This window comes from Ruegeria sp. AB11 (assembly GCF_056536325.1).
Window position 1 is genome coordinate 3,747,712 of the sequence record NZ_JBQFJO010000001.1, and the last position, 57,671, is coordinate 3,805,382.

Below are 57,671 nucleotides of genomic sequence, written 5' to 3' on the forward strand. Positions count from 1 at the left end.
CTTATCGCCTATCTCTTCTTCGTAGATCTGATTACAGGAGGGTTGCTTTTCGCCGCCGGCCACTTTGATACAATTACGTTCTGGAGAATTCTGGCGGCAATACCCGTGATGCTGGCGGGCATTTGGCTGGGCTCTCGCCATTTCTTCGCCACGCCCTCGGACTCGTTCAAGACAAGGGTCCTATGGCTTCTACTCGCCTTTTGTATCGCGGGTGTAGGCCAGATGCTAGTTTACGGCTTTCGATAAATTTCCAATTCGTCGGGTATTTGCGACCCATCCCAAGATCGAGGCGCTATATACTTCCGTCATTCGACGTCCGGCGTACGAAGAAACGATGAAAACTCATCTGCTTTCCTGATGCACGTTCACAAGATACGTTTCACGCAACGGTTAAAAAACTCTATTGCTTGACGCCGGAACTGGAAAGCTAGCTCTAAAACGTCCGTTTCGGGCTGCAAACAGCTAAAGATGCAAACAGCTGAGATCGGCAGCTCTGAGACCGAAGCTGCCGTTAAAACTCTTTTTTGTGAAACCTGACAACTACAGTCAGAACGTAACTAGCTTGTTACCTGATAGACGAATATTCGGGAGATCACATAAGGTTCGTTTATTGTAAAAGGTCGAAAAGGGTCGCTCTTCTCCGAAAGCGTCCAAAGTCCGTCAGCTTCGAGGCAGTCCATTTTTTCGCGGAAGCCATGATTTTCATATATATCTTCCCGGACGTTAAAGACGATGTGCCCACCGCGGTTAACGACTCGGATCAATTCATCAAAACTGGAATGCGGGGCATGACCTTCCGTGAAAACACCAGTGACGATGGCACCGGAAAAAGAGTTCGATGCAAAGTCTAGTGGTTGACCCATAACCATCCTGCGCAGGTCAGAGAAAACGCCTGTTTCACTTGCCTTTTCGAGCATCGCATTTGACAGGTCGATTCCGACCAGATCGCGATAACCCAGAATGTGAAGGTTTTCGGAGGCCAGACCTGTTCCGCATCCAGCATCTAGGACCATTCCGCCGGTAGGAAAACGCTAGGACTTCAGATGGCCTTCAGCGCTCTTTGGGCCGTGAACCCAGAAGTTTCCGGCAATTTGCGGAAGCGGCAAATGCGGTCGGGTGTTGGCTTTGATCACTATGACAATTGTCAGGCCTCTTGCGGCATAAGACGAATGTCCGCTCCGTCCTGCCGATTCAACCGATCGCCGCAGCGCAGCTTTCGCATTGCGGCCATTCGTGCAGAACGCAGCATTTCCGCTTCGGCTATGACCGGGTCGCGGGACGGAGGGGTCGTTCCTGAGATTTCATCGAATATCCGCAAGCGGGTGTGTTTGACTTGGTGGAGATATGACCCCACAATCTCAATGGAACAACAGAAAACGGGCTTTAACTATGGAAATTTCAGTCAGAATGGCATCAGCCGATGCTGAAATTGAACAAGCGCGCGACCTGTGCCGACAGTGGCTCGACTGGCATTGGAAGAACTACCCAGCCGACTGGCCAACCGAAGGAAACCCGATGGACCCGGAGGGTTTCGAAGCAATACTCGATGACCTCCCTTCGCTACACTCAAGACCAAGTGGCGGCATTTTGGTCGCTTCGCTCAACGATCAACCCGTTGGATGCGTTATGTATAACGAGGCAAGTTCCGGCGTCGCTGAGTTCAACCGCATGTTTGTTAACGAGAATGGCCGCGGATACGGAATTGGGCGCCGCCTTTTGGAGCATATGTTCGGGCAAATGATCCAAGACGGTTATCAAAAGGTCATCTTCTCATCTGCAAACTTTCTGACACATGCTAAAGCGATGTATGAGGCCGCAGGTTTTACCGACATTCCACACCCGGACGGCTTCCCCGACCAATGGCGGCCTTATGTTTATTTCATGGAACGTGCCCTAGTGGATTGAAAACCGCCATTCGTTTAAGCTGCAGCCACAGGTTAATTGGGCTCCTAGCGGTCATCTGACGGTTTTCATCAGGCCAATCGGTGTTTCGCGGCCCGAAATGACTGCTGAGCAGTACAAAGCTGCCGCTGAGAGTCAATATCAATGGAAAAGGAAATGACTCATAACTAGCAGGCGTTAGGCGCTCAGGAATACCCTAGCATCTTCCAAGCTCCTACACACTTTCGCGCTAACCCGGTCACCAAAATTGGCAAGTGTGTTCACCTCCCAATCGGCCACCCACCCATCATCTTGTCCCGACCCCGGCGACGGAGGCAACAACACGAATTTCCGCAAGGGTGAGTTCATGATAGCGGACCTAAATTCATCGCCGCTGACCCATTGATAATCAGCCTCAGACAGGCCGCGCGGAGATGTGGACACATCCGCTACCCAGTGTTCGACATTGTTAGCGAGCACCCATTCCAAGGCGGCGAGGACAGCATCCTTGACGCGCGTTCCCTCATCATACTCGTTGAACCACATTAAATAGACCGCTGCGAGTTCCGGGCGGTAGGTCACCTCTACTAGATCTAGAGATTGGTGAATTAATTTTCTTTCCATGGCCAATAACCGCGGTGCCTAATCATCTTTGAAGATTGAACGATAACTGGTTAACCCAAGGGCCGCAACGGGATCGCTGCGGACGTCGGAGGCACCGCAGCATTCGCGGTCCTAGACGATGGAGTCACAGTCAAGGACGGCCCTAACCGGTCGTTGAAGCAAACAGCAGCGAATGACCCCTTCGAGCCCATACCGACTGATGCTGCGGGATGCACCATCGGCAGCTTTGCCGACTTCGCAGTCATTCTCGGCAGTGCAGCAATCCCGGTCGCGGTCGCCCGGTATCCAGCATGGCAATCAAGGACCGGACCTTCGCCGCGACACGCATCAAAGGCGACCTAGCGGGATAATTCAGCCACTGCCACAGCAGCCTTCCAACGGCAGAAAACGGTCGCAGTGAGTTTTGCTTTGTAGTTCAATAACCAGATGCCGGATGACAATGCTCCGCGAAAGATCAGTTCCGGCTGAAAAATAGTTCGCGAGCTTTGACGCTTTCTGGACGCAGGTTTTCGATCCCCTCGTAGGGAACATCTGTCCCAAGCGGCAGGTGCGGGTATTCTGCAATTAGTTTCACGTGGCGTTTAACCATGTCCTGGAATGATGCGGATGACCAAAGTGAATTCTCAACGAAAGGAAACATCTCACGAGGGTCACGCAAAAGGTTGTAAACTCCTGCTGTTGCTGCCGGCGCTCCCGGAGCCGGAAGATGAAGCTTGTATTCTTGCTTCACCACTGAGCGCAGGACTGGGCCTTCATAAATGTAGACATAGTCCCTGCGCCCGCTGCCATCGCCTTCCAGAAGAAGCGCGGTTTGATCTATGCCATCTATCACTCGATCGCGAGGGATGAAGTCCGTCCCGCCTCCAATGCGCGCGAAGGTCGTAAACAGATCGGACACATGCACAATGTCGCCCATGCGGCTACCCGGCGCGATTGCATCGGGCCATCGAACGTAAGCGTCCACGCGTACGCCACCTTCCAAGTGTTGGGTTTTGCCGCCGCGGTATATCAATTGGGAAAACCCGGACTTGCCTTCAAACTGATACATCAGACCGTTGTCCGACATCAGTACCACGATAGTGTTGCTACCGATCCCGAGGTCATCGACCTTATCGAACACCTCGCCGAGCATCCCGTCCAGAACTTGCAGCTTTTCGGCCTGGTATCCTCCGTTGCGCGATACGTACTCGCCGTCCTGTACGAAGTTGATTGGCCAAAGCGGCCAGTATTGAAGAAAGAAGGGCTCATCCTCGGATGCAAGGCGATCCAATTCTTCGAGTGTCTGTCTTTGATACCGCTCATTCATTTCGATGTAATGTGACTGTGTCCACTCCTCACCCGGCTCAAGATCGACTTCGCGGGCGGTACCGCCAGCTTCGGCCTCTAGCCCAGTGACCAGTCCGAATGGTTTGAAGAAAGCGTCAATAACATATCCTTGGGACTGGCCTGACGAATGCCAACCCGACAGATTGCCGGACGCCGCACCTTCGGGTGTCATCAGGCTCAGCTGCACTTGTTGGTGTACTGGAAAAAAGGCCTTGTCGAAGCCTTGATTGTGCGGAAATGCTTCATTGATATCGCCTTGGTGCCATTTACCGACGTGGCTGGTGTTGTAGCCTGACTGCTTAAGGATTTCCGCGATGGTTACTTCCTGTGCAGACAAACCCTCGCCGACAATCACTCCCTTCACATCTGTAACGCCAGCTCGAACAGGAAGACGACCGGTCAAGAGAGCGGTTCGCGTGGGCGTGCAAGAAACCTCTGTGTACATTCGAGTGAGTGCCGCGCCCTCGGCAGCCAGCTGGTTGATGCGCGGTGTGGCGATGCCAGAAACGTCGTTCAAGATGGGTACTCCCATCTGGCCGAAACTGACATCATCGATCAGAATATAAAGGATATTAGGGGGTTTTCCCCCGTTTGTCTCACGCAATTCACCTAGTCGCTGGTCAATACGAGCATCCTGTTCCAACCAAGCTTGCTCATGCTGTGCGAGGAGTATGTCGTACTCGGCATCGTGGACGATTGGGCCGGTTTGCGCAAAAACTGTACTAGCCGTGACTATCGCGTACAAAAAAGCTGCGGTGAATGCGTGCAGACGCTTAGGCATATTCTTATTTCTCCCTATCTTTCAAAACTAAATCGAAAAAAACGTCGTCATGCAATACGCCCCGCGTTAACCCGGCCGAACCCTCATAGCCAGCTTTCGGCTCATAGTTACCTGGATGTAGTGCAGCCGGTCGAACTAGAGCCACCCCCTAGAAACGGTTGTTCGTCGGCCTTGGATTGGACGCCCGCATCGGGCTACGTTCTGGCCAATCGCCGCGCCGAAGATGAATGGCCGCTTCCAGTTCAGGGACCATGCTGCGCCAGCGATGCGCTGTTGGGCGGCGACCGGCAGGTTTGCGCAGTTAACGGTCGGCTGGCTGAACATGGTGACCGGCGGGTTTGTCCGCAGAGCGGTCATTCAGACGGAACGCAGCGAACGACCGCTCAGAGCCCGAAACGGACCTTGATCTTACCCTTGACGTCTGTTGTTAGGTTCCTGTCGCGTGTTAGGGTGCCGGAGAAATCACCATTTTCCAAAAGGTATGTGATGCGGGTATCTCTCTGGCAGCCGTTCTCGAATCCCAGTTTTATACAACGGACCTGTGCGCTCATTCTTGCCTGGATTGTGTCGACGGGAGCTCCGGCCCTCGCAAGTGAGGCTGAGTGCGAGAAAAAGCGTTTTGATCCGCTTCCAGAACTTCGCCTTGTTTCGGTGGAGCCGTTGGCAGACCCCGTGCCGCATTGCTCGGTCACCGGCGTGATCGGTAGCAAGATACATTTCGAGCTACTGCTTCCAGACAATTGGAACAGCAAATTCGTCATGGGTGGCGGGGGTGGTTTTGTCGGGTCCGTGATGAATACAGCGCTTCTGTACGGAGCACTTCAATCTGGCTATGCGACGGTTGGTACCGATACAGGGCATCAGGGCCACCCAGCAGACGCCAGCTGGGCCCTCAATGATTTGGAAGCCTTGGTCAACTTCGGGCATCTGGCGGTACACCGAACGGCGGTCACAGCCAAAGCCCTTATCAACTCATACTACGAGACATCGATTGCCCGCAGCTACTTCACAGGTTGCTCGCGGGGCGGGGGTCAGGCAATCATGTCCGCTCTACGCTATCCCGAGGATTTCGACGCGGTTGCCGCTGGCGCCTACGCCATTGATTGGACGGGAATTGCGGTGCAGGCGACCAGCATCAACCGGGTGATGTACCCGGATTCCAGGGACTTGGAGCAAGCGGTTGTCGGTCCAGAAGCTCAGGAACTGGTCGAGAGTTCTTATCTGGCTGCTTGCGACGTGCTTGATGGGCTCGAGGACGGTATTCTCAATGACCCGCGTCAGTGCCAATTCGACGTGACCAGCCTGCAATGCGAGGCTGAAAAAACCGGAGACTGTTTGAGCGCGGAGGAAGTTGCAGCATTTAAAGTTGTCTACGAAGGACCAAAGGACGCTGACGGAAATCAACTTTATTACGGATTTCCGTTTGGCGGTGAGACTGCAGAAGGCGGCTGGAGTCGTTGGCTGACCGGTGGGCTAAAATATCAGGAAGCTGAAGGAGATTTTCAGGAAGGTGTCGGTTCTGGCGGTTTCGAGGCTCCGGTCTCGCCGAACGCATTCTTCAGCTTCGGCAATGGAATCATGCAGAATTTCGTTTATCACGACCCAACCTGGACCTACGAGAATTTCGATTTCAGAACCTACGCGAAGGATTCGTCAGCAGCAGCAGAAACTTTGAACGCAACAAACCCCGATCTGTCGATGTATCGCGAACGCGGTGGCAAGATGCTGTTGTATTCCGGCTGGTCCGACAACGCACAATCCGGGCTGGCGATGGTCGGCTACTATGACGATGTCCTTGCACATGATCCAAGTGCCGCCGAGTATGTCCGACTGTTCATGATGCCCGGAGTGGAACATTGCTTTGGAGGCCCCGGCCCGTCGTGGGTGAATTTCCTTACCGAGATCGACAATTGGGCGGAAACGGGTGAAGCACCTGACGAGATCATCGCGTATTGGCTAGACGGTCAGGCTCAGCCAGCCGGGGCCAGACCCATTTGCGCCTATCCGGAAGTCGCAAAGTATTACGGCAATGGTGATCCTCGGGATCCATCGAGCTTTTCGTGCCGTTCCGGCAATTGACGCTGTTCGCAAAAATATTGAATGTCCGCAAATCAGTCATTGGGCGAAATTCAGCGAATGACCGCTCTGCGGACAAAGCTTCCGTTCAGATCTTTAAAGGAAATTGCTGCAAATCAAAGCGAATACCGCCTCATTTTCGTATCATTAGCGTTAATTGAAAACGCCGAATTGCACCGGCCTTAGATAGATACGCGCCAGAGAATGAAAAATATTGCCAGACACCCACCTGAGTTCAAAGGTTATCCCAGCTACCGAAGTTGGTTATTGGTGAACTTCATCTTGTTAGGCGGAATTGCTTTACCACCGCTACTCGGTTTGGTTGCTATTGCAGTATTGCAGTCTCGCGGCGTGCAGACCGACGGGCTAGTTAACGGCTTTTTTTTGCTAATCCCAATCATGTTTCTGACGGAAATTCCCTATGCGCTTCTGGCGCTTATTGTTTCTAAGGTGCTCAAGAGCTCGACGCCTGATGAGCCACCCTCCTTGACTGCACTAATGTCCGTTTCCGTTGGTGCCGTCCTAGGGCTAAGTGCGGCGCTAGGCTATCTGATTTTGAGCGCCTTCCTTTCGGAGCGAGGTTTGGGTGAAGTCGTCGGCATGATGGCAGCACTTTGGATGCTCACATTACCGGCGTTTTTGGTTGTTGGTGCGGTAGGAGTTATCGTTGGATCAGCAGCAGGAGCAGTCTTTTCCATAAGCATTTTGCCTCTGTTGTCTCGAAATTAGCCCAGATAAAACAATTCGAACGAACGTCCCATTTGGGCTCGAAGCGGACATTAGCTGCTAATTGCTCGTACGACTGCTTTGCGGACAATGCTGCCATTGATCGCTGAAAGGTCACCGACAACTCCCGGCCCAAAGCAGTCTTTTGTGCAATTGACAGCGAAAGGCAGCTTCGAACACAAAGTGAGCTTTTGATAGTGGAGCGTTCGTCTCCAGCGACAGGAAAAAGCCTCTCTGGTCGGGTACGCTGGCACAGTCGGCAATCTCGGATTGGATATACTAGGATTTTAGTTCATGGTTCCGTCGAGCATACTGGTTTCAGCCGCAACACGATGCTTTGCGGCGAAAAAGAGTTCTTCAGAACTGGCGTAAGATTGTCAGAGGACGGCTAATCATTAGGTTAAGCCTTTAAAGAGATTTAGTTTAAAGTAATTGTTCTTCCGCTTCTCCAACATTTGAAATCTTGTATCGGAATAGGTTTTGAGCTTTGATTCAGCAAGTCTATGCGAAAAAACGCCTCTCCCGGCTGATAGCTGCGCGAAAAGGTTGCCAAGTTAAATCCGGCTAGCCACATTGGGCAGGAAACGCCCTTTAGCCAGGTGGGATACTTGGGAAAGTCCGAAAAGCCAACTTACGCGGAAGAAGTCGCCGGGGCGATCAGGGCTGTAGGCACATCTAGTTTTATGCCGGAATTGTTGAACCTCATGCGCGAGGCAGCTTCGTTCAAGGGCGCGTTTGTCAGCCTTTTGAACCCGGGAAAAGCGCCCGAACATGTCTATGACAATGTGCGTTCGGAACGTCGCTCGGTTGTTGTCGACCGATGGCTTGATCGCGCCTGGCTGCTGGACCCGTTTGTTGTTCGTTTCATTGGTGAACGCCACGAACCAGTGATGGTACTAAGAGACGTTACACCGGACAGGTTTGCCAATTCCGACTACTTTCGGATCTACTACAAATCCCTGTTTCTGACGGACGAGATCGGGGTGTTTGTAGCAATAGCAAACGGCACCTTGTTTCTCTCTCTCGGTCCTTCCGAGGGAAAAACCCGGTTCACGCGGCGGGATGTCGAACGGTTGACAGACCTGCACCCGATCATATCGGCGCTTTGCGAGCAGCACTTCCATCGCAACCCCTCCTCAGGCCGACTCGACGAGAGCGAGGTCGATTTCGACGGGGTCATCGACAAGGTTTGCAAAGGTTTGACACAGCGGGAGATCGAGGTCGTGCAGTTCCTTTTGCGCGGGCACTCGACGCGGTCCATTGCGCTTTTGCTTGATGTTTCCCCGGCGACGATCAAAGTGCATCGCAAGAACATCTATAGAAAGCTGCGTATATCTTCCCAGTCTGCCCTGTTTTCAATGTTTCTGCATTCGGCGAACGATTAGTCGTACCCCTTTGGGGGTACAAATCACACCGCCCTTTGGAGGTATTCACAGGGTAAGTCTCCCGGCTCTAAGCTGATTCTACAAATCAACAAGTGCGGGTGTCCGGATCAGACCATGATCGACGTAAAGAATGTGACAAAACGCTTTGGCGAAGGTCAGGCGGCCGTGACGGCTCTGGGGGACGTATCGCTGACCATTCCCGAAGGAAGCTTTTTCACGCTTTTGGGCCCGTCAGGTTGTGGCAAGACGACACTACTGCGGCTGATCGCCGGGTTCGAGCTTCCAAGCGAAGGCGAAATAGCGCTGGACGGTGAGTCGATTGGCCATCTGGCACCCAACAATCGGCCCGTGAACACGGTGTTTCAGAACTACGCCCTGTTTCCGCACATGAGTGTGGCCCGCAATGTCGGGTTTGGCCTTGAGATGCTGAAAAGGCCGAAAGCCGAGATAGACGGCACCATCACCGAGATGCTGGACCTGGTACAGCTGGGCGAGTTTGCAACGCGCCGGGTTGATCAATTGTCAGGCGGGCAGCAGCAGCGCGTGGCTTTGGCGCGCGCACTGGCGCCGCGCCCAAAGGTTCTGCTGCTGGACGAACCCCTTTCTGCTCTAGACCTGAAACTTCGTAAAGGAATGCAGAGCGAGTTGAAGCGACTGCAGCATGAGACAGGCATTACGTTTGTTTTTGTCACGCATGACCAAGGGGAAGCACTGGCGATGTCGGACCGGATCGCTGTGATGTCGGCAGGCTCGGTACGTCAGGTCGGCACACCGGAAGAGATTTACACAGCCCCGAAAAGCAGGTTCGTCGCGGATTTTATCGGGGACACCAACATCGTAAACGCTACTTTGCTTGGCTTTGACGGAGACGTGGCAAAAATCCGGTTGGGCGAAGGCAAACCACTCACGATTCACGCTGCCAGCACCTTGCTCGAACCGGGCCCCGTACATGTCGCTCTGCGCCCCGAAACGATCCGTGTGGTCGAGGAGAGTGCCGAAACAGCGCTCTTGCGTGGCGAGGTCGTGGACAGCACCTATTTCGGGGCCGGGTCGCAAATGCTTGTGCGGCTGGAAGATGGTGTCAGTGTTCACGTCCAGGTTTCCACTCCGCGCCCCGTCGGATCGCGCGTCGGGCTCGAATGTGACACCTCCATGCTGCATGTGCTGGAAGACTGATGGCCGGCGTTGCACATATCCCGCAACCGGACGCCGCGTCGAGATTGCTTGCGGCGCAGGCCGAGCGCGCGCTTCAAAGACGCAGAACGCGGCTTTTCCTGCTGGCCCCGGCGCTCGGGATTATCGGTATCTTTGGACTGTTCCCGCTCTCTATCGCCCTGGTTTACTCGTTCCTTGAACCCGGGACCTATGGCGGCGTTGAATGGACGTTCTCTTACGACGCCTATGTGCAGTTCCTGTTCGAGCGGGATATTTTTGATGACACGCTGACCTTTAACAGCGCCTATCTTCAGATCTTCGGGCGTTCCTTTGGTCTTGCTATCACCACTATGATTGGAACCCTGATCCTTGGGTTTCCTGTTGCTTACTTCATTGCGGCCCGTCCGCAGGAACAACGCAATTTCTGGCTGTTCGCCATCACTCTGCCGTTTTGGACGAACCTGTTGATCCGTACGTACTCGATGCTTCTGATCGTACGAGACGAGGGTTTTGTGAACCTGACGCTGATGAACATCGGCCTGATCAGCGAGCCGATCGAGATGTTGTACACAGATGGCGCGGTACTGGCCGGGCTGGTCTACAGCTACCTGCCTTTCATGATCCTCCCGATCTATGCCTCGCTGGAGAAGTTCGACTTTTCGCTGCTTGAGGCAGGGCATGATCTCTATGCCACACGCACGCAGGTGTTCCGCCACATCATTATACCGATTACCCGTCCGGGCATTGTCGCGGGCTGCGTTCTAGTGCTGATCCCGGCGCTTGGGGCCTACATCACGCCGGAACTGCTCGGCGGTGGCAAGAAACTGATGATCGGCAACCTGATTGCCCTGCAGTTCGGTTCGGGCCGCAACTGGCCCTTTGGCGCCGCTGCTGCACTGATCCTGATGGCAGTCGTGTTAATCGCGCTTCTTGTCAGCTTGCGGGCAGGTGCTTCGAAGGAGAGTGGACATGGCTAAACTGTCGTCACTCTTCCGGCCGTCGACAGACGCGCGCGAACTACGCCGGCAACCCCTGTTCACCGGCATGTCCTGGCTGGTTCTGTTGTTCCTCTACGCACCGATTGCCGTCCTGATCGTGTTCTCGTTCAACGATAACCGCTCTGTTGTGCGCTGGACCGAGTTCAGCTTGCGCTGGTACGCGGCGGCCTTGGAAAACGATGACATCCGACGGTCGGCAATGATCTCGGTACAGGTTGCTCTCACCGCGACCATGTTTTCCACCATCATTGCCACAATGGCTGCACTGGCGACAACGCGCGGCGATGTATATCGCGGCCGTTCTGCGGCTATTGCGCTCATAAACCAGCCCCTGATGATCCCCGAGATCGTCACGGCGATTGCGACGCTGGCCTTCTTTTCGATCCTGCGCCAGCTCACGGGTGTTACCGGGATTGGCTGGCTGATCCTCGCCCACACAGTTTTCTGCGTGCCCTTTGCTTACATGCCGATCCGCGCACGTTTGTCAGATTTGTCCGTCACTTACGAAGCCGCCGCCGCCGATTTGTACGCGACGCCCTGGCAGACATTCCGCTATGTGACGCTGCCTCTTTTGATGCCCGGTGTTATGGCGGGGGCGATGCTGGCCTTTGTAGTCTCTCTTGACGACGTCATTATCACGCTTCTGGTGGCCGGACCGGGTGAAACCACCTTGCCCATCTATATTCTGGGCCAAATCCGTCGCGGCGTAACGCCAGAGGTCAACGCCGTTTCGACCATCCTCATCGGAGTGACCATAGTCATGGTCGCCCTGACCTTCTTTCTGCAACGCAAACGAAAATAACAAGAAGCCCGCGCTGCTGCGGGACGCCATCAATCTCAACGGAGGACAAAATGAAATACACTCTTCTCAAAGCCGCAGCCATCTCGGCCCTGGCGCTCAGCGCGGCAGGAGCGCATGCCGAAGGCAAACTGAACATCTATAACTGGGGAAACTACACCAACCCAGAGATGATCGAGAAATTCGAAGCCCAGTACGATATTGAGGTCACGCTGGACAGCTATGACAGCAATGAAACCATGCTGGCCAAGGTCAAAGAGGGCAACACCGGCTATGATGTTGTTGTTCCTGGCGACTACATGATCGCGATCATGGTAGGCGAAGGCTTACTGGCCGAGATCAACGCCTCCGAAATGGACAACTTCAAGAACATGGACCCGAACTGGGTTGATGTATACTGGGATCCGGGTCGCAAGTATTCGGTCCCATATCAGTGGGGTACGACCAGCTTTACGGTCGACAGCGCGGTCTACAGCGGTGATATAGACACGCTTGGCCTGATCTTCGATACGCCCGAAGAGCTTAAGGGCCGTATCAACATGCTGAATGACATGAATGATGTGATCAACGCCGGCCTGCGCTACCTAGGCTATCCGCGCTGCAACTCCAATCCCGATCAGATGAAAGAGCTGATGGCACTGCTCGAAAATGCCAAGGGTGACTGGCGCACCATGGATTATGCGGTGATCGAAAAGCTAACATCGAAAGATGTGGACTTGTCGCAAAGCTGGAACGGCGCGGCCATGCGCGCCCGGGCGGATCGCCCGACATTGCAGTACGCCTATCCAAAGGAGGGGTTCACCGGATGGATGGATAACGTCGCGGTTCTTGCCGACGCGCCCAACATGGAAAACGCAAAGCTCTTCGTGAACTTCATGATGGACCCGGAAAACGCTGCAATGACCTCGAACTTTGCGCGTTATGCCAACGGGATCAAAGGTTCCGAGGCATTCATGGATGCCGAGATGCTCGACGCGCCTGAAATCGTGATGCCTGCAGGGGCGCCGGTACCCGACTTTGTGAAGCCTTGCGACCAAGACGTTGTGGACCTGTACAACAAGGTTTGGACCCGCCTTAAGCAATAAATTTAAAAGTCACCTGTGGTCGGCCTATCTCTGGTCGGGCCGACCCCTTCCAAAGCTTTTTTAACCTGACTGCGCCCCCTGTTGGGGTCGCCTTGCGGGAGCATGGAAAATGCAAAACAGCAAATCCGGCACGAGGCCCAAAACAGCGCGTGAGATCGGCATCATGCAGGGTTTCCCGCCCCCGCCTGAGAAACGCCCGTCTCTCGAGAACTGGGACCTCGCCCCGTTCAACCGCTGGACCTTCCAGAACATGCGTAGTCTGTTTCCCACGGTCGATGTTCGTCCGGGCCCGAATGCCCGAGAACTGATACAGGCGCCCCGTGACCTGCTGGATACGGAGTTTCAGACCTTTGACGACCGCCAACTATCGGTCGGGAACTGGCTGACTGAGAGCTACACGGATGGCTTCCTAGTGTCGAAAGGCAACCGGCTTTTAACCGAGATATATGCCAACGACTTTACTCCGGACACCGCACATTTGGGGCAATCTGTCTCCAAATCCCTGATCGGCTCTCTGGCCGGTGTGCTTCACGGTGAAGGCAAGCTGGACCTCTCGGAGCCGCTTGACAATATCGTACCGGAACTTGCTGGGACCGGCTATGCCGGATGCACTGTGGATCAGGCGCTCGATATGCAATCCGGCGTGCGCTTTACCGAGGATTATGGCTTTCCGGATAGTGACATGACACGCGTTGATGTGGCGTCGGGCTGGCGCCCGGTTCGCAAGGGAGAAATCAAACCTACCATTCGGGATGTTATTCTAACTTTGCCCCGGGAAAGACCCCATGGGCAGGCTTTTTCTTACCGCTCGATTGAGACGGATGTCATCGCCTGGGCCTTGGAACGTGTGAGCGGCGAAGACCTTGCTTCGCTCTTGTCCAACCGGATCTGGCAAAAGATTGGCTGCGTGCATTCGGGCTTTTTCACCGTAGACGACGCCAAGACAGCACTCGCTGACGGCGGGTTCAACGCAACTCTTCGGGACTATGCCCGCTTTGGCCGCATGATGGCTGATGGTGGCAAGGTCGGTGACCGACAAGTAGTGCCGGAAAGCTGGGTTTCGGGGATTTGTTCGGGAGCGGACCCTTCAAAGCACGGTGACCCGTATGACGTGCTGTCCCCTCAAGGGGCATACCGAAGGTTCTGGTGGGTTCACGACCCGAGGCGCGGCGTGTTCATGGCGCGCGGAGTTTTTGGTCAACTGATCTTCATTGACCTGACCGCGGACGTGGTTATCGTCAAGCTTTCCAGCTGGCCCGACTATCTGATCCAGTCCTTTAGCCACGATGCCGTGCGTGCCTGCGAGGCAATCATTCGCGCGCTTGAGTAGTTCAAACCATCACAGACACAAGAGGCCGCATGTCGCCAACACCTGATCTGATCATCCTCAACGGTTCTCTCCTGACCTTTGACGACTCCACGCCGAAGGCTTCGGCCCTGGCAATTCAGGGCGGCATAATTGTGGCTGTTGGAAACACCGACGACATCCGTACTCTGGCTGGGAATGGAACCAAAATCATCGACGCTGCGGGCGGCACCGTCATGCCTGGCTTTATTGATAGCCATGTCCACCTTTTCGGTGGAGCGGCCGAGTTGGGCATGTTGGACCTGCGCAAAACGACGGGCGCGGATGCTCTGACAAACGCATTGCGAGCCTTTGCGGCCGAGCACCCCGACGAACCTTTGCTTATGGGGGTCGCCGCCAACTACGAAATTCTTGGCCCCGGCGTCACAACGACACGGCAAGATCTGGATCGCATCCTGTCCGAGCGCCCGGTTGCGTTAATGTCGGCCGACCACCACACCGTCTGGGCAAACACAATTGCCTTGGAAAAGGCGGGCATTCTTTACGGCGGCGTCGTTCCCCCCGGTTCGGAAATCGTGATGGCTGGGGATGGTACCGCACAAGGTCAACTGAACGAAACCGGTGCTTTTGGCTCTGTCCTGCGCCTGTCGCAACTGGGAGGGCGCGATCTTCTGGGGTATGTTACAGGAGCGGACCCCGTGCCACCCGCAACGCCAGAGGAACGCGCCTTTGACAAGGAAGTCATACTGCGTGGCCTGAAGCACTGCGCATCCCACGGGATCACGGGGTTGCACAATATGGACGGCAACTTCTACCAACTTGAGCTGCTGAGTGAACTTGAGGCCGAGGGGCGCCTTCCGATCCGTGTTCAGGTGCCCATGCACCTCAAGAACACCGACCCCCTGGATCGGTTGGAAGAGGCCGATGAAATGCGCCGTCGCTTTGCGTCGGATATGGTTTGGTCAGGGCGCGTAAAGATGTTCATGGATGGCGTGCTGGACAGCTACACAGCACTGATGCTCGCGCCGTATCCGGGCAAGCCGGAAAGCCTCGGCGATGCTGTATTCAGTGCCGAACACTTTAACGAAGCCTGCATTCGTGCTGATGCAATGGGGTTGCAACTCAGCACGCACGCAATTGGCGACGGTGCCGTTCGGCGCACGCTGGACGGTTACGAGGCAGCGCGCAGTGCCAACGGCGCACGGGATTCCAGACACCGGATCGAGCATATCGAGGTGATAGACCCCTTGGATCTGCCCCGTCTGGCAGCCCTCGACGTCGTTGCCTCTCTTCAACCATTGCATTCACCCGCAGGAGGATTGTTTTCTCCCTATTCGGCCGGAGACATTCTGACAACCGAGCAAATCCCTTTTGCGTTCGCGTGGAACAAAATACGCGAGAGTGGCGCCAAGATTTGTTTCTCGACGGATTGGCCAGTCGTTCCCGTCGACACAATGATGACGATTGCCGGAGCGGTAAGCTGCAATGAGCTGCCATCGCCCTGGCAGGACAACCGTCAAAGCCTTATGGCCACGCTTTCCGCTTATTCGCGTGACAATGCGTGGCTGGAGTTCAACGAGGATCAAAAGGGTCGTCTGAAGTCGGGATATCTGGCCGACATTGCCATTCTCGAACAGGACCTGTTTTCGATTGAGGAAAACCAATTAGCAAATGCGCGCATCGCTGTGACCGTTTGTGGAGGCGCCGTTTCGCATACAGCTTGAAATGCTTAGCATCGATTATATCAGTGCTTAGAGAACTTCTTTTAGGCCGCGACGATTGTTGGCATTGCGCAGCAAAGCAGACCTTGGCCTCGGGCGCAGCGAATGACCACTTCCCGCCCATTGCGGAGGATGCTGCGCCAAGAGGCAAGGTTCAGTTTGGGCTCAAAGCGGTCGTTCGCTGCGCCTTGCTTGAACGTCTACTTTGCGGACAGAGCAGACATCGAGCGATGAGCAAATTGCATAGGACATGACGCCTGTATACGGCACCACCGCAAGGCGAATGACATTGAAGCTGGTCTTGAGGTGCTTAATTGGCGATTTTTATTTCATAGAGTAAATGCTGCGAAAGCCCCTGCCCGCCGCAACTCTAGTTCTTCTGGAAAGACCCCACCTTACGTCATTTACAAATTAATATATTCATTTTATTGATTGTTAATGGATCGAAATGAGTTTTCACGACGCAGATTCTTGTATGGCGCCACGTGTATCGCAGCGCTTGGAGTTCAATCCAAGATCGGGTGGGCAGAGTTACAACTCGGTGCTTCGGCTCGGATTACAACCATGTCAGATGGGTACCTGTCATTGCCTTCGGAAATGGTCTTTAGCGCCATGCCGAAGGAAGAGCTCAGGCAGCTTTTGGATAACTACAAGGTGGACGCGACCAAGTACGAGCCAGAGTGCAACGTGGCACTTTATCAAGATGATCAAAACTCCGTGCTGTTCGATGTGGGAGCCGGGCCAGATTTCATGCCCACTTCTGGTAAGCTTCTGGAGGCTCTTGAATCAACCGACCTGTCGCCCGAAGACATCTCGCACGTGATCTTCACCCATGCGCACCCGGATCACATTTGGGGCGTTTTGGATGATTTCGGCGACCTTCTGTTCCCCAACGCCACGCATCACTTTGGCCGTAGTGAGTGGGATTATTGGTGGAACCCCTCAACGGTGGATACCATTGGAGAAGATCGCGCTGCGTTCGCAGTAGGCGCAAAACGGCGTATGGAAGCAATTGAGGATCAGGTCGCGTTCTTTGACGACGGGCAAGAGATCCTTCCCGGTATTGCCGCACGCGCGAGCTTTGGACACACTCCCGGTCACATGGCGTTTGAAATTCGCAGCGGGGGTGAATCCGTGATGATTGTCGGCGACGCGCTGGGAAATCCACACGTAGCTTTTGAACGCCCCGACTGGCACAGCGGCACGGATCAGGATCCGCAGGCGGCGGCAGCAACTCGGAATTCACTGCTGGATCAGATTTCACGCGAGCAAATGAAAATAATTGGTTTCCACCTGCCGAATGGTGGAATCGGCCGGATCGAGAAGACTGGGTCTGCTTATAAGTTCATTGGAGAACAATAATGATGCGATCGCTGGCGATTTTCTTGGCCCTAGCCACACCAGCTTGGGCAAGCGAGGATATTGCAGACCAATACCCGCAAAGTGTGCTGTATTCCAAACCGGTCGAGTACATCCCCGGGGTCTATTCCGCCATTGGCGCAACCGCCCCGCCGACCTACGAGAACTCTGGTCACAACAACAACCTCAGCTTCATAGTTACCGGAGATGGCGTGATCGTCATAAACGGCGGCGCGGCTTATGTGCTTGCCGAAGCGCTTCACCAGGAAATTCAGGCAATCACGGATCAGCCGGTTAAGTTTGTCTTCAACGAGAATGGTCAGGGGCACGCGATGCTTGGCAACGCCTACTGGTCAGAGCTCGGTATTCCGATCATCGCCCATTCGGATGCTGCGGCTGAATTCGAGGAATACGGCCCACAGATCCTTGAAGGAATGCAGCGGTACAACCAGGACAAGGCGGAAAGAACCTTCCTGGCAGGCCCAACCGAGACATTCGAGGATGAATACGTGGTTGAAATGGGTGATTTCCGGATTGAGGCCAAATATCTCGGGCCGGCCCATAGTCCCGGCGATATCTCGATTTGGCTGCCGAACCAAGGCCTTGTTATCGCGGGTGATATGGCGTTTCACGAGCGAATGCTGCCGATCTTTCAAGAGACCTATACAGCGGATTGGCTTGAAACATGGGACAACGAGTTCGAAGCTTTGGGAGCCAAATATGTCATCCCCGGACATGGTCATCCGACGAACATGGATCAGGTGCGCCGTTATACACGCGACTACCTGGTCTACCTGCGCGGCAAGATCCAAGAGCACATGGATGCCGGCGGCGATCTGGCAGAGGCTTACTATGTCGATCAGTCACCGTATGCCCATTTGGACACGTTTGAGGAACTGGCGACAAAAAATGCCGGGCGGGTATTTGAGCAGATGGAATTCGAATAACTCAGGACGTTTGAGGAACAGGAATTCGGCGCATTAACCTATGCGTGCTGATCGCTCCAACCCACATGAAGAAAACGGCAAGCCAAGCCGTCAATGACAGGGCGGACCCTCCTGAAAGCCCTGCGCCCACGGCGCAACCTCCGGCCAGCATGGCTCCAAACCCCATGAGGACAGCTCCAACAAGGTAGCGCTCCATCGGAGCATCCGGACCAAAACGTTCGATCTTCCACTCCCCTGCAGTTAGGGCCGAGCCTGCGGCACCAATTGCTACGCCTGGAACAAGGCCGATACCGAAGGACAACACGACGTTTCGCTCGGCAACCAACGCCATCAGTGTATCCGTAGCCGGTCCGGTGAACGTGACTGACGAAACAGGCACGACTTCAAATGATGCTTGCGCGATGGCATATGTCATTAACCAGCCAAGCGCCACCGCCACGCCAACTCCTGCGGCTGTTACGATCCTGATTGGCGCGACTCTCCGGTGGAATGCGAATGCAATTGCCGACACCAATCCCAATACTGCAACGGCTGTATAAGCCACTGGCGAAAATCCAAGTATTTCTGAAAGATCTCTCGAGGCGCCCCCTGAGACAGTCCAGATCCCGGAAAGCAATTCGCGGGCGGGACTAAGAACGCCCGTGTAAGCAGCCTGAGCCACTAAGGTTAAAACCAATCCTGTAATCAGGGCGCGCAGATTTCCGCAGGAGGCCAATACCAACAGGCGAGATGCACACCCACGCGCCAGAACCATACCAACGCCGAACATCGCTCCGCCAATTATTGCGCCGCTGAGACTGCCCGTCGACGCAATCGCGCGTGTCTCGGAAAGGTCTAACCACTCAAACGCGACAAACGCCTGCACTAAGGTGAGCGTTGCGGTGAAGGCGATTAGCCAGACAGCCAGGCGAGGACCAAGCTCGCCTTTGGCGACTTCGATGGTCGACGCTCTCAAACAAAAGTGAGACTTCTGGGCCGTCACGCCGAACAAGATACCGACAAGCGCACCGGCAAATGCCAAAGCGCCAGGGTCTCCCAACAAATCGATGAGTCTTTCCATCAACAGAGACTCTCACTTGGTTGCTTGCGCGTCCTTGTCTTCGGTCAAGTTGTCATTGAGCGGCCATTGGCCTGCGCGCCAATTGGCATTGTGTCCATAGCTCACCCAAGGCAGACACCAGTCGATCCACGTCGTCGGTGGAATGCACTGGGGAAGGTGTAATCCGTAGACGTTCCGTTCCCTTGGGGACGGTTGGATAATTGATCGGCTGGATGTAAATTCCATAGTCACGCATCAGCACGTCAGAGATGAAGCGACACTTGACCGGATCGCCGACCATGACCGGAATTATGTGACTTGGGTTCGGTGTATGCGGAATGCCCAGATCGTCCAGCCTGTCTCGCACCTCGCGCACGCGCTGCTGGTGTAGATGTCGTTCCGAATGGCTTTGCTTCAGGTGCCGAACCGAAGCAGCAGCTCCTGCGGCCACGGCGGGAGGCAATGCAGTGGTAAAGATAAAACCACTGGCAAAGGATCGGACAAAATCCACCAGCTCTTTCGACGCCGCGATGTATCCACCAGCTACGCCGAACGCCTTGCCCAATGTCCCCTCAATGACGGTTAGCCGATCCATCAGGCCTTCGCGCTCAGCTATGCCTCCGCCGCGCAGCCCATAAAGCCCAACCGCGTGAACCTCATCCAAATAGGTCATCGCGCCATAGCGATCCGCCAGATCACAGATCTCGGCAATTGGTGCAATGTCGCCATCCATGGAATAGACGCTCTCAAACGCAATGAGCTTCGGTGCATTGGCAGGCAATTCAGCAAGGTGCCTTTCAAGGTCCGCCACGTCGTTGTGTTTCCAGATACGCTTCTGGCACCGACTGTGGCGAATGCCCTCGATCATCGAGGCATGGTTCAACTCGTCAGAAAGGACTGTGATGCCAGGAATGCGAGACGCCAAAGTTCCCAAGGCAGCCCAGTTCGAGACGTACCCGGAGGTGAACAGCAAAGCAGCATCTTTTCGGTGCAAGTCAGCAAGTTCTCGTTCCAGCAAAACATGCTCGTGGGTCGTTCCAGAGATATTCCGCGTTCCGCCTGCCCCGGCACCACACTCATCGATCACCTTGTGCATTGCTGCAATAACACTGGGGTGCTGACCCATCCCCAGATAATCATTAGAGCACCATACAGTGACTTTCTCGGGACCATTTTCCGCGTAGCTACGCGCTGTCGGGAACGCGCCACACTGCCTTTCGAGATCCGCAAAGACCCGGTAGTTCCCTTCCTCTTGAAGCTGGTCGAGTTGATCACGAAAAAACCGCTGGTAGTTCATTTCAGTTCCCAACGGCTTCTTCTACGATCCCGGACAACAGGGTCTGAACCTTTTGCATTGGTCCATCAGGATAGCTTCGGTATCCAACCATCACACCATTGTCGTCTTCGGCTACAAAAATCCCATAGGGGCAGAAGCCAATATTCATTGGGTCGGCTTCCATGACCTCGCGCGAAATTTTTGCCGAGCAGAAAATGAAGATATCCGCGGCCGTAAATATTTGCTTGTCGCTGCCAACATCTGCGCCTGTTCGATTCAGCATTTCCCCAACATGGCTCACATAGTCGATGACCAGTCCCTGTCCCACAATCGCGGACTCGACTGCAAATGTCGCGTCATCAAAACTACCGTCGAAGGGGGTAGTGATGATCTCTTCTGCAAGCCCTTGGCTCGCCAGAACAGTGGAAAATGCGGCTGCGGCGATAAAGTGTTTCATGGTTTTGGTCCTCCTCCTGAACCGCATTTTCTCAGATTGATCAGAGGAGTCTTTGACACCGGTCAAAGCCCCCGATTGCCTCAACCAAACATGTCCGACGTGATACCGGCGTACCAACCCAGCGACTCTTCGTAAGTTGCTTTTCTCAAATCGGCATCTTCACCAGTTTGACTGATAAAGCCATCGACTTTCGCGATCTTTTCTGGCGTCGCCTCATAGGTTGCGCCAACCTTAACGCCATCATCGGTATCGATCAGCGACCAGCATGTGTTCGAGAACTTGGCCGGGAATACTTTAGATCCGGTCAACGCACCTCGTACCGCATTCGCACATACTTTTGCCTGACTGTTTGCCGAAAAACCGGATTTCGGCATGTCACCCTGCTGGCTGGCATCACCAAGAACGTAGATATCCGGATCGGTCTTGGAGGACATGTCCGCAGCGTTTACTGGTGCCCAGTTGCCGTCGATTACTCCCGCCATTTCCGCAATGCGACCTGCTTTCATCGCTGGGATCACATTGCAGACATCGACCTTTGTCTCTTCGCCGTCGATAGTCACCGTCATTGCATCCGGATTCACGGATACATTGCCACCGCCGAAATCTTCGCCGATCCAGTCGACCATTCCTTCGTAATTGTTTCCCCAGCCTTCTTGGAACAAAGCCATTTTTGAGAATTTCGGCTTCGGATCGGCGACAATGATCTTTGCTGTTGGGTTGTTTGCCTTCAGCACGTGCGCCACCATCGAAACCCGCTCATACGGCCCGGGCGGGCAACGGTACGGGTTAGGAGGAGCGACCATCGCGAAGGTACCGCCTTCGGGCATCGCCATGATCTGCGCTTTCAAAAGCTCTGTCTGAGAACCAGCTTTGTAAGCATGCGGCATCTTATTTTGGGCCGAGAGGTCCCAGCCCTCTACCGCACCATCAACAAAGTCGATACCCGGGCTAAGGATCAGCTTGTCATAAGGAACCGATCCGCCACCTGCCAAGGACACCGTCTTAGCGTCGCGGTCGACCCCAGTGGCCCAATCATGCACGACGTTGATACCGTAGTTCGCGGCAAGCGTGCCATAGCTGTGGGCGATGTCTGATAGCTCCTGAAAACCTCCTAAATAAAGGTTTGAGAAGAAACAGGTGTAGTAGGTCCGAGACGGCTCGATCAGCGTCACGTCAATCTCACCTTTGCTGTCCTTCGCTATGTAACGCGCGGCAGTCGCACCGCCCGCACCTCCGCCGACAACCAATACGCGGGGCTTGCCTTGAGCCAGCACCATCGGAGCGGATAGACCCGCGGCCGCTACCCCGGCGGCTCCAAGAAATACTCGTCTATTGAGTGTCATCGCGTTTCCTCCCCTTAGACATGGTCACTCTGGATTATTGAAGTATGCGGCCAAAGCCGCGATTTCGTCATTGCTTAGCCGTCCGGCTATCATTTGCATGACCGGATGTGGCCGCTGTTTGTCTCTGTAAGCGTGCATGGCGACTACGAAGTCTTCGTTAGGCCAATACACAATCGAGGGAATGCCCTCATCGCCACCTTCGATCTGGTGACACGTAGTGCATTCGCTGCTGAGATATGCGCCGTACTCAGGATCTCCTTGAATCGCGAGAATCGCGGGATCGATAGAATGATCCGTGCCTTTCGCGGTTGGATCCGCTTCCGGGATATCTCGGGGATTGTCTGAAAACCCCCGCAAATACGCGATCACGTTGGCTCGGTCTTCCGGATCTTTCAAACCGCGAAAACTCATCCTCGTGCCTGACGCAAATGAGCGTGGGTTTTCGATGTAGGCGGACAGAGTGTCAGCGTGCCATTCCAGACCCGAGTTGCCCGCGCGCTCAAGACTCTTGGAATAGTTAAATCCATCGAGACCTGCGGCCTTCCGCCCAAAGACACCATTCAGATGCGGACCAATTGTGTTTTCGGCTCGTTCTCCGACCTGATGACAGCCTATGCATTTGGCAAACACCACTTTCCCTGCGTCAGCATCACCAAGGTCTTCTGCTGCGTCGATCGATGAAGCAATTGCCCCAAAAAACGTGGCAAAGATCAATGCGTTCGGCCAACGCATCATCAACTTCCAAACGTCTTGAGATAGATGATCAAAGCTTGGATATCGTCCTGTTTCTTAAGGCCTGCAAAAGACATCCGTGTGCCTTTCATGTATTCCTTGGGCTTCGTCAGAAAAGCCGCCATTTCTTCTTCGGTCCAGACGAGACCAGCCTCGGCCGCGGCTTTCATGGCCTTGGAGTATTTGAACCCTTCAACCGACCCTGCGTTGGCCCCGATAACCCCGTTCAGCGCCGGACCCGTACTGTCCTTTGCACCGTCACCAACCTGATGGCAGGATTTACATTTCTTGAAGACCTTCTCACCGGCTGCGAACAGTTCCGTAGTCTGGTCAGCCTCGTCGATTTCTTGAACAGCCGGTGTTGCGGCGGCTTCTTCCTCTGGCTTTGGCGCTGCGGCCGGAATGAACGAAGGCCCTTCCGCCGTGAACGTCGGCAACTCGTCCGCGCTGGCTTCGTTCATGACCGAATTCGAACCGCCTTCTGGTGGCGTCTCAACCAGAAATACAGAGCGCATAGTAACCGCGGCCTCTGTTCTGCAGTTCTCCATGCAAGGCTCTTTTCGCCATTCTGCGTACTCAGTCTCAGGTCGCGTATCGACGACAAACCCATCCTTGTTGTACATCTCGAATTCAGCGAAGTTTTCATTGCTGAGAACGAAATCGTCATCCACCAGGTCATTGGAATAAAGGATATAGGCGACGATTGCGTAGGTCTCATCCGCCGTAAGTGTACCCGCTTCACCAAATGGCATTGAGCGGGAAATATAGTCCCAAGCGGTCGACAAATGCGGCCAATAAGACCCGACGGTTTTCACAGGATCTTCGTCGGCGAGCGTGTCGAAGCCGCCGGCCAGAACAGGCCAATTGTCGGCGCCTTCGGCAAACTCTCCGTGACAGGACGCACACCGGTCGACAAACACTTCTTCTCCGGTCCAGACATCGCCTGATCCAACCGGCAAGCCACGCCCGTCGGGCAAGATGTCGACGTCCCACGCCGCGATCTCTTCCTCCAATGCAGGACGTCCAAGCCCAAAAGTACCATCGCGACTCGGCGCCGGTGCAGTTAGGTTCGCACCATTCGCAACCCGTTCCGCAGCGGCCGATTGGATTTCCTCGACTTTGGTCTCAAGTTCAGCTGCTCGCCTGGCCTCCGCTTGCGCATTTTCCAGAGCTGATGCTGCATGCGCTTCAACCTGACCTATCCGGGTTTCCAAAGTGTCTATCTTCGACTGACCGTAGTTCCGATTGGCAAATACCAACGCTGCCGCAAGCACCAAGGCTATGCCACCAAATACGGGCAGGAAAACATGACTAAGAGGCTTCGACATTCTCTGCGATACCTTCTGCGCTCACGTACCAAGTCTGGATACAGTTGTTGTGGTAGACCGAGTTTTCTCCGCGTTTTTCGCGCAGTTGGTCTTTGGTCGGCTGCACATAGCCAGTCTCGTCTATCGCCCGGGCCTGTAACAACATTGGTGCTCCGTCCCAGTTCGTATCGAGATAGAAACGCGTCAAAGCCTTGCTGTCGCCCTGCTTGCCAAGGCGCGTAGTCTCCCAGGTGATTCCACCGTCCTTGGACACATCGACCCGCGTAATTTGTCCGTGGCCTGACCATGCAAGCCCGGAAATGACCAAGGGTCCCGGTCCGTGTTTGATCGGCATTTGCGGGCTGGGCGATGTAATGACGGATTTTGCATCCATCACCCAAGTCCATTTCTGGGCTGCGCCATCGGCGTAGACGTCGGTGTACTTTGATGTTTCTTCCCGGCTTTCGACCGCCATATCGACGACTTCGATGCGGCGCAGCCACTTGACCCACATGTTGCCTTCCCAGCCAGGAACAACCAGTCGCACGGGATATCCGTGCTCCATTCGCAGCGCTTCACCATTTGCCTTGAAAGCCACCAACACATCATCCAGTGCTTTTTCCATCGGGATAGAGCGGCCATTGGATGACGCGTCTGCGCCTTCAACATAGACCCATTTGTCTGGTGAGATATCAGCGCCTGCTTCCTGCAATAGCGACCGCAGCGGAACACCCGTGTATTCCATGTTGTGAATCATGCCGTGCGTAAATTGGACGCCATTGAGTTGAGAACCAGCCCACTCCATACCGGTGTTTGCCGCACATTCGCAGAAGTACACATGGTTTTCGCGCGGGAAACGCTCAATGTCTTCATAAGTAAACACAAGCGGGCGATCTACCAGCCCGTTGATCATCAGGCGATAATCCTCTTTGCGCAGCTCAATCGCGCCCGAATGATGACGCTCAAAAGCGCATCCTTGCGGAGTGATCGTGCCATCAAGCGCGTGGATCGGCGTGAAGTTGATCGACGAAATCGGAGAAGCGGTCAGCCATTCCACGTTGCGCCGAACGACATGGGATTCAAAGCTGATCGGAATGCCATAAGGTGACTCATCTACACCGGCACCCGTGTAAGACGCCCAATCCTGAAGCTCTGTTATCAGTGGGTCGGGCGTGTCTGCCGCTGCCGCACCCGCAACTGACCCTGCGGCGACCGCAGCACTGCCTTTCAGGAAAGCCCGACGGGACGGTTTGAACGCGTCATCCATATCGCTTAGGTCTCCATTGGTTTCTTAAGCGCCGACAACATCGACACTGGTGTTCTCTTGCACCGTTACGGTGCCAAGATTGCGAATGTGGCTTTCGACGACATCCCAGATCGGCGGGCCTTCAGTGCCTTCGTTGACACTGGCCCAACCAGCCACGACGTAGTTTTTCGATGGATCAATCGCTTCACTCGTTTTGAGCAGGGTCATTTCGCTGATCCGCTGCCCTTGTGGTTTGGTCACATCGATGCGGTAGCCAAGCCCACCGACGCGGACCATATCGCCGCCCTGCTGGTAGTAGGGGTCGGGATTGAACAGGTTGTCACCGACATCCTCGAGGATCACATGGATGAATTCGCCTGTCATTTCTGTGCGATAGGCATTGGGATACGACATCGATGTGACGTTCCAAATGTCCTCGCGCGTGATATCCTGCCCAGGCATTATTGACGGCCCCCAACGGACGCCGGGCGACATCGCGATGTCTGCCTCACGCTCATTGATCAGAGCATCGCAAATCAGGTCATCCCAGGTGCCGTTAAAGTTGCCACGGCGGTAGAGCAACGAATCCGTTTTGCCAATCACCTCACTCAGCGCAGCCTCGTACGGCGCGCGCTGATCATTTATCAGAGCAGTGATCGCAGGATCAGGAGCGATGACGTCAGAGAAGATCGGGATCAGCTTGTGCTTCAGCCCCATCATCTGCCCGTCCCTCACGTCGAGATCGACGCGGCTAACGAATTTTCCGTTCGAGCCAGACGCAATGATATGCGTTTTACCGACCAGAACCGGCTCGGGTAGCGCGTCATGTGTGTGACCGCTTAGGATCACGTCGATCCCTTGCACCTGACCTGCCATCTTCTTATCCACGTCAAAGCCATTATGGCTGAGGACGACGACGACATCGGCACCGGCATCGCGAACCTCGTCCACCATTGCCTGCATGTTTTCATCCCGGATACCGAATGAATATTCTGGGAACATCCAGCCTGGGTTCGCGATGGGCATGTAAGGAAACGCTTGCCCGATAACAGCAACCTTTGCACCGCCCCGATCAAAAAACTTGTAGGGTTGGAACAATTCTGCAGGTTCGTCCCACTCGGCATCAAAGATGTTTTGACCCAAGGCCGCAAAAGGCAAACTTTCGACGATTTCGTTAACCCTGTCGCTGCCCAACGTGAACTCCCAATGGAAGGTCATAGCATCGGGTTTCAGCGCGTTCATGACATTGACCATGTCCTGACCGGCCGTCTGATAGCAGGTGTATGAACCGTGCCAGGTATCGCCCCCATCCAATAAAAGGGCATCAGGACGGTCAGCACGAATGGCGTTGATGACAGTTGAGACCCGGTCCAATCCACCAACCCGACCGTAGGTCTTGGCCAGCGCAGAGAAATCATTGTAGGTCAGCGCATAGGCCGACGGGCTTCCATCTTCGATCCCGTACGCCTTGCGGAAAGCCGCCCCCGTGACATGCGGCATCTGCCCTCGCGCATCGCCAATACCAAGGTTTATCTCGGGTTCACGGAAATAGATCGGCTTGAGTTGCGCGTGGATGTCGGTGACATGGATCAGGCTGATATTGCCGAAGGTCTCGAACTCCAGCAATTGATCCTGCGTTAGGCTTTGCTGCGCGGCAAGCTTGGCCCATTTGCCAAACCCGGACGCCCCGTACAGAGCCGAAGCTGCCATTGAAACCTGCAAGAAGTCACGTCGAGAAATCATCTATCAGCTTTCCTATAACACATATAAATATGTGAATGTTATATGCATGAAAAACCCGCGCAGGACAACGCCCGCGCGGCTCGTTCGTTATTGACGTACAGCAGGAGTTTCGACTGAAAGCCCGTTGCCACGCGAGGCCACATAGAGCTCAAGCGCGCGAAACTCGTCCGATCCTTCGGCAAAAGTTTCCGCCCGCGTATCGCGAATACAGCCGCGGAAACGATTGTGGCGCGAGATCAGCTTGGCCTGTTTCAGACGATACGTCGGGAACCCGTTGATCATACCTTGGCTCAGGTGGTCGGCGCGGATCATGTTGCCCCAGTTGTCTTCATGACAATTGGCACAGCTCAACTCCAGCTGACCATAGCGGGTATAATACATCTCCTTGCCCTGCTCCCAAAATGGGGCGGCATCGCCATCAATCGCTACGTTCATAGGCAACCCGCGTGATTGCAGACCGATCAAAGCGACCATGCCCTGCATGTCACCCCCGGACCATTTCCAGGCATCGGCTTCCATGCGGTCCGTGCGGCACTTGTTGATCAGATCTTCCATGACGACCAACTTACCAGTTTCGGCATCCACCTTCGGCATGGACGCCTGCAATCCCTTGAAGCTTTCCACCCCATCGTGGCAAGAGGCACAGCTCTCGCCAGCGGCACCATCAACGGTCCCGAAGAGATCGGCGGCCTGATCGACGAAGATCATTGCGGGGTTGTCGAAGTCATCAAGTTGAAGCGCTTGCGTTTCATCCGTGCGAAAATGCCAACCCGAGTAGATCGTGTCCAAATTTTCCAGATGTGCCGGAGCTTCAGTGACCGAGGTCATGTCCAACTCATCATTGATCACCAAATTGTCTTCGTCCGGTCCAGCCATCGCTGCAGCCGGGAAAACCAGAATTGCCGCGATCGCCGTAAGTGCCTTGGTATTCATTGCGTTCCTCCCTTGGTGGATCAGCGCCAACTCCTCCTACCAGCGCTGATCTGCCTTAGTGTTCGAGCCGTCAGGCGATCTCGATCGTTTTTTTCTCATCGTAAACAGAGCCGTCATCATCGTACCAAGTGAAGACAAACTCACCGGCGTCGGGCACAGTCGCTTCGAACTGGAAGTACGGGTTGGTCGAAATCGCCGGCTCCATCGTCACATCCACCACCATTTCTCCATTAAACTCGCAGGTGAAACGGTTGATGATCGAACGCGGGATGACGTTGCCTTCTTTGTCCTTACGCTGGCCGCTTTCCATCTTGTGGCTGATCAGTGTCTTGATCGTTATGGTTTCACCAGCAGCGGCTGTCTTTGGAACCTTGACGCGGGGTTTCACACCGGATGCCATTGGTTAATCTCCTGTTCTTCAGGGCGCGTGGCGATCAGCCGCCGCAGCCGCCGATTGTCACTTTTACGGTCGCGGACGCTTTGGCAAAGCTGCCATCTGCCATCTTCGCCACGGCAATGACGTCCTGCGTTCCGGCAAGACGGATGCGGGTTGATGCGGCTTGTTCAGCCGCCAATGGGCCGAAATTGAATGTCGCGACGCCCGGTTCGGGGTTGCCTGCAGCCACGATCAGAATTGCAGCGGCACTCGGGGCACTCACTTCGATAGGTACAGTATTTCCGTTTTCTGCGATTTCCGGTGCAGTCAACGTAACACCGCCATCAGCCACATCTGCCCCGCCTGTAAATGCCGCAATGGCATCTTCAGCAGCTGCATTTGCCCGAAGCGGCATAATTGTCAGGAACGCGGCGCCCAGCCCAAGGGCCAGTGTCTCGCGGCGAGAGAGTTCCATTTTCAATCTCCTTTGATTCTTCGAAAATCTGCGCCTGAAAGCGCAGCTATTCTTCCTTCAGGGTCGCAAGAAACGCGACCACGTCCTCAATTTCTTGTGCTGTCAGGATCGACGTCAAAGGCGCGGTTGGGGCTTTTCCGGTATAGGCGTCGCCCGGGCGGATATAACCGTCATCCTTGTAGAACGCAGGCATCACCGTGCCTTCGAACGTCATCTTGGCATTTGCGACCAATCCGCGAAGTTCTGCTTCGGTCCAACGATCACCGGCGCCATCCAGCATCGGACCAACTTCGCCATGGAACGGGATGTCAGCCAAAGCCGAAACCGCGTGGCACGCAACGCAGTTGCCTTTTGACTTGTCCCCAACGATAAGCGCGCCATTCGCCGCGTCGCCAGCAGCACCGGTCAACGAAGCCTCAATGGCACCATAGTCGTCATAGGTTACGTCTTGCGGGTCTGTTTCTGCCGCAATTGCGGCAACGCCTGTCATTGCGCAGACCAATGTTAAGAGTCTCAGCTTCATGATCCCTCCCATTTGCTAACGCGCCGACGGCGCCTTGCGACCCAAAGCCTTGTGTACCGTAGTCGACGAGTACCGCTTGTCGCAACATTAAATTCATAATAATGAATTTTTTTATTTATAATGGCAGCGCTCAATCCTGAGAAACATTGTTTCGCTCTTGAATGCGCCGCGCATGATAGCGTTGGAAATCTTCACCATTTTCAAGCTCATATCGTTTTTCCTCGACCCAGGTGAAAAGGTCTAAGGTTGTTCCTTTTGAGAACGCTCCGGGCATAACAGCGACCGCAGCATCGATGGCTGTAGCGTCCTCTGGCACCTCTTCCGACAGGAATACGAGCGTCGGGGTGAACAGAATCCCCCATTTTCGCATCAGCGCTCTTTGCTCATTCTCTTCACCGTCAAAGTCGATGGCCGCGGTGCTGCCATGCAAATCCAGTTGGACGACAAAGAAATTTTCTTCGATGAACGCTGCGAGGTCAGGCTGGGGGAACACTTCTTCATGCATTTTCTTGCAATAGATGCAGCCTTGTTGCTCAATGAATAAAACCAACCGCTTGTCTTCGCTTGACGCCTCTTCAAGATCCTCACGAAGGTCTTTGAAGGTGTCGCGCATCCACGGCGTTTTATGCAAACCGTCGTCGCCCAGTTCAGCGGCGGAAACTGCCCCGCCGATCAGACAAGCGATCAATGCTGACAAAACTCGATTCATGTCTTCCTCCCGAGTTATCCAATGGCTGCAAGCCAAGGCATATGGTCGAGCATCCATTGTGCGATGTGATTGATGGAGTTGGTTGCAATGAGGATGCCGAAGAGCACCAGAAAGCCACCCATTGCCATTTCGATGAGGGGCAAGTGCTTTCTGAACCGTGCCATCCACTGCATGAAGGGGCGGACCAGGAAGGCCGCCAGAACAAACGGTGCGGTCATTCCAACACCGTAGACGAATAGAAGCACCGCTCCACGCCAGGCCGTTTCGGTTCCGGCCGCTGTGAACAGGATCGCAGCGAGCACCGGCCCAACACAGGGGGTCCAGCCAAAAGCAAACGCCAATCCAAGAACATATGCTCCAACAAGGCTCACATCTGATGTATCACCAACATCCGCACGAAATTGGCGATACAGGAACCCGATGCGGATAATCCCCAAGAAATGCATGCCCATCACAATGATGATGGCCGCAGCGATCCAACGCAGGATGTCGAAATACTCTCGTACCAGCTGCCCGAATATCGAAGCCGTCGCACCTAGCGCCATGAAGATCGTTATGATCCCGGCTGCAAATGCTATCGCAGAAAGCGTTGCCTTGCGACGAACGCCGCCGGGAATTGTAGAACCCGCCGATATTTGATCAATCCCGACGCCGGCCAGATAGCTAAGATAAAACGGCACGATAGGTAGGATGCAGGGCGACAGGAACGACAATAGCCCTGCGACTAAAGCACCCGCAAATGTAATGTCGAGCATGGTCAAACCCGTCCTGGCGCGCTATCATTCACACATTCAAAATAATAAAGATATATCGCTGCGGTCAATCGGAGCTTGAGATGCGCCACCTAATTCTACTCTTGAGTGCAATCACGTTGTTTGTTTCTCCCGTGGTCTCACGGGCAGAAATGACTCTTCTGATGGCCGAAGAAGATGGGTGTATATGGTGTGCACGTTGGGACACCGACATCTCGGAGATCTACCCCAAGACACCGGAAGGACATGCCGCTCCACTCCAACGCATCGATATCCACGCGGCTATGCCTGAAGGCATCGCATTGGAGCGGCCTCTCTACTACACGCCAACCTTTGTTCTGCTGGACGATGGCCAAGAGGTCGGCCGGATCGAAGGCTATCCCGGCGAAGATTTTTTCTGGGGGTTGCTGGGCGTTTTGCTACGTGACGCTGGGGTGTCGATTGAGACCTCTGGATAAACTGGGGCGCATTACATAAACTGTTATGAATGCGTGAAGCTATGAAAGCGAGGCGAACTTGTTGGACAAATCTTCGAAACTGCCTGTGTTCTCAAAAGACATGTGCGCCGAAGACATGGACAGAATGATGGAAAATGCTCAGACGGCGTCAAGTTTCCTCAAGGCAATCAGCCATGAAGGGCGCCTGATGATCCTGTGCTACCTGTCCTCGGGCGAAAAATCTGTCACGCAGATGGAAGAAATGCTCTCGGCACGTCAGGCTGCCGTGTCTCAGCAACTATCCCGCTTGCGCTTTGAGGGCTTGGTCAAAACGCGACGCGAGGGGAAAACGATCTACTACAGACTGGCGGATGATAGATCGACACAGATTCTGGAAGTCGTCTACGATCTATTCTGCAGGGAGAAGTAGAAGTCACCAAAAGTAGCCGCCAGCTTTGGGAGGAGACTGGCAATGTTCGAAGCATTGGGAGACGCCAACACCGTTGCCCTGATCGGTTTGATCGGTGGCATTGTTTTAGGCTTGGCCGCACGCATTGGTCGTTTCTGCACGTTGGGTGCAATCGAAGACTACCTTTACGCAGATGATGACCGGCGGCTGCGCATGTGGGCAATTGCGATCGGCGTAGCAATTGTAGGCAGCCACTCAGCTATGGCTTTAGGGTGGCTGGACCCTGTTGGAACAAGGTATCTTGCACAGACCTGGAACCCACTTGGATCGATCGTGGGTGGTCTCATGTTCGGTTACGGAATGGCCATCAGCGGAAACTGTGGCTATGGCGCGCTGGCAAGGCTTGGAGGCGGCGACCTTCGATCATTCGTCATCGTTTTGATTATGGGTCTGTCTGCTTACGTTGTCATGTCCGGGCCCCTTGCATATTTGCGCGTATGGGTCTTCCCCGAGGAAATGGATATTGAAGGCCCACAGAGCATTAGCTTCCTTGCCGAACAGCTGACCTCTATCCCAGCTTGGCTCATTGGCGCAGTCATCGGCATTGCGTTGGTGATTTTCGCCTTGGCAAACCGGCGCTTCCGCCGCGCTCCCGCACAGGTATTTTGGGGATCTGTAGTTGGGCTGGCGATCGTATCAGGGTGGCTCGGCACGAATTGGGTTGCGACGCACGGTTTCGATGGTGAACCGGTTCAAACCCATACCTTCGCCGCACCACTTGGCGACACGTTATTCTACCTCATGACAGCGTCCGGAAACACTTTGTCCTTTGCGGTCGGATCAGTCTCCGGCGTTCTCATTGGCGCATTTTTGGGGTCCTGGTCCAAAGGTCATTTCCGATGGGAAGCATGCGAAGATCCACGCGAACTCAAGCGTCAAATGCTCGGGGCAGCGATTATGGGGCCAGGTGCGATCATCGCGGTCGGTTGCAGCGTCGGACAAGGTATTTCTGCCTTCTCACTTTTGGCCTACAGCGCGCCTGTAACATTCGCTGCCATCTTCGCCGGTGCTGCGCTTGGCTTGAAACAACTCGTGTATGGGCTGTCCTTCATAACTGAGCGTTGAGGTCACAGTTCAAACAAGAATTCACGTGTGAAGGACGGTTTCGGCGGTTCTCTTTTTTAGAAAACGATTGCCTTTGATGGCACATATCGGCACGAGGTGTTCATTAATCAGATACGCTCATGCGTTCGCTATGCGAACCAAAGCGCTCATTCTGATCACGTTCACAAACCAAGCTGATCTTAGTCACTCGCTCGCTTCTGCAATAATCGTTGTCCACGCATCGTGCTGGGACAAGAAAACCCTGCCGTTCAGACCGTCGACAATATGAGACCGTTTGAGTCTGTCCATAACAGGACCCTTGACTTCGGACAGATGTAGGCCAACGCCAAGCTCCCTAAGGCGGTGATTGATCGCCTCGAGAGTTTCCAGCGCTGAGTAGTCCACTTCGTTAACGGCGGAGAACATCAAAACAACATGTTTGACCTTCGTCCGATCGGCAAGGCGACTGAAGATCAGTTCTTCCAGAAAGCCGGCGTTTACAAAGTAAAGACTCTCGTCGATGCGCAGCGTTAGCACCGTAGGTGCGGTTTCGACATCGTGGCGCTGGACATTTCGAAAGTGCTCTGTCCCGGGCACGCGGCCCACTTCCGCAACATGCGGTCGAGACGTCTTGTACAAATGCAAAAGTATTGAAATCGACACTCCAGACGCGACGCCGACTTCGACACCCAGACCGATCGTCAGCAAAACCGTTGCTGATACCGCGATGAAGTCGGCACGGGAATAGTCCCATGTTCTGCGAAATATTGAAAAATCCACGAGGCTCAGAACCGCCACAATGATTGTAGCGGCCAACGTGGCGTTTGGCAGGAAATACACCAATGGTGTCAACGCCAAGGCGGCGATTGCGAGGCCAAGCGCAGTATAGGCGCCAGCAGCTGGAGTTTCAGCGCCAGCATCGAAATTGACGACTGATCGCGCAAATCCCCCCGTGACCGGGTAGCCTCCGGTGAACGCTGCGCCTATGTTGGCTGCGCCCAGTCCAATGAGTTCCTGGTCCGGATCAATCCGTTGACGTTTCTTGGCTGCCAAAGTTTGCGCGACTGAGACGGATTCGACAAAGCCAATCACTGAAATCAGGACCGCCGGAACCAACAGCGCTGCAAGCAAGTCGGGCGCAAATACTGGCAATGTAAGCGGCGGCAGGCTTTGCGGGACTTCCCCAACGATTTTCACACCCATTTCGACAAGATCTAGTGCCCAAACAGTAACCGTAGTGGCAACTACGGCGGCAACAGGTCCCGCCTTCGTTAGAATATCGGCAAGCGCCGCCGGAGCACCCAACCTCAATAACCCGGGTTTTAACCATTGGCGGGCCCAAAAAAGGAAGGCTGTCGCACTGAGGCCGATAACGAGCGTAACCCAATTCACCTCGTGCAAGTGCGCTGCAATCGATGCGACAATCTCGAGCAATGTATGTCCGTGCGCATTCACACCCAAAATGTGCTTGAGTTGGCTGGCAGCGATCAAGATCCCAGATGCTGTGATAAACCCTGCAATTACCGGATGGCTCAAAAAATTAGCCAGGAAGCCTAGCCGCAAGAACCCCAAAAGCAACAGGAAACCGCCAGAAATAAATGCGAGGGTTAGTGCCGCAACCGCGTAACCTGCCGTGCCTTGTTCTGCAACCTGACCGACCGCCGACGCTGTTAATAGTGAGACAACGGCAACCGGGCCAACCGCTAAGGCGCGACTGGTTCCAAATATTGCGTAAAGAAGAATTGGCGCGATGGATGCATACAGCCCTGCTTCTGGAGGCAATCCAGCCAAGAGCGCGTAGGCCAAGGATTGGGGTATCAGCATGATGGTGACGATCACCGCCGCCATCAGATCGTTAGAAAGCTCTGCCCATCCATAGCCGCGAGCCCAACTCAGAACCGGCAGATATTGCGCCGTCCGCATCCTTACCTCCCGCTACGCCGCAGTGTCTCGTCGTGCGTGCCACAGCGTTGCAGCGCGCTGACCGCTTCGGCAGTAGCCAAGGACAGGCTCGGACAGCTCTGCCAACGCCTCAGAAAATGCAATGTGGTTCGCTTCTGTTGCGCCGGAGGGTTTAACCGGCACATAGCGAGCTTGCAGACCTTGCGCCTTGGCGCATTCTTGGATCTGGCTAAAAGTAGGCTGCTCCTTTTGTTCGCCGTCAGGACGCACACAGATTAGCGAGCGAAATCCAAGCGTTTTGACTTCCGCCAAGTCATCGGTCTCCAATTGACCGCAAGTACTGAAGTCGTGGGAAATTTGGGTGATTTCCATCGCTCTCATCCTTTCAAAATCAGAGTTTGTTGACCGGAACCTTGAGCATGGGGTTGCCGTCCACGTCCGTTGGCACTTCACCCGCGCGCATATTTACTTGAAGAGATGGGATGATCAGCTTCGGCATTGCCAGCAGAGCATCTCGTTCTACTCGGAACTTGACGAACTCTTCTTTTGATTTGCCACCACCAACGTGGATATTGTGGGCTTTCTCATTGCCGACAGTTGTTTCCCAGGCGATGTCGCGCCCGTTTGGTCCGTAGTCATGGCACATGAAAAGTCGTGTTTCGTCCGGCAAGCTCAGGACTCTTTGAATGCTATCGTAAAGCGTTGCTGCATCGCCGCCGGGAAAATCTGCGCGCGCTGATCCCCCATCCGGCATGAACAAAGTATCGCCCACAAAAGCCGCATCTCCTGCGACATGTACCATGCAAGCCGGCGTATGGCCGGGGGTGTACATTGTGAACACCTGCATATTGCCAACCGTGTACGTATCGCCGTCTTCGAAAAGCTGATCGAACTGGCTGCCATCACGCTGGAACTCGGTACCTTCATTGAAGACCTTCCCAAACGTGTCCTGCACGATCATGATTTTTGAACCAATGCCGATTTTTCCCCCAAGCTTTTGTTGGATATACGGCGCTGCACTCAAATGATCGGCGTGAACATGGGTCTCAATGATCCATTCCAAATTCAGATCTTGGCTTACGATTTGGTGGACGAGCTCGTCTGCGTGATCGTGAGTGATGCACCCCGCCGCGTAGTCAATTTCCATTACGCTATCGACAATGGCACATGAGTTCGAGGTGGGATCCTTCACAATATAGCTGATGGTGTTCGTCGCCTCATCGAAGAAGGCCTGAACGTCCGGCTTGATGTTCATGTTCACGGGATACGTCATCTGATTGTACTCCAGAGAGGTTCAGGGAAATCGGTGACTACGCCGGCGACTGACCAGGACGCGCAAAAAGGAGCCTGCGCAGTACAAACCCGGCAAGAACGGCAACCAGAAAGAGAACAACTTCCCAACGCCCAGTACCAAGTGCCGGTATAGCAGCGCCGGGGCAGAAGCCTGCAATTCCCCAACCGACGCCGAAGAGAGCCGAACCACCAACCAATCGCTTGTCTACGGCCGTCGCGTTTGGGATCTGAAAACGCCCACCAAAGAGCGGCGTTTTTTGCCGCCAGGCAAGTCTGTAGCCGAAGAACGTGACTAGGAGCGCACCACCCATAACAAAGGCGAGGCTAGGATCCCACGTCCCGGCAATATCAAAGAAATTCAAAACTTTGGCCGGATCCATCATGCCCGAAATAGCGATACCAACGCCAAAGATCAGGCCAGTAAACAAAGCAAAAACAAGTTTCATTGCTTCATACTCCAAAGACATGACGGATCAGGAAGACTGTGATTGCAGCTGTGGCCATGAAGGTCGGCACTGCCACCAAAGAGCGAACAGACAGCCGAGATAGTCCGCAAACACCATGCCCTGACGTGCAGCCAGATCCGAGACTGGCGCCCAGACCGACGATCACACCGCCGATCACGATCATAATCGGGCTGACAGGTACCGTAAGTTCAGGCATTGCACCGGTCGCAGCATAGATCAGGCCCGGTGCAAGCATCATTCCCACAACCAAGGCTGTTCGCCAGGCGAATTCCTCGCGGTTTTCTGGGAATGTTAAGCCAGACAATATGCCCGTTGCACCCATGATACGTCCCAGTCCGAGCATCAAAAGCACGGATCCAAGTCCAATTGCGAGCCCGCCTCCAAATGAGGCGATCGGCGCAAACGCGGTTTCCATCAGGCGTCTCCGGTTGTTCATGTTGCAACCTGATTACCGGCCGGCACCTTACTCTTCAGTGACAATGTCACTTAACGCAAAGAATTCATGCGCTGTTCGCCAAACGCTCCAATTGAGGTTTGTTCTGGAGGGTGATCCGCCCCCTCGTCTGAAGGATAAGTCCTCGCTTTTGAAAATCATTCAGTATGCGTGAAACGACCTCACGCGCTGTCCCTAATTCGTTTGCCAAAGCCTGATGCGTCGCCTGGATTTCGGAATGGCCTTCTCCTAACGCCAATAGGCGCTCTGCCAGTCGAACGTCCATTCTACCAAAGGCGACATCGTCGACCACGCGCAGAAGATCAATCAACCGACGAGAATAAGCCGAGAAAACGAAACCGCGAAAACTGTCCTCTTCAGCAGCCAGCCTATCAAAAGAAGTTTTTGGTAATGTGATAGCCGTAACGTCGGTCTCGGCAATACCCTCAGCATTATAAGCTTCCTCGGACAGCATGCAGGCGGTGGTCAGCACGCAGCTCTCTCCAGCTTCAACGCGATACAGCACGATTTCTCGCCCGGCATCAGAACTTTGAGAAACGCGTATGCGGCCAGCATGCAAAAACATCAGACTGTCCGGGATGTTGTCGGGTCCAAAAACTTGCTGACCCTGCTTGTATGAAACCACGCGTGCTTCATGTAGAAGCTTATCCCTGACCCGCCGAGGTAGATTTCTCGTGCCAAGAAAGCTTTCGGTCCAATCTCCGACAGTTGTCTTCAATTTATGTCCTATGCGCTGTGCGTTCGGTTCACTGGTTCCCCAAAAAGATGCGGTGGCACGCGATCTGGATCAATGGCTCTCTTCGTTTTTCTAACCAGCTAGATCCGAGCATCGCCCAACATTGGCCAGCCCGACTGGCTATTAACGCACGGCTCAGCGCTTTGGCCGCTTCGGGCTCACTGCGGTCGTCCGCTGCAACTTGCTTGAGCGTCAGCTTTGCGGACGAAGCTGCCTGATGCTGATGCAGCAATTTCGGTCACGAACCATCGAGCCGATCACTGAGTGAGTCGGGGCGCTGCAGCGCGATTTCCCTAGAGCGGTCGTTCAACGCTACAAACCCTGATCAAATGAGTCAGATGACCGAGATTGAGCCCGGAGCCGTCATCCAGAGCGAGCGTTTCAAACTTACAAATATCTCCAAAATCAGAGGCCCTCGACCAGAACCAGATCCGTTTCGGAAATCTTCTCTCTGACCGTACGCGCTTGGCTGTAGGCCTCCGACTCATAAAACGCCTGTGCTGCCATCAGAGATTCAAATTCGATTACAATAGCCAGGCCCTGTGCAGCCCCCTCACGATGGTCGGGGCTAGGATTTCGAACCAAGACCTTCCCGTTATGCGCCTTGATCGCTGCGCCCGAGAGAGCCTTGAACTCTTCAAAAGCCTCTTTGTCCCGCACTCGAATATGCGCAATTAGATAACCCTTTGACATGGGTTTTACCTCCCCTGTTCGCTTCTCAGTTTTACCTGGCATTTGAGTGTATCAGTGAAGATGCGTCAAGATTTGCATAGAATGACCGCTTGGAGCCCAATGCAGACACCGCTAGGTTCTTGAATGCAATATTCCTTCTGACCCGAGCGGACTACTGAATTTCAGGCGCACACCCTGTTTTTGCCGAGCCTACTTCGTGATCAAAAAAATCTTGTGCACGTCAAAATGGATCTGCGCACGATCAAAAAGGCTTCAAGCTAATTTGTCGTGAATTGCCACAAGTTACTCTCCATCGGAATGTGCCAACTTTGGGTTTGTATTTTCTATGTGTACGCTTCTCTGAGGGAAAGGAATTGATATACCTTCAGCTTCGAAGCGCTCTTTCACCAGTTGCTGCATGTCCCAATAGAGCGTCCAATAATCTTCGTTTTTTGACCAAGGTCGACATAGGATGTTGACCGAGGAATCGGCCAATTCACCAACGCAGATCACTGGCTCTGGTGACGCCAGAACAAGTGGATGTGACTTAACCATTTCCGTAAGTAATTCAATTGCAGTTTCGATGCTGTCTGAATAACTGATGCCAAAAACCATATCTACTCGGCGAGTGGCGCTCGCGGACACGTTGGTGATTACGCTGTTCCATACGCGGTTGTTTGGGATCGATATGATTTTGTTGTCAATTGTAGCAATTGTCGTCGAAATCAAAGTCGTTTGCTTCACGGTACCCGAAGCCAAACCTTCGAGATCTATATAATCCTCCTCGTCGAAGGGTTTGTTGAGCATTATCATCAACCCACTGAAGAAATTGGCGATCGTCTCCTGCATCGCGAAAGCCAAGATAAAACTTATACCACCAATCAGGGCAAAAAGCGGCGTCACGTCTATTCCCAGAACTGACAAAACGAGGGCCAATCCAATGACAAGAGTTAACCAATAAAGCGTGCCTGCCAAAAAGACTGCTAAAAGCGAAGAGAGCCCGCCGATGCGGCCCAACCAGCGCCTTGTGAGAGCCCGGATAATTCTTGCCAAAAAAACAAGTCCGAGCAACGATCCCACAATGACAACTGCATCAATGGCAACTTCTATTCCCCCATCTCGCGCGGTCGCCCACTTGAGTATTCTTTGACCTAGTGTCTCAGCATCCGCTTTTCTGAGCTCGTCGATGATTATTGAGCTGCGGTATGCGCGGTACTTGTCGATTTCTTCTTCGTTTCCGCCCTTTTTCTGCCAACTATTCAGCACGACAACAAAATTATCGAACATGTGCCGCCGAGTTTCTGCGAGTTCAGCCACGCGTTCTCGAAAAAGATCCGCTGTTTCTCCCTCCGCCTCACCAACCTTCAATGTTGCATCTACGACGTCGCTAGTTTGTTCTTGGACGATAAGCTGCCAAGCGGCGGACGCCTGAGCGAGTTGTTGTTCTGTTAGCGGAAGAAGCAAAAGTTCCAATTGCTCTTTATCAATGAGAGGCATCAGGATCCGCTCAGGCAGCCCAAACTCTCTTGCCAACGCCTCAACGTCGATTTCGTCTGAACTAACCAAATTGGGAGCCAGACTCTGTTGCTCTACGTCTTCCAAGACAGAAGTTTGTGCTTCATTTGAAGCACCTAGTGTCTGTGCAAAAGCGCGAGGAATTTGCAGAAAAAGGGAACTCATCAAAGCTAAGACAAGTGTCCAAATGACATGACGCATCATAACAGAACTCTAAACGACGTTTGGCAAAGCTTACCAAAGAAGATCCAAGCGACAAGCTGATTTCATTCGTGCTCGTCGAACCCCCTACGAAAGTGAGGGTGCCTTTTGCGTGGTCGCGATATATTCTGATCAAAGGCCAAAGTTCCGGAAATACTATTACGGAGGATGCCTAATTCGCATTGTTTTTCCGCGGTGTGATGGCGAAATCTGGCAGCGTGTAAACAAGCAACCCTTCGTCAATGCCATCGGCATCTTGGCGTCCAAGTGGCACCATTTCCTCACCAAAGCTCGCCTTGAATTGTTCGGACGCGGTTACAGGAACGCCGAGATGTTTGCATAGACCTTCCAATCGCTCGACTTCGTTGGCCGCCGCACCGGTCACCGTCAAATCGAGCCTTCGAAAAGTACCAACATTGCCATGCATGACTTTGCCTGCATGAAGACCAATGCCAAACTCGAGTTCTTCCAATCCCCGCGCAATACGAGCTCTATTTTTGTCAGCTAGGCGACTGAAGGAATCGTGTGCAGTCATCACAGCTGCTTTACACATGGCGTCATGCGGCCTGGCTGCTCCATCGAAGGGAAAAATCGCCATGACCGCATCGCCGACTAATTTAAGAACCTCACCGCCGTGATCGAGCACTGCATCCGCCGTGCAATCGAAATAGTCATTTATTGTGGAAAAATAAGATTCAATATCCAGCTCGGCTGCCATCTTCGTGGAACGTCTTAAATCGCTGTACCACAAGCAGCAATCGATTACCCTACCGTCTCCTCGGTCAACTAGACCATCAAACACTCTGGCCCCTGATCCTTTGCCAAGATAGGTTTCCAAAAGTGTCTTAGAGAGTCTTCGTTCGCTAGTCGCCTTCATTGCAAGCGAAAACGGCCGCGACAAACGTTTAAGTGCTTCTATTTCATCTGCTGTAAATCCGGCGCTGCGTTTCGTTGAAAACGAAGCGATCGTTCCCGCCGCGCTTGCGGGGAGTTCAGCCCATGTCATGGGGGTCTCCCGCCCATATGATTCAAACATGGCGACGTAGTCGACAATGCCCATTTCAGCGAGAGTATCAAACAAGGGGTACTTGGCGCGCGTATTGAGATCGTTCAGCCTGTGGCGTTCGAATGGCACATTATTTTTAACCATGAGGAAGAATGGCGCGTTTTTAAATGCGGCCGACTTGACGGCGGTCTTTGGCACGGCCTGACTTTGGCATGTATCACTGAGGGCATCCCAGGTGAAGTCGAGTGCGCCCAAAACTGGATGCAAAAGCATAGCACCGAAATTGATGCGAAACACTGGCACACCGCTACGTATCAACAAGCGCCCTAAGGCGGTCACCGTTTCTGCAAGTTCGGCGTCAGTTAGAGCGCGCTCAAGCAGCCAGTTTGAAATATCGTCGGACCATATGGAAATGCTCATTGCTTCTCGCTCGGCACAATAGGCCACGACCAATTTGTCAAGAGCCTCCCGAGAAGGTTACACGTGCATTTAAGGAGTCGGCAAGACAGCAGTCAAAGCGTCATCCCCCTAGACAAGCGTGAGGAAAACATTTCCTCTAACTCCCTCGCCGACATCTGTTTAGACATCTGTCAGGACCCGCGGCAGCTTTGTCCGCGACCCGGTCATTGCTGCCCTTGATCTCGCCGCGGCTGGCTTGAACGTCCGGTTTTGATGCCGCACCGCGGTGCGCCGGTCCTATCCACGAAATGCTGCGGGCGCGAGGTCGAAAGAAGACGCGGGTCTGCAGTGGGCTCGCGGCAGACGTTCGCTCAATTCCGCTCAATGGCTGCAACGCGGACAATGCAGCCGTTCCCCACATCGCTGCGATACGGTTGGTGACGTGATCAATCCCCCTGAGTTCGACCATGTATGCAATCATGGTAACCAGATCATCCTTGGTCGGTGCCTAGTCATTTGAGACAAAGGGCGGATAGGCCAAAGCGCCAGCGAACCCTCCGTTTCCAGCAATCGCCTTCAGGACTTCATCGGGCATACGCCGGGGGGGGTAGATCTTCAATTTGAACCATCAATGCCGGTGGAAAGGGACCTCCTCATCGTGAATGACCTCCGCCGTCGGATCGCCCCAGACCTTTTCGGTCACACGCATCCAGTTGCCGCCCCAGATTTTGGCAAGGTCCTCCTTGGTGTAGCCAAGAGCCAGCATAGGCTCATGTTCCGCCAGCGTTTGCACTTGATGGAGAAGCGGCTGTTCACCGCCGGATTCTGGAAGTTTCACCCTGAATTTCGGCTATTGGGGGTATCTTGTGCACAGCATGATCCAATCGGATCATACGGGGGAAATTTCTCCCTGTGGCCATTGTGAGCGATGTTGTGGAATCTGATGGGTACGGATTGCGTGCTCCATCGGCAGTGCAGCGGAGGTATTGCACCGCCTCCCTTTAGTCATCCTCTGTTTCAACTTTGGCTTTAGCTTTTCGCTTCCCCTTTGGGCCGGTGCTGAGGCCGCCATGCAACCTGCAACGCCGTTTTCCAGGTACTACCCGGGCCTGGCATTGGCCACCTGCTCGGGTCTTTGCGCCGCATGTTGGGCGCTCTGTCTTAGGCAAGGGTTCCCTGGCATCATTCAAGCCCAGCTCAGCCATCCGTTTGCAATTTACGCCGTGGCACTGTGAGCAATCCCTCCGATAGTTTGGGTGCTTGTGCGCCTCTGCTGGGCACGGCCGCCAACGTGACCAAATTTCACACCAATCAATGGGATCGCCTTGAAAGAGCGAACGTATTTTGACTTCCAGCTTTGTCGGTCTCCCCATCAATAAACACCAACATTTATTAACATAGTCTGCAAACCCCATGATGCGCGAAATTGCTCGTGCTTGGTCTTCGCAAGGTCCCTGCCATGAATCTCACCGTCGCGTTTGCTACTTTGTTTTGTACCACCCCGCGATCGGACAGGTGGCGCAGCGCCACCACCCCCCACCCCCCTTTAGGGGTGGTGGTGGTAGCGCAACTGTTTTTAGGGGTGTTAGCGTCACCTTGCGCTACCCCTGATTTTTGGGTGGTGGCGCACATCACACCGTTGCCCATTCGCCTACCTCCACAGTGGGGACAGGCTTGCGTTGAGCACTTGTTTTCTGCCCTTTGACCAACGCCCCGGATTTCAGCCAAGTATCGATTATCTTCTTGATGCGCTTGCGGTCGGCTTGGGCGTCGAAGCCCAGAACTTCAGCTACGGTCACACCAGCCCACTCGCCGCCAGCCTGATCCGAGTAGCGCCGCCCCTGACCATCCAGAGCATGTTGCACTGCCAGCAGGTCAGCGACCGATACCCCATCGAAAGTGTCCGGCCATTTCCAGACCTCAGCAACGCCCACGCTATCCCCATTGGATAGCTGCACAGATGCCATGCGCCGCCAAACACGATCCCCAACAGGGGCGAGGTTTGCTTTGTCACGGGTCACGGCAAAGTAGGTGGACGGATCGTTTTGAACACCCGCCTCGGCCTTCATGTCGTTGCTCATCTTGTTGAGCACTCGACCGGATCTTGCTGCTGCCAAGAGCGCCGTTGCACCGCGCCCGCTTTCAGTAGTTGCTTCCTCGCCGTTTGTCTTGCGAGTGTGGTGCACAAGTTCAATTGCACAATTGCAACGATCTGCCAGCCGCGCCCATTCCTTTGACACAAGGTCGATTGCGCCGTTGTCGTTCTCGCCCACCTGATGCGATGACACGAACGGGTCGATAATTAGAACATCGATTTCGCACGCTTCGATCTCTTGGGCTAAGGCTTCCATTTCCGGCTTGACGATCTGGACGCCTTCACGAGTTTGAATGGCGGTGCTGAGTTCGCGTTCCCGGCCCGTGTCCACAAAGAGACGCCCTGAGATTTCCTCGGGGGCGACGTTGTGATGTTGCATGGCCGCGATGATGCGCCGGTTCATCTCGTCGCGGGGGTCTTCAAGGTTGTATATCCAGACTTTTAGGCCTGATGCGGTCCAATCGCCCAGTAGGTCGCGGCCAGATGCCATTGCCAGCCCTTCGCAGATCGTCAAAGACGATTTCCCGACGCCGCCGGGTGCGACCGTCACCGATACCTGTTTGCGGATCAGGTGTTGCCCGTAGAGCCAAGGACGGGGCGGAATAGCGGAAGGGTCGCGCCAGACAAACTCTTTCGGCAAACGGTCCGACCGTTCTTTGGGAAACTCGGCTCGGTGCGCATCCAGTTGCACCGCCATCTCAGCAAAATCACGCATCACGCCGCTTGCCTCCTTTTTACATGCTCAAGAAATGCTGCCTGCCGCGCGGGTTTCATGCGCTTGAAGCTGGCAAGGCAATAAGCGTCCAGTTCTTCCGGGTCGGCATAATCCGCCCAGAACGCGGCCTCATCCATGAAGCTAGAAAACGGTGCAGGGGGGTGTCCCGCACCAGTGCCTAGCGCCGCCTCTGCCGCATTTACTGCATCGTCACGGTCCAGAGCCTTGAGAGCCATGAATGCCAGGGCCACGCGCTGCCGCGCATCCAGACGTGCTCGCAGGATCACCGGAAGGCCGGACCAAGCGTTAGTGCTGTCAAGCCAAGCAGCGTATCCGATGGAGCGGCAAACACTTTTGATATTGTCGGGGATTTGCGTCGAAATATTCACAGCAGCACCCCCCAATACATTGCCAAAATGGGGAAAGCCGCGATATCCTCACCGTAGTAACAGACGCCTTCCATAACGTCTTTGACCCCGGTCGCGATTGCCGTCGCGCCGGGGTTTTCGTTTGTTAGTTCGGCCTCAGCTGGTTTGACACTTTCGCGGTAAGTCTTTGTTGTTTCGTAGAGGGTTTGACGCGCCTCGGTTTTGTAAGTGATTGGTTTGCTTGAATTAGCGCCGGATTGAAAATCCTCGTGTCGGTGGTTCGATTCCGCCCCCGGGCACCACGAAAATCAAGGACTTAGCGGTTATTCGGAAGGGGCAATAGACACTTTGTCTCGCTTTTGGCTCTCTTAGAGTTCACCGCTCATAAGTTCTCGAACTCTGTCATGACAAAGCACATATTCGATTCAACGCCCTACGGGAGACAGTAGGGCACCGGGTCAAGTCGCGCTCGCCCACGGCATCAAGACTTGATGAAAAAAGAGAACAGTGGGCAGTGGCTTAATGTATCCTATGCGACTTCAATAAGAGTACGGGTGCACGAGCAGAAAAGGAGGCAGGCGTATGCGTGCTACTTTGATTCTCGAAGCCAGCAGGTCGAACGGTACGAAGTACCGTATCGAACTGTCCTTGGGGTTAATCCTCGTGGGCTGGCTTCTAAGGTACTTCGGACTTTAAGTCTGCATAGAGGTCGTCCTTCGGGACGGCCTCTTTCTTATCCCAAGCACTCTTTGTTTTGGAGGAGCCACTTGTACACGTTCGCATATTTTTCGTTCACCAAGAACAGCATCTATTATTTTGCCGCAGGCTTGTTTTTGCGTAGGTCGAGTTGTGCAGGAATTTAACTTTTCAAGCCGAGCAAACGTCCACACTGGATATTGATCACGCACGCATCGGCTTTCGATCAAAATTCCCCCAAACCAGCCGATAATTGAATTTTTAGCTGCTCAGAATTGGTCGCCATCTCAGACCCTAATCACTCGTTCAATAGCGCCGAAAGTTCATCCGCCCCTTTTTGCAGAATTCCAAGAAACGACATTAGACTGTTGACGTCATGACGTTGGGTTGGGGCGTGAACTGAGAGTGTGCCAACCAACCTGCCCTGCCCGTCCAGAACGGGCACAGCAAGTGCCGTCATTCCGGCCATAAATTCCTCATCATCCGTCGAAAAACGATTCTCGGCGATGTTTTGGACTTCTGCTCGCAAGACTTTGGGATCAGTCAGAGAACGTTCAGTATTTGGTTGCAGGTTTCCTGCTGAAAGGACACCATCCAACGTTTTCTGCCGCAGTGTGGACAGGTACATCTTGCCACTTGCGGTACAGTGAAAAGGTACTTGTGTACCGACAGGCAGCTGAATTCTTAGCGGCCACTTCGTTTCCACCCGGTCTAGATAGATCATACCTTCTCGGTCAGGGATGGCGAGATTGCAGGTCTCACCAACTTCCTCTGCAACGCTGCGTAAGATTGCCAATCGGGCCGTACGCAGGTGCTCTGAAGACATGGTATTGACCGAAAGCAGTCGTAACCGGCGCCCTGGGCCATAAGAACGCCCATCAAGATCGCGTTGCAGGAAGCCTTCGGTCTCTGCGGTATGCAGGAGGCGGTGGACGGTCGGCTTGGCCAGACCAAGTGCCTCAACCAAGTCTGAGGGTTTGACCGCAACACCACGCCGCGCCACCTCCTCGAGGATCAGAAGGAGGCGCAGGTTGGTCGGGATTTGAGTTTCTTTGTCTTGTGTTTCCGTCTCAGCCATCCCGCAACAGTCTAGCTATTTGGCAACAGGATCAAGGCCAGATCGGGCACAAGCGACACTAATATCCAGACCGAAAGAAGCGCTACCAGATAGGGCACTGTATACCGAAGCAACCGGAAATAGGGCACACCTGTCACTCCCGAGGCCACATAGAGGTTCAGCCCATAGGGCGGCGTGATGAACCCGATGGACGCCCCCACAAGGAATATCACTGAGAAATGGATTGGATCGATCCCAACAGAGGCCGCAATCGGCGCAAGGATCGGAGCCAGGATTATCGTGACAGGCAGGCTTTCCAGCACCATGCCCGAGAAGAATACGATCACCATCGATGTGAACAACACCGCGTAGTACCCGCCCATCGAGGTTACAAAATCCCCGATGGTTTGCTGTGCCCCTAGCAGAGAAAGGATCTGCTGCATCACCACCGAAATGGCGATCAATGGCGCAAGGATGCCGGTGATCTGGGCCGAGCGGATCACGATGGAGGGTATTTCAGGTATCGTAAAACCTTCGACGACGAACATCTCAGCAAAGCTCTTTTCGGTTGGCAGTATGTCGTTCCGCGCGCCCATGATCCGGTTGATCGGATAGCTGACCAACCCTGCGATCACGCAAAAGCCAACCGTCACGCCTGCTGCCTCGGTCGGGGAGAACTTGCCGGTGTAGATGCCCCACAGAACCAAGCCGATGGCGAAAAACCCAAGCCATGCTCCAAATGCGGTCTTCAGCACCCGGTTCAATTGCAGCGGAATCAGATGACCCCAACCGTTCATGCGGCAAATAATCCAGCACGCGAATTGCATGCCAAAGACCATCAGCGCCCCTGGAAGGATACCCGCAACGAACAGCTCGGAAATCGGCAGGTTCATCAGGAAGCCATAGACGATGAAGATAATCGACGGAGGGATGATAATCCCTACCGTTCCGCCCGCGGCAGCGGTCGCCGCGCTGAAGCGTTCGTCATATCCACCTTTGACCATCTCGGGATGAAGCATCGACCCGATGGTTGCAGTCGTTGCGGAGTTCGAACCAGAGATTGCGGCGAAAAGTCCACAAGCGCCCAGAGACGCCATGGCCAACCCCCCGCGTATCCAGCCCAAACAGGCATAGGCGAAATCGCTGAGCCTCCGGGCAATGCCGGACTTGTTGATCAGATCTCCGGTCAGGATAAAGAGCGGCATCGCCAGCAGGGCAAAGCCTTTATTGAACACATTCAACAGTTCGGCACCCATGTTATCCAGCGTCAAACCAAGGACGAACGAGCAACCGATCACCCAATATCCGATAACCAAAAAAACAGGTACGCCCAGCATGAACAGAAACGTGACCCCAAGCGAGATCAGTGTAACCAAAGTTCCATCTGCCATCAGTCTGCTCCGATCACGGCCTGCTTGATCAGCGGCTCGCCTGTTTTCCAGTTGTGCAGATCGTCAGCGAGGTTCTGAAACACGCGTCCGACCATCAGAAAGAAAGACAGCGGCGCGGCCAGAAGGAACCACCACTGCATGATATTGTCAGTACCGAGCACGATCTGGAAATTGGACGCCGAAAGCGCGACCAGTCGCGTCGTCGTCACGATGACGATAACCGCGAAGATGAACCACAGCACCGCATCGAGGATCAGGCAGGCCAGTTGCCCACCACGCGGCATTGCGGTGCGAAACTCGCTAAAGCTCAGATGTGTGCGCAGGCGGACGTTGTAGGACGCTCCGAACCACGCCATCACCATGAACAAAAGGGGCGGAATGGTGGTTGACCACGGTTCTTGGTCGTTGAACACAAACCGGTCGATCACGCCCCAGAAGATGATCAACGCAATCGCGAGGTAGGAATACACCATCACCGACCGTTCCAGATGGCGTTCGACAAAGGGCACTGCCCGGTAAATCAGCATGATCACGAACCCGCCAATTGCCGAGGCTACTGCGCCCAACACCCAAGTGGCGTCGGATTCGAGTGCAGATTGAATCTCGAACGAATCCTGGCTGAGAAAGGCGCTGAAAATCGCGCCGATGTCTGCCCAAAACGACATGAACTCCGTCCTCCCAGTCGGTGTGTATTAGAACCGGCCCGCTTGAGGCCGGTTCGTCTTTTGTATCAGGTTTCGCCCTTCCACCAACGACGAGGTTCAACGTTCTCCGGCAGGGTGTCTGCCGGGATCTCGCGCGCGATGTCATAGATTTCCTGATAGGTATCGATGCCGCCCGCCCATTTGTTCAGACGTTCGCGCCACTGGGCCCAAGGTTCTGGGTTGTAGTTCGGGGCGCACATCTCTTCTGCCAGCTTGATCTGATCGTCAGCCAGAAAGGCCGGACGTACTCCATTTTCGGCAAAGATAGTATCAGGCAGCTGCGGCTCCGAGAAACCGACCGTGTTCAGCAATGCGGCTTCATTTGCGCCCTGAATCAACGCCTGAGTGAAGTAGGAAGACTCCATCACAGCGTCCTGCAGCTCACCACCGAGGCTGTCGAAGACCTTTGCAGACATCGAGGTATGTTCTGTGCCGCAGAAGAACTTCAGGTTGACCGACTGCGAAACCACGGGAGCCATATTGGCGTATGCAACGGCCGACGCCCATGTTTCGGCACCGTCGATCAGGCCAGTTTTTAGCGCATCCAGCGTTTCCTCCCATGCCACCGGCACCGGATTCAGGTTCAGTAACTGCATCGCAATCCGGCCCAGTTGCGTGCCTGTCACGCGGTTCTTGGTGCCAAACAGCTCTTCCAGCTTGGTCACGGTCGGTTTGTCTGCAAAGGTTGAACCCATCTGCAGCCCGCGCAATTCGCAGTGCGTGAACAGGAACTTCAGACCATGACGTTTCTCCAACGGATCACGCAGGATGCGCTGGCTCGCAGGGCTATAAAAGAAGTGATATTGCGCTGCCCGGCTAGGGAACATGTAAGCATAGTCCAGCACATTCAGGTATGGCGCGCCACCTGCCGAATTCTGGGTCGAGGCCGCGTAAATATCGACGATTCCCTGTTGGGTTTTTTCCACGCAGCTCAGCTGACCACAGATCTGATTGTCGCCGATGAACTCGATCCGAATCTCACCATCAGTGCGTTCTTCCAGATCCCGAGCGAATTCGATCGCGCCAGCGCGCTCGATTAGCAGATTGCGGGTGTTGAAACCTGAAGCACCAAATTTCAACGTGTGCTTCGGCTCTTTCGAAAAGCGCTTTTCATAGGTGGATTCGGCAGCTTGCGCCAGATTCGCCAAGCTCATCGCGCCACCAAACCCGCCTGCCGCCAGCAGTGTCGAACTCATGCCATAACGCCCGGCCACGCGAAAAAAATCTCGCCGGGAAATGCCACTTAGTTTCTTATCGATCTCCATTGCTTACCTCCCTGATCACAATTATTGAGACGTTTTGTATCAAAAAAGGCTAGTATAATTCTTGCATCTTGCATAGAGTTTTTTTCAGCGACGTTGGAAGGAGGCGGTCATGGAGGTGGATTATGCGGTTGTCGGCGCGGGGTCTTCGGGCTGTGTCATTGCTAATCGACTAAGTGCTGAACCCAATACATCGGTCGCGCTTCTTGAAGCCGGCGGTCGCGACACGAACCCGTGGATTCACATCCCCGTCGGTTATTTCAAAACGATGCATAACCCGTCGGTCGATTGGTGTTATCGGACCGAGCCCGACCCAGGCCTGAACGGTCGGTCCATCGACTGGCCGCGCGGTAAAGTGCTCGGCGGCTCCTCCTCGCTGAACGGGTTGCTTTATGTGCGCGGCCAAAAAGAGGATTACGACCGCTGGCGGCAAATGGGCAATGAAGGTTGGGGGTGGGACGATGTCTTGCCCCTGTTCAAACGCTGCGAAGATCAAGAACGCGGTGAAGATGAGTTTCACGGCGTTGGTGGGCCTTTGTCGGTGTCAAACATGCGCATTCAACGCCCAATCTGCGACGCTTGGGTAGCGGCAGCACAGGCCGCAGGCTACCCGTACAACCCCGACTATAATGGCGCTGAACAAGAAGGCGTGGGTTATTTTCAATTAACCACCCGCAACGGCCGTCGCTGCAGCGCGGCTGTGGCATATCTCAAACCCATTCGAAATCGTCAGAATTTGAACATCATCACCAAAGCATTGGTGACACGCGTGGTTTTGGACGGGAAAAAAGCGACTGGGTTGGTTTACCGGGACAGGTCGGGGGTTGAGCAAACTCTGAAGGTCCGGCGTGAGATCATCTTGTCTGGCGGCGCGATCAATTCGCCCCAGATCCTGATGTTGTCGGGGATAGGAGACGCGGACCATCTCAAAGAAAATGGAATAGAACCGCTTCATGTCCTGCCTGGCGTCGGCAAGGGTTTGCAGGATCACTTGCAGGCACGACTTGTGTTCAAATGCAATGAACCAACACTGAATGATGAAGTCCGCAGCCTGCTCAATCAAGCCCGCATCGCGTTGAAATATGCGTTGTTCCGCGCAGGTCCAATGACCATGGCTGCCAGCCTAGCCACAGGATTCATGAAAACCCGGCCCGATGTTGAAACTCCGGACATTCAGTTCCACGTCCAACCCTGGTCAGCTGACAGCCCCGGTGAAGGTGTGCATCCGTTTTCTGCCTTCACTATGTCGGTCTGTCAGCTGCGCCCGGAAAGTCGAGGCGAGCTGCGCCTGAACGGTCCGGATCCGTCCAAGCATGTTAAAATCATTCCGAACTACCTTTCTACGGAAACAGATTGCCGAACCATCGTCGACGGTGTGAACATCGCGCGCAGAGTTGCTAAACAAAATCCTCTCGCCTCGAAGATTTCAGAGGAGTTTCGACCGACGGCAGAGCTTAGCATCGACGATTACGAAGGCACACTGGATTGGGCCAGATCAAACACCACCTCAATCTATCACCCCACCGGCACCTGCGCGATGGGACAATCAGAGAAGTCTGTAGTGGACGCGAAACTGAAGGTCCACGGCATAGCAAACCTACGGGTGGCAGATTGTTCGATCATGCCGGAAATCGTCAGCGGCAACACTAACGCTCCAGCGATCATGATCGGCGAAAGGGCAAGCGATCTAATAATCTCGGATGCTTGACACATTGCGCCGCGGTCTGAACGCCAATTAAAACTGCGAATACTACTGCCATGCATATTCCGGTGCGCACGCAATACCGGGCTTGAATTGGTCGACTTTGAACGATGGCTAAGCCTTCGATTTTGAGTCATTCAATTTTTCATAGCCGCACAGGTTTTGCCATTTGCGACGCAAAGATTTTCCTCTCAGCTATCGCTTCCGCAGCTTCAGTCCTATTCTGACTGAAAGTAATCTAGTCTGGAACCCAGCGACTGGCAGCGCGGCGTGCAAAGCAGTCAATTTACGTAAGACCGGGAAAATATGGCGCTTGAAGAACCTTTTACAGACCTCAAAATAAGGACTCAGCGGACCGGCTTTTACAAAGGGTATAGCCTGCCGATTGCGCTGGTAAGCAAACTCTCGGTTTCGCTGCTCGTTCTCTGGGCGCTGGTTTGGCCACTATCAGCAAACGATACACTGCGATCTTGGAAGTCAGGAGTGCTGTCTGAGTTCAATACATTCTACAACCTTTCCGTTGGATTATTTGTGCTTTTCCTTTTCCTTATCGCGCTCATTCCTTCGACTGGCCGAATGAGGCTGGGTTTAGAAGATGAGAAACCCGAATTTTCGAACTTCTCTTGGTTTTCGATGATGTTTGGGGCGGGTCTAGGCGTGGGCCTAATGGTCTATGCAACTGCTGAACCACTTGGCCTTTGGGAAACCAATCCATTGACTGTTTCCGGGGAAGTCACACCCAAAAGCGAGGACGCGATTGAAGGAGCCTACCGCTATACTTTTTTGCACACCGGATTTCACGCCTGGGCAATTTACGTCGTCACTGGCCTTAGCCTTGCGTATTACGCGTTTACAAGAGGCATGCCGCTAACAATCCGCACCGCACTGACCCCATTGCTCGGAGAATACGCAAACGGTGTTGCAGGCCATGTGATCGATATACTCGGCGTCGTGGCGACAATACTCGGCGTGGCAGTCACGATCGGTTATGGCGTTTCTCAATTGGTGGACGGTGCGTTTCTAATTACCGGTGCAAATTGGCTTGTGGAGAAAGAAGTAACCATAATGATCCCGTCGACCGCCGGCCTAATTGCGGCGTTGATCGTTGTTATGTTTATGTCGACACTCTCTGCCGTCTCTGGCGTGGGGCGTGGTGTCAAATACTTGTCAAATGTCAATCTTCTCTTTTCACTGGTATTGCTGGCGGTATTCATTGTTTATGGCTCATTCACGTTTGCGGCGACGACCTATGCTACAGCGCTGGTTGACTATATCAAAAACTTTGTCCCTTTGAGCTTCCAAGCTTTTCGACCGGCTTCCGAAGTCGATTTTGCTTCCGTATTGCCAGCAGAGGCGGTGCCCTTTGTCGGCGAACTCTTTGCGGGTGCAACTGATCCATGGGGAACAAAAGCAACCTATCTTGAGGGTTTGAGCAACAATACAGCCGGTCTTTCTGATGCGACCAAGACTGCAGTTTATGACGCGGGCACACGAGGCAGGTTGTTCGGATGGCAGGCCGGATGGACCACATTTTATTGGGCCTGGTGGATCGCGTTTTCGCCATTTGTCGGCCTTTTCTTAGCGCGTATCTCCAGAGGGCGAACCGTACGAGAATTCATATTTGGGGCGGTCATTGCACCGTCCCTCGTTTGTTTCGCATGGATGGCCATTCTGGGCGGGACCGCCATCGATTTGGAACTAAATGGGAATGCAAACGGATCAATCCTCGACGCATCAACGACGGCAACCCTGTTCGCCACTTTAGGGGAAATGGTATCAGGCAACTTTCTAACGGTCGTGAGCGTCATGTGTGTGCTGTTAACCATGACATTCCTGGTTACTTCCGCCGACTCCGGCATCCTTGTGATGAACACGATCATGTCCGGTGGGTCTGAAGACACCGGTCTGCTTCATCGCATCATCTGGGGCGTTCTTCTGACCCTTGTCATTGGAACCTTGCTTATCGCGGGCGGTGGTGGATTAGAGGCTTTGACCAATTCGATGATTATCGGCGCGCTACCGTTCAGCGTTGTTTTACTGCTCATGTGCATCTCTTTAGCCAAAGCAATGATCAACGACTTGCGCCGATTGAACCATGAAACACGGACGGGTTCGTGATTGCCCATGGTTAGTTCCTAGTCACTTAGGTCGCCTTCACCCGCGGATCGACTAAGTGCTAAAGTGTCTAGGAAACACTGACTGCAGCACAAACAGGCAGATCTTCAAAGCCTCCGAGGGTTCGAAGATCTCTGAGTGCAAATGGTAATCGGTCCAAAGCCCTTCCAACAAAGCAACCAACGCGTCTGTCGCAAATTTGGCGTCTACGTCATCGTACTCGCCTTCGACCTTTATTTGCTCAAACAGCTCCAGAATCACCGCGCGGAAACCTTTGTCTCGCGAGTCGATGAAAGGAAATATGTGTGGGTTCGAGAGCGCTTCAGCCCGAAAGGAAAACCAGATCGAGACGTCCCGCGCATTAAGGACTAAGGGGTTGAAATCTGCCTTTATGATAGAGATTAGCTTGTCTGCGGGGGCTAACTCTGGATTGAATGCAATGGCCTTCCACTGCCCCGCGTAGCGGACTGATAGTTCTTCAGCCACCGCAAGCAACAGCTTTTCCTTGGAGCCAAAGTGTAGGTTTACCATCCCTTGCGACAATCCCGACAACTCTTGGATTCTTGCCGCGGTTGTGCCGCGAATTCCGTATTTATAGATGGCATCCGCAGCCGATTGGATCAGCTGATTTCGGTTCTGCAACCTGCTGAGTTCCCGTGCGTTGGCTGGAGTATCGGGCTCGAGAGTAATTTTGCTTGTCCTTCGCTGGGGTGCTCTTTCTTGACCTTTTCGCACTTAACAACGCAGAGGTTCAAGGATTGACATTGAATGAATGTTTGTTCATTTTGTGATATATGTTACATAAAGGTGCCCTATGACCCTTTCGAACTCCAACTTTCAATCCATACGCAATTGGGACAACGAGAACTTTCTGCACCCGTGGGAGGGCATGGCATATCTGGGCCAAAACGAACGGACCTTTGCCGAAAGCGGACTTGGCGTTCACGTCGTGACAGAGGACGGAAAGCGCCTGATAGACGGCCCTGCTGGCATGTGGTGCATTCAATTGGGCTATGGAAACACCGAGATTGCCGATGCGATGGCTCAGCAAGCGAAAGAGATGGCGTATTTTTCGCCCTTCAACAACGCCAACTCAACTCCGGCCCGGTTGGCACATGAAATCGCCAAGAGAACGCCGGGTGACTTGAACCATGTGTTCTTCACGACAGGTGGTTCAACGGCCGTGGACAGCGCACTGCGGTTTGTACAGTTTCGCAATAACTTGCTGGGAAAACCTGATAAGAAAATCGTGATATCGCGACAGAAAGCTTATCACGGATCGACGTATCTGGCGGCGTCAGTGTCTGGAAAAGAGCGCGACAAAGGTTGGCTGGACCAGGCAAGTCACCTGACGCGTTTCCTACCGAATGTGAATCCCTATACGCGTCGCACCGATCAGACGGTCGACGACTTTCTGGACGAAAAAATAGCGGACCTGGAAAACATGATCCTACAGACCGGAGCAGACAAGGTCGCTGCTTTCATCGCTGAACCGATCTTGTGCTCTGGTGGCGTCATTGTGCCTCCACTAGGATATCATCAGCGCTGTCTTGAAATCTGCCGGAAATACGATGTCCTATATATTTCAGACGAAGTCGTGACCGGTTTCGGGAGGCTTGGACATTGGTTTGCCTCCGAAGACGTCTTTGGAATTCAACCTGACATAATCACTTGCGCCAAAGGCATGACGTCCGGGTATGTACCTATGGGGGCCTGTATCATCTCTGATCGGCTGATTGCAGAAGTGAGCGGAAACAACGGGCGAGAAGCTACTTTTTCAAACGGTTTCACATATTCGGGTCATCCAGTGAGTGCAGCAGCAGGTTTGAAAACCATCGAGATCATGGAGCGCGACGGCATTCTGGAACATGTCCGCGCGATCACACCGTTGTTCGAAGAGCGTCTGCAGGCTCTGGCAGACTTGCCGCTCGTCGGTGATGCGCGCGGTATGGGGTTGGTTGGCTGCGTTGAGTGCGTTGCGGATACCGAAGCTGACAATCTATTGGATCTAGACAAGTCCGTTGGTGCGATGATTGATCACCACTGTCAGGAAAATGGGCTGATCCTGCGGCCCATCATAAACATGTGTGTGTTCTCCCCTCCGCTGATCATCACGGAGGGCGAGTTAAACGAGATGTTTGACATCCTTGAAAAAGGAATCCGGCTGGCAACCGACGACCTGACGCGCCAAGGCGTATTCAAAGCTTAGGCACAACCGCGAAGCCTGCCCTTCCTTTAGCAGCGCTTACCCAGCGCGCATTACCTCACGTGGCAATTTGATCGGAAACCTAGACCGAACCTCTTCATCCGCCTTGCTACCAAAGTAATTCGGGTAGTGATTGGACAGAATGTCATCCACAACGGATCGGCTACGTTCGAACATGTCCTGACGACCGGCTTTCTCCCAGGTATCAGTCAGCTCTCGGTCCAACAGGGACGGGTAGACATACTCGGTTTCCATGTACTGTAAGGTTTGAGCGTTGCCGAGGAAATGCCCGGGGTCGATTGCACATTCATGGATGACGTCGACCGAAAGCGTGTCGTCGCTCACCTCGATCCCGCGAAGCGTTCGTGAGATCATTCCAGCCGCCTCGTTGTCGATGACCATTGACTCAAAGCTACAGCCCATCAAGCTGCCGAGCATTCCGCCAAATTCGCAGAGCCGGTTGGCCCCGGCATGGGCCGCCAAAGCGAAGGTCAGCGCTTTTTCCAGACCGTATTGTGCATCGGGGATCTTGGAATCCGTCATACCGCATCCGACGCTGGTCGGCAGGTTGTAGAAATTGCCCATCTGAATAGCAGCGGCTGAAATCAACGCTTGTTCACCGCTGCCGCCCGTAAACGATCCAGTGCGCAGATCGGTAATAAACGGCCACGCTGCAAAGACCACCGGGGTCCCCGGATTGATCAGATTTGCTATGGCCACACATGACAAGGTCTCTGCCACCGCCTGCGCCAGCGTACCGGCCAAAGGCGCAGGAGACGTAGCCCCGGCCTGCGGTGGTACGGCCAGATCGCAAACAAGCCCCATCTTCGCTGTATCAATCAGGATCTCCAGATTTTCCCGCCCAAATCTGAGCGGTGATACAATGGGGCACCCACCAAAAATCACCGAGGGTTTTTCAAGGAATTTACCCTCCCCGCCAGACGCCAGATCGAACAGATGGATCGCGTCCTGAATATGCTCGCGCGTACGGAACGTCAGGCAAGATGGCTTCTCGCTACCCGCCAAGATGGCGTAGAGCATGCTCATATCGTGCTCGTAGTCCTGCGGCACATCCGTTGCCAGAACCGTATCCCCGGTCATGTGGATGTTGTCGAGCCGGTCAACCAATCGGGTAAAGTCGTAAATGTCCTTGAGCGTTGACGGCCGGTAACTGCGAGTCTCCGCGTCGAAAGTTGTCACGGCAGTGCCGGAGTTTGCGTAATACACCTTGTCCTTGGTGCAGTGCATATCGTCCTTACCGGCCCGAGATCCGCGTGCATGGACGTAAAATTCGCTGGCCGTCTTGGCCAAAAGATCTTCCATCAACGCGCGAGGGAAGCACAGCCTACCATGCTCGTTCACCGCTGCCCCTTTGGGCAGCACGAGATCAAGAACTTCCTGCGTTGGATCACCGACACCCGTACGCTCCAGAATGCCAAGGGCGGCTTCATGAATGCGCGACATGTCAGCGTCTGAAAGAGGCTTATATCTGCCACCCGAAATGCCCGGCCAGATTGCTTGCGAAGCGACGTTGCTGGTTCGCACGGCGGCTCGTGCTTCACGTCCACCCCCGCGCCGTCTTGATCTGCGCTTCGTTAACTCTGTCATGGTATTTCTCCGAATTCTGAGCGTGTCAGATCATGCTGAAGTAATTGCGATAGAAGCCTGGAATGCTCCATTCCATC

General features: G+C 54.1%; 56 protein-coding genes (2 of these 56 only partly in view). 19 read left to right on the plus strand and 37 right to left on the minus strand.

From position 1 onward, the window contains the following. Window positions 1-246, plus strand: partial view of a TSUP family transporter gene (locus ACR3EJ_RS18790; protein ID WP_480423362.1) — the end only. Its footprint begins 480 nt before the window's first position; only the last 246 of its 726 coding nucleotides appear in the window; its start codon lies off the left edge, out of view; it ends in the stop codon at window positions 244-246. A gap of 311 nt (window positions 247-557) precedes the next feature. Here ACR3EJ_RS18790 and ACR3EJ_RS18795 read toward each other — a convergent pair whose 3' ends face one another. Beyond that, entirely contained in the window at window positions 558-1,013 is a 456-nt protein-coding gene (locus tag ACR3EJ_RS18795; protein ID WP_170542887.1) for a class I SAM-dependent methyltransferase, read from the minus strand. A 331-nt stretch (window positions 1,014-1,344) separates the two neighbouring features. On the opposite strand from ACR3EJ_RS18795, the gene ACR3EJ_RS18800 reads away from it, so the two are divergent. Further along, complete coding sequence (locus ACR3EJ_RS18800) at window positions 1,345-1,905, plus strand: GNAT family N-acetyltransferase (RefSeq protein WP_480423252.1); 561 nt, start codon at window positions 1,345-1,347, stop codon at window positions 1,903-1,905. A gap of 174 nt (window positions 1,906-2,079) precedes the next feature. Here the strand turns inward: ACR3EJ_RS18800 and ACR3EJ_RS18805 are convergent, their stop codons facing one another. Both ACR3EJ_RS18805 and ACR3EJ_RS18810 read right to left on the minus strand, forming a co-directional pair. Next, the gene (locus ACR3EJ_RS18805; RefSeq protein WP_170542883.1) at window positions 2,080-2,505 is read right to left on the minus strand and encodes a hypothetical protein; all 426 of its coding nucleotides are present in this window, start codon (window positions 2,503-2,505) and stop codon (window positions 2,080-2,082) included. 454 nt (window positions 2,506-2,959) lie between these two features. Then, on the minus strand, window positions 2,960-4,612 hold the full coding sequence (locus tag ACR3EJ_RS18810) for a sulfatase-like hydrolase/transferase (RefSeq protein WP_170542863.1): 1,653 nt from the start codon (window positions 4,610-4,612) through the stop codon (window positions 2,960-2,962). Between the two features lie 660 nt (window positions 4,613-5,272). Here ACR3EJ_RS18810 and ACR3EJ_RS18815 point away from each other — a divergent pair. The 11 genes from ACR3EJ_RS18815 to ACR3EJ_RS18865 all read left to right on the plus strand — a co-directional run bounded on the left by ACR3EJ_RS18815 (window position 5,273) and on the right by ACR3EJ_RS18865 (window position 18,169). Then, window positions 5,273-6,691, plus strand: a complete 1,419-nt coding sequence (locus ACR3EJ_RS18815) for a tannase/feruloyl esterase family alpha/beta hydrolase (RefSeq protein ID WP_170542867.1) — start codon at window positions 5,273-5,275, stop codon at window positions 6,689-6,691. 201 nt (window positions 6,692-6,892) lie between these two features. Continuing rightward, entirely contained in the window at window positions 6,893-7,417 is a 525-nt protein-coding gene (locus ACR3EJ_RS18820; protein WP_170542865.1) for a hypothetical protein, read from the plus strand. Between the two features lie 605 nt (window positions 7,418-8,022). Continuing rightward, window positions 8,023-8,799, plus strand: a complete 777-nt coding sequence (locus tag ACR3EJ_RS18825; protein WP_170542869.1) for a helix-turn-helix domain-containing protein — start codon at window positions 8,023-8,025, stop codon at window positions 8,797-8,799. Between the two features lie 114 nt (window positions 8,800-8,913). Beyond that, window positions 8,914-9,975, plus strand: a complete 1,062-nt coding sequence (locus ACR3EJ_RS18830) for an ABC transporter ATP-binding protein (protein WP_170542871.1) — start codon at window positions 8,914-8,916, stop codon at window positions 9,973-9,975. After that, complete coding sequence (locus tag ACR3EJ_RS18835; protein ID WP_170542873.1) at window positions 9,975-10,931, plus strand: ABC transporter permease; 957 nt, start codon at window positions 9,975-9,977, stop codon at window positions 10,929-10,931. The genes ACR3EJ_RS18830 and ACR3EJ_RS18835 overlap by 1 nt, the downstream gene beginning before the upstream one ends. Next, window positions 10,924-11,754 (plus strand): ABC transporter permease, encoded by an 831-nt coding sequence (locus ACR3EJ_RS18840; RefSeq protein WP_170542875.1) that lies wholly within the window; start codon window positions 10,924-10,926, stop codon window positions 11,752-11,754. Before ACR3EJ_RS18835 ends, ACR3EJ_RS18840 begins: the two co-directional genes overlap by 8 nt. 50 nt (window positions 11,755-11,804) lie before the next feature. Continuing rightward, on the plus strand, window positions 11,805-12,836 hold the full coding sequence (locus ACR3EJ_RS18845; RefSeq protein WP_170542877.1) for an extracellular solute-binding protein: 1,032 nt from the start codon (window positions 11,805-11,807) through the stop codon (window positions 12,834-12,836). Between the two features lie 109 nt (window positions 12,837-12,945). Continuing rightward, entirely contained in the window at window positions 12,946-14,166 is a 1,221-nt protein-coding gene (locus tag ACR3EJ_RS18850) for a serine hydrolase domain-containing protein (RefSeq protein ID WP_170542879.1), read from the plus strand. Window positions 14,167-14,195: 29 nt separating this feature from the next. Further along, window positions 14,196-15,866 carry an amidohydrolase gene (locus ACR3EJ_RS18855; protein ID WP_170542881.1) on the plus strand — a complete coding sequence of 557 codons (1,671 nt, stop codon included), beginning with the start codon at window positions 14,196-14,198 and terminating at the stop codon, window positions 15,864-15,866. Window positions 15,867-16,427: 561 nt separating this feature from the next. Then, a complete protein-coding gene (locus ACR3EJ_RS18860) occupies window positions 16,428-17,225 on the plus strand; it encodes an MBL fold metallo-hydrolase (RefSeq protein ID WP_480423256.1) in 798 nt (265 codons plus the stop codon). A 2-nt stretch (window positions 17,226-17,227) separates the two neighbouring features. Continuing rightward, window positions 17,228-18,169 (plus strand): MBL fold metallo-hydrolase, encoded by a 942-nt coding sequence (locus tag ACR3EJ_RS18865; protein ID WP_170543316.1) that lies wholly within the window; start codon window positions 17,228-17,230, stop codon window positions 18,167-18,169. A gap of 1 nt (window position 18,170) precedes the next feature. Here ACR3EJ_RS18865 and ACR3EJ_RS18870 read toward each other — a convergent pair whose 3' ends face one another. From ACR3EJ_RS18870 to ACR3EJ_RS18935, 14 genes are all read right to left on the minus strand, one after another. Then, on the minus strand, window positions 18,171-19,229 hold the full coding sequence (locus ACR3EJ_RS18870; protein ID WP_480423258.1) for a YeeE/YedE family protein: 1,059 nt from the start codon (window positions 19,227-19,229) through the stop codon (window positions 18,171-18,173). A gap of 52 nt (window positions 19,230-19,281) precedes the next feature. Then, window positions 19,282-20,505, minus strand: a complete 1,224-nt coding sequence (gene hemA / locus ACR3EJ_RS18875) for a 5-aminolevulinate synthase (protein WP_170542856.1) — start codon at window positions 20,503-20,505, stop codon at window positions 19,282-19,284. 1 nt (window position 20,506) lies between these two features. Continuing rightward, window positions 20,507-20,941: a DUF302 domain-containing protein gene (locus tag ACR3EJ_RS18880; protein ID WP_170542854.1), complete on the minus strand. Its 435-nt coding sequence runs from the start codon at window positions 20,939-20,941 to the stop codon at window positions 20,507-20,509. Between the two features lie 80 nt (window positions 20,942-21,021). Next, a complete protein-coding gene (locus ACR3EJ_RS18885; RefSeq protein ID WP_170542852.1) occupies window positions 21,022-22,284 on the minus strand; it encodes an NAD(P)/FAD-dependent oxidoreductase in 1,263 nt (420 codons plus the stop codon). 24 nt (window positions 22,285-22,308) lie between these two features. Continuing rightward, entirely contained in the window at window positions 22,309-23,016 is a 708-nt protein-coding gene (locus tag ACR3EJ_RS18890) for a c-type cytochrome (RefSeq protein WP_170542850.1), read from the minus strand. A 2-nt stretch (window positions 23,017-23,018) separates the two neighbouring features. Then, window positions 23,019-24,344: a c-type cytochrome gene (locus ACR3EJ_RS18895; RefSeq protein ID WP_170542848.1), complete on the minus strand. Its 1,326-nt coding sequence runs from the start codon at window positions 24,342-24,344 to the stop codon at window positions 23,019-23,021. Next, entirely contained in the window at window positions 24,328-25,590 is a 1,263-nt protein-coding gene (gene soxC / locus ACR3EJ_RS18900; protein ID WP_170542846.1) for a sulfite dehydrogenase, read from the minus strand. The genes ACR3EJ_RS18895 and soxC overlap by 17 nt, the downstream gene beginning before the upstream one ends. Window positions 25,591-25,614: 24 nt before the next feature. Then, window positions 25,615-27,312 (minus strand): thiosulfohydrolase SoxB, encoded by a 1,698-nt coding sequence (gene soxB, locus ACR3EJ_RS18905; RefSeq protein ID WP_170542843.1) that lies wholly within the window; start codon window positions 27,310-27,312, stop codon window positions 25,615-25,617. 87 nt (window positions 27,313-27,399) lie between these two features. Then, entirely contained in the window at window positions 27,400-28,245 is an 846-nt protein-coding gene (gene soxA, locus ACR3EJ_RS18910; protein WP_170542841.1) for a sulfur oxidation c-type cytochrome SoxA, read from the minus strand. 70 nt (window positions 28,246-28,315) lie between these two features. Then, a complete protein-coding gene (gene soxZ, locus ACR3EJ_RS18915; RefSeq protein ID WP_170542839.1) occupies window positions 28,316-28,645 on the minus strand; it encodes a thiosulfate oxidation carrier complex protein SoxZ in 330 nt (109 codons plus the stop codon). Between the two features lie 34 nt (window positions 28,646-28,679). Continuing rightward, a complete protein-coding gene (gene soxY, locus ACR3EJ_RS18920) occupies window positions 28,680-29,096 on the minus strand; it encodes a thiosulfate oxidation carrier protein SoxY (protein ID WP_170542837.1) in 417 nt (138 codons plus the stop codon). Window positions 29,097-29,142: 46 nt separating this feature from the next. Then, window positions 29,143-29,619, minus strand: coding sequence for a sulfur oxidation c-type cytochrome SoxX (gene soxX / locus ACR3EJ_RS18925; protein WP_170353169.1), 477 nt, complete (start codon window positions 29,617-29,619; stop codon window positions 29,143-29,145). Between the two features lie 130 nt (window positions 29,620-29,749). Next, on the minus strand, window positions 29,750-30,328 hold the full coding sequence (locus ACR3EJ_RS18930; protein ID WP_170542836.1) for a SoxW family protein: 579 nt from the start codon (window positions 30,326-30,328) through the stop codon (window positions 29,750-29,752). A gap of 14 nt (window positions 30,329-30,342) precedes the next feature. Then, complete coding sequence (locus ACR3EJ_RS18935) at window positions 30,343-31,083, minus strand: cytochrome c biogenesis protein CcdA (RefSeq protein WP_170542834.1); 741 nt, start codon at window positions 31,081-31,083, stop codon at window positions 30,343-30,345. An 80-nt stretch (window positions 31,084-31,163) separates the two neighbouring features. Between ACR3EJ_RS18935 and ACR3EJ_RS18940 the strand changes: the two genes are divergently transcribed. From ACR3EJ_RS18940 to ACR3EJ_RS18950, 3 genes are all read left to right on the plus strand, one after another. Next, complete coding sequence (locus ACR3EJ_RS18940; RefSeq protein ID WP_170542832.1) at window positions 31,164-31,538, plus strand: thioredoxin domain-containing protein; 375 nt, start codon at window positions 31,164-31,166, stop codon at window positions 31,536-31,538. Window positions 31,539-31,638: 100 nt separating this feature from the next. Next, on the plus strand, window positions 31,639-31,947 hold the full coding sequence (locus tag ACR3EJ_RS18945; protein WP_170543314.1) for an ArsR/SmtB family transcription factor: 309 nt from the start codon (window positions 31,639-31,641) through the stop codon (window positions 31,945-31,947). 42 nt (window positions 31,948-31,989) lie between these two features. Beyond that, window positions 31,990-33,051 (plus strand): YeeE/YedE family protein, encoded by a 1,062-nt coding sequence (locus ACR3EJ_RS18950; RefSeq protein ID WP_170542830.1) that lies wholly within the window; start codon window positions 31,990-31,992, stop codon window positions 33,049-33,051. A 183-nt stretch (window positions 33,052-33,234) separates the two neighbouring features. Here ACR3EJ_RS18950 and ACR3EJ_RS18955 read toward each other — a convergent pair whose 3' ends face one another. The 17 genes from ACR3EJ_RS18955 to ACR3EJ_RS19035 form a co-directional block, all read right to left on the minus strand. Beyond that, window positions 33,235-34,953 carry a sulfate permease gene (locus ACR3EJ_RS18955; RefSeq protein WP_170542828.1) on the minus strand — a complete coding sequence of 573 codons (1,719 nt, stop codon included), beginning with the start codon at window positions 34,951-34,953 and terminating at the stop codon, window positions 33,235-33,237. A 12-nt stretch (window positions 34,954-34,965) separates the two neighbouring features. Next, window positions 34,966-35,304 (minus strand): TIGR01244 family sulfur transferase, encoded by a 339-nt coding sequence (locus tag ACR3EJ_RS18960; RefSeq protein WP_170542826.1) that lies wholly within the window; start codon window positions 35,302-35,304, stop codon window positions 34,966-34,968. A 19-nt stretch (window positions 35,305-35,323) separates the two neighbouring features. After that, entirely contained in the window at window positions 35,324-36,205 is an 882-nt protein-coding gene (locus ACR3EJ_RS18965; protein ID WP_480423263.1) for an MBL fold metallo-hydrolase, read from the minus strand. 37 nt (window positions 36,206-36,242) lie between these two features. Further along, window positions 36,243-36,671, minus strand: a complete 429-nt coding sequence (locus ACR3EJ_RS18970) for a DUF6691 family protein (RefSeq protein ID WP_170542823.1) — start codon at window positions 36,669-36,671, stop codon at window positions 36,243-36,245. A 4-nt stretch (window positions 36,672-36,675) separates the two neighbouring features. Beyond that, the gene (locus tag ACR3EJ_RS18975; protein ID WP_170542822.1) at window positions 36,676-37,107 is read right to left on the minus strand and encodes a YeeE/YedE thiosulfate transporter family protein; all 432 of its coding nucleotides are present in this window, start codon (window positions 37,105-37,107) and stop codon (window positions 36,676-36,678) included. An 85-nt stretch (window positions 37,108-37,192) separates the two neighbouring features. After that, window positions 37,193-37,864, minus strand: coding sequence for a Crp/Fnr family transcriptional regulator (locus ACR3EJ_RS18980; protein ID WP_170542820.1), 672 nt, complete (start codon window positions 37,862-37,864; stop codon window positions 37,193-37,195). A gap of 423 nt (window positions 37,865-38,287) precedes the next feature. After that, entirely contained in the window at window positions 38,288-38,575 is a 288-nt protein-coding gene (locus ACR3EJ_RS18985) for a DUF1330 domain-containing protein (protein WP_170542818.1), read from the minus strand. A gap of 282 nt (window positions 38,576-38,857) precedes the next feature. After that, complete coding sequence (locus ACR3EJ_RS18990) at window positions 38,858-40,273, minus strand: mechanosensitive ion channel family protein (RefSeq protein ID WP_170542816.1); 1,416 nt, start codon at window positions 40,271-40,273, stop codon at window positions 38,858-38,860. 169 nt (window positions 40,274-40,442) lie between these two features. Beyond that, window positions 40,443-41,696 carry an adenylate/guanylate cyclase domain-containing protein gene (locus tag ACR3EJ_RS18995; protein ID WP_170542814.1) on the minus strand — a complete coding sequence of 418 codons (1,254 nt, stop codon included), beginning with the start codon at window positions 41,694-41,696 and terminating at the stop codon, window positions 40,443-40,445. 607 nt (window positions 41,697-42,303) lie between these two features. Then, window positions 42,304-42,513, minus strand: a complete 210-nt coding sequence (locus tag ACR3EJ_RS19000; RefSeq protein ID WP_170542812.1) for an amidohydrolase family protein — start codon at window positions 42,511-42,513, stop codon at window positions 42,304-42,306. Between the two features lie 163 nt (window positions 42,514-42,676). Continuing rightward, window positions 42,677-43,090 carry an HGGxSTG domain-containing protein gene (locus tag ACR3EJ_RS19005; RefSeq protein WP_480423265.1) on the minus strand — a complete coding sequence of 138 codons (414 nt, stop codon included), beginning with the start codon at window positions 43,088-43,090 and terminating at the stop codon, window positions 42,677-42,679. A 216-nt stretch (window positions 43,091-43,306) separates the two neighbouring features. After that, window positions 43,307-44,485 carry an ATP-binding protein gene (locus ACR3EJ_RS19010; RefSeq protein ID WP_170542810.1) on the minus strand — a complete coding sequence of 393 codons (1,179 nt, stop codon included), beginning with the start codon at window positions 44,483-44,485 and terminating at the stop codon, window positions 43,307-43,309. After that, window positions 44,485-44,874, minus strand: coding sequence for a hypothetical protein (locus ACR3EJ_RS19015; RefSeq protein ID WP_170542688.1), 390 nt, complete (start codon window positions 44,872-44,874; stop codon window positions 44,485-44,487). Before ACR3EJ_RS19015 ends, ACR3EJ_RS19010 begins: the two co-directional genes overlap by 1 nt. Before the next feature lie 973 nt (window positions 44,875-45,847). Beyond that, on the minus strand, window positions 45,848-46,627 hold the full coding sequence (locus ACR3EJ_RS19020; protein ID WP_170542808.1) for an IclR family transcriptional regulator: 780 nt from the start codon (window positions 46,625-46,627) through the stop codon (window positions 45,848-45,850). Between the two features lie 11 nt (window positions 46,628-46,638). After that, window positions 46,639-47,997, minus strand: coding sequence for a TRAP transporter large permease (locus ACR3EJ_RS19025; RefSeq protein ID WP_170542806.1), 1,359 nt, complete (start codon window positions 47,995-47,997; stop codon window positions 46,639-46,641). Beyond that, window positions 47,997-48,662, minus strand: a complete 666-nt coding sequence (locus tag ACR3EJ_RS19030; protein WP_170542805.1) for a TRAP transporter small permease — start codon at window positions 48,660-48,662, stop codon at window positions 47,997-47,999. Before ACR3EJ_RS19030 ends, ACR3EJ_RS19025 begins: the two co-directional genes overlap by 1 nt. A gap of 65 nt (window positions 48,663-48,727) precedes the next feature. Then, window positions 48,728-49,966 carry a TRAP transporter substrate-binding protein gene (locus ACR3EJ_RS19035; RefSeq protein ID WP_170542803.1) on the minus strand — a complete coding sequence of 413 codons (1,239 nt, stop codon included), beginning with the start codon at window positions 49,964-49,966 and terminating at the stop codon, window positions 48,728-48,730. A gap of 109 nt (window positions 49,967-50,075) precedes the next feature. Here ACR3EJ_RS19035 and ACR3EJ_RS19040 point away from each other — a divergent pair, with 109 nt between their 5' ends. Both ACR3EJ_RS19040 and ACR3EJ_RS19045 read left to right on the plus strand, forming a co-directional pair. Next, complete coding sequence (locus tag ACR3EJ_RS19040) at window positions 50,076-51,671, plus strand: GMC family oxidoreductase N-terminal domain-containing protein (protein ID WP_170542801.1); 1,596 nt, start codon at window positions 50,076-50,078, stop codon at window positions 51,669-51,671. A 300-nt stretch (window positions 51,672-51,971) separates the two neighbouring features. Then, on the plus strand, window positions 51,972-53,783 hold the full coding sequence (locus tag ACR3EJ_RS19045; protein ID WP_170542799.1) for a BCCT family transporter: 1,812 nt from the start codon (window positions 51,972-51,974) through the stop codon (window positions 53,781-53,783). A gap of 51 nt (window positions 53,784-53,834) precedes the next feature. On the opposite strand, the gene ACR3EJ_RS19050 is transcribed toward ACR3EJ_RS19045, so the two are convergent. Then, window positions 53,835-54,422: a TetR/AcrR family transcriptional regulator gene (locus ACR3EJ_RS19050; protein WP_170542797.1), complete on the minus strand. Its 588-nt coding sequence runs from the start codon at window positions 54,420-54,422 to the stop codon at window positions 53,835-53,837. A gap of 172 nt (window positions 54,423-54,594) precedes the next feature. Here ACR3EJ_RS19050 and ACR3EJ_RS19055 point away from each other — a divergent pair, with 172 nt between their 5' ends. After that, window positions 54,595-55,989 carry an aminotransferase gene (locus tag ACR3EJ_RS19055; protein ID WP_170542795.1) on the plus strand — a complete coding sequence of 465 codons (1,395 nt, stop codon included), beginning with the start codon at window positions 54,595-54,597 and terminating at the stop codon, window positions 55,987-55,989. A 36-nt stretch (window positions 55,990-56,025) separates the two neighbouring features. Here the strand turns inward: ACR3EJ_RS19055 and ACR3EJ_RS19060 are convergent, their stop codons facing one another. Both ACR3EJ_RS19060 and ACR3EJ_RS19065 read right to left on the minus strand, forming a co-directional pair. Further along, window positions 56,026-57,594 carry a trimethylamine methyltransferase family protein gene (locus ACR3EJ_RS19060; protein WP_170542793.1) on the minus strand — a complete coding sequence of 523 codons (1,569 nt, stop codon included), beginning with the start codon at window positions 57,592-57,594 and terminating at the stop codon, window positions 56,026-56,028. A gap of 25 nt (window positions 57,595-57,619) precedes the next feature. Next, on the minus strand, window positions 57,620-57,671 hold the end of the coding sequence (locus ACR3EJ_RS19065) for an aromatic ring-hydroxylating dioxygenase subunit alpha (RefSeq protein ID WP_170542791.1). 1,148 nt of this gene lie beyond the right edge of the window; 52 of the gene's 1,200 nt are visible here — the last part of the coding sequence; its start codon lies beyond the right edge, outside the window; it ends in the stop codon at window positions 57,620-57,622.

Coding starts and splice junctions, on each gene's coding strand:
- ACR3EJ_RS18830 (WP_170542871.1), top strand. CDS start 8,914: ATGATCGACGTAAAGAATGTGACAAAACGCTTTGGCGAAGGTCAGGCG.
- ACR3EJ_RS18995 (WP_170542814.1), bottom strand. CDS start 41,696: ATGAGCATTTCCATATGGTCCGACGATATTTCAAACTGGCTGCTTGAG.
- ACR3EJ_RS18865 (WP_170543316.1), top strand. CDS start 17,228: ATGCGATCGCTGGCGATTTTCTTGGCCCTAGCCACACCAGCTTGGGCA.
- ACR3EJ_RS19030 (WP_170542805.1), bottom strand. CDS start 48,662: ATGTCGTTTTGGGCAGACATCGGCGCGATTTTCAGCGCCTTTCTCAGC.
- ACR3EJ_RS18845 (WP_170542877.1), top strand. CDS start 11,805: ATGAAATACACTCTTCTCAAAGCCGCAGCCATCTCGGCCCTGGCGCTC.
- ACR3EJ_RS19045 (WP_170542799.1), top strand. CDS start 51,972: ATGGCGCTTGAAGAACCTTTTACAGACCTCAAAATAAGGACTCAGCGG.
- ACR3EJ_RS19020 (WP_170542808.1), bottom strand. CDS start 46,627: ATGGCTGAGACGGAAACACAAGACAAAGAAACTCAAATCCCGACCAAC.
- hemA (WP_170542856.1), bottom strand. CDS start 20,505: ATGAACTACCAGCGGTTTTTTCGTGATCAACTCGACCAGCTTCAAGAG.
- ACR3EJ_RS18810 (WP_170542863.1), bottom strand. CDS start 4,612: ATGCCTAAGCGTCTGCACGCATTCACCGCAGCTTTTTTGTACGCGATA.
- ACR3EJ_RS18885 (WP_170542852.1), bottom strand. CDS start 22,284: ATGACACTCAATAGACGAGTATTTCTTGGAGCCGCCGGGGTAGCGGCC.
- ACR3EJ_RS18970 (WP_170542823.1), bottom strand. CDS start 36,671: ATGAAACTTGTTTTTGCTTTGTTTACTGGCCTGATCTTTGGCGTTGGT.
- ACR3EJ_RS18820 (WP_170542865.1), top strand. CDS start 6,893: ATGAAAAATATTGCCAGACACCCACCTGAGTTCAAAGGTTATCCCAGC.
- ACR3EJ_RS18985 (WP_170542818.1), bottom strand. CDS start 38,575: ATGTCAAAGGGTTATCTAATTGCGCATATTCGAGTGCGGGACAAAGAG.
- ACR3EJ_RS19010 (WP_170542810.1), bottom strand. CDS start 44,485: ATGCGTGATTTTGCTGAGATGGCGGTGCAACTGGATGCGCACCGAGCC.
- ACR3EJ_RS18930 (WP_170542836.1), bottom strand. CDS start 30,328: ATGAATCGAGTTTTGTCAGCATTGATCGCTTGTCTGATCGGCGGGGCA.
- soxZ (WP_170542839.1), bottom strand. CDS start 28,645: ATGGCATCCGGTGTGAAACCCCGCGTCAAGGTTCCAAAGACAGCCGCT.
- ACR3EJ_RS18795 (WP_170542887.1), bottom strand. CDS start 1,013: ATGGTCCTAGATGCTGGATGCGGAACAGGTCTGGCCTCCGAAAACCTT.
- ACR3EJ_RS18960 (WP_170542826.1), bottom strand. CDS start 35,304: ATGGAAATCACCCAAATTTCCCACGACTTCAGTACTTGCGGTCAATTG.
- ACR3EJ_RS19005 (WP_480423265.1), bottom strand. CDS start 43,090: ATGGGGTTTGCAGACTATGTTAATAAATGTTGGTGTTTATTGATGGGG.
- ACR3EJ_RS19035 (WP_170542803.1), bottom strand. CDS start 49,966: ATGGAGATCGATAAGAAACTAAGTGGCATTTCCCGGCGAGATTTTTTT.
- soxC (WP_170542846.1), bottom strand. CDS start 25,590: ATGGATGACGCGTTCAAACCGTCCCGTCGGGCTTTCCTGAAAGGCAGT.
- ACR3EJ_RS19040 (WP_170542801.1), top strand. CDS start 50,076: ATGGAGGTGGATTATGCGGTTGTCGGCGCGGGGTCTTCGGGCTGTGTC.
- ACR3EJ_RS18800 (WP_480423252.1), top strand. CDS start 1,345: ATGACCCCACAATCTCAATGGAACAACAGAAAACGGGCTTTAACTATG.
- ACR3EJ_RS18945 (WP_170543314.1), top strand. CDS start 31,639: ATGTGCGCCGAAGACATGGACAGAATGATGGAAAATGCTCAGACGGCG.
- ACR3EJ_RS18940 (WP_170542832.1), top strand. CDS start 31,164: ATGCGCCACCTAATTCTACTCTTGAGTGCAATCACGTTGTTTGTTTCT.
- ACR3EJ_RS19025 (WP_170542806.1), bottom strand. CDS start 47,997: ATGGCAGATGGAACTTTGGTTACACTGATCTCGCTTGGGGTCACGTTT.
- ACR3EJ_RS19060 (WP_170542793.1), bottom strand. CDS start 57,594: ATGACAGAGTTAACGAAGCGCAGATCAAGACGGCGCGGGGGTGGACGT.
- ACR3EJ_RS18870 (WP_480423258.1), bottom strand. CDS start 19,229: ATGGAAAGACTCATCGATTTGTTGGGAGACCCTGGCGCTTTGGCATTT.
- ACR3EJ_RS18935 (WP_170542834.1), bottom strand. CDS start 31,083: ATGCTCGACATTACATTTGCGGGTGCTTTAGTCGCAGGGCTATTGTCG.
- ACR3EJ_RS18840 (WP_170542875.1), top strand. CDS start 10,924: ATGGCTAAACTGTCGTCACTCTTCCGGCCGTCGACAGACGCGCGCGAA.
- ACR3EJ_RS18860 (WP_480423256.1), top strand. CDS start 16,428: ATGTCAGATGGGTACCTGTCATTGCCTTCGGAAATGGTCTTTAGCGCC.
- ACR3EJ_RS18835 (WP_170542873.1), top strand. CDS start 9,975: ATGGCCGGCGTTGCACATATCCCGCAACCGGACGCCGCGTCGAGATTG.
- soxA (WP_170542841.1), bottom strand. CDS start 28,245: ATGAATACCAAGGCACTTACGGCGATCGCGGCAATTCTGGTTTTCCCG.
- soxB (WP_170542843.1), bottom strand. CDS start 27,312: ATGATTTCTCGACGTGACTTCTTGCAGGTTTCAATGGCAGCTTCGGCT.
- ACR3EJ_RS18965 (WP_480423263.1), bottom strand. CDS start 36,205: ATGACGTATCCCGTGAACATGAACATCAAGCCGGACGTTCAGGCCTTC.
- ACR3EJ_RS18950 (WP_170542830.1), top strand. CDS start 31,990: ATGTTCGAAGCATTGGGAGACGCCAACACCGTTGCCCTGATCGGTTTG.
- ACR3EJ_RS18895 (WP_170542848.1), bottom strand. CDS start 24,344: ATGTCGAAGCCTCTTAGTCATGTTTTCCTGCCCGTATTTGGTGGCATA.
- ACR3EJ_RS19055 (WP_170542795.1), top strand. CDS start 54,595: ATGACCCTTTCGAACTCCAACTTTCAATCCATACGCAATTGGGACAAC.
- soxY (WP_170542837.1), bottom strand. CDS start 29,096: ATGGAACTCTCTCGCCGCGAGACACTGGCCCTTGGGCTGGGCGCCGCG.
- ACR3EJ_RS18805 (WP_170542883.1), bottom strand. CDS start 2,505: ATGGAAAGAAAATTAATTCACCAATCTCTAGATCTAGTAGAGGTGACC.
- ACR3EJ_RS18890 (WP_170542850.1), bottom strand. CDS start 23,016: ATGCGTTGGCCGAACGCATTGATCTTTGCCACGTTTTTTGGGGCAATT.
- ACR3EJ_RS18850 (WP_170542879.1), top strand. CDS start 12,946: ATGCAAAACAGCAAATCCGGCACGAGGCCCAAAACAGCGCGTGAGATC.
- ACR3EJ_RS18975 (WP_170542822.1), bottom strand. CDS start 37,107: ATGGAAACCGCGTTTGCGCCGATCGCCTCATTTGGAGGCGGGCTCGCA.
- ACR3EJ_RS18955 (WP_170542828.1), bottom strand. CDS start 34,953: ATGCGGACGGCGCAATATCTGCCGGTTCTGAGTTGGGCTCGCGGCTAT.
- ACR3EJ_RS18990 (WP_170542816.1), bottom strand. CDS start 40,273: ATGATGCGTCATGTCATTTGGACACTTGTCTTAGCTTTGATGAGTTCC.
- soxX (WP_170353169.1), bottom strand. CDS start 29,619: ATGAAGCTGAGACTCTTAACATTGGTCTGCGCAATGACAGGCGTTGCC.
- ACR3EJ_RS18855 (WP_170542881.1), top strand. CDS start 14,196: ATGTCGCCAACACCTGATCTGATCATCCTCAACGGTTCTCTCCTGACC.
- ACR3EJ_RS18880 (WP_170542854.1), bottom strand. CDS start 20,941: ATGAAACACTTTATCGCCGCAGCCGCATTTTCCACTGTTCTGGCGAGC.